The 54,414-nt window shown below is 73.3% G+C and carries 56 protein-coding genes (1 of these 56 cut by a window edge); 21 read left to right on the forward strand and 35 right to left on the reverse strand.

The genetic code is table 11. The annotated features are described in order from the left end of the window. Positions 1-82 precede the first annotated feature (82 nt). From ACIBFB_RS10530 to ACIBFB_RS10540, 3 genes are read left to right on the forward strand one after another with little or no spacing between them, the layout of a single operon-like run. Positions 83-1,063 (forward strand): alpha/beta hydrolase family protein, encoded by a 981-nt coding sequence (locus ACIBFB_RS10530; protein ID WP_397228559.1) that lies wholly within the window; start codon positions 83-85, stop codon positions 1,061-1,063. A gap of 30 nt (positions 1,064-1,093) precedes the next feature. After that, entirely contained in the window at positions 1,094-1,645 is a 552-nt protein-coding gene (locus ACIBFB_RS10535; RefSeq protein ID WP_397228561.1) for a hypothetical protein, read from the forward strand. 48 nt (positions 1,646-1,693) lie between these two features. Further along, on the forward strand, positions 1,694-2,095 hold the full coding sequence (locus tag ACIBFB_RS10540) for a thiol-disulfide oxidoreductase DCC family protein (protein WP_397228563.1): 402 nt from the start codon (positions 1,694-1,696) through the stop codon (positions 2,093-2,095). Positions 2,096-2,286: 191 nt separating this feature from the next. On the opposite strand, the gene ACIBFB_RS10545 is transcribed toward ACIBFB_RS10540, so the two are convergent. Beyond that, positions 2,287-2,703: an ABATE domain-containing protein gene (locus ACIBFB_RS10545; protein WP_397228565.1), complete on the reverse strand. Its 417-nt coding sequence runs from the start codon at positions 2,701-2,703 to the stop codon at positions 2,287-2,289. Between the two features lie 108 nt (positions 2,704-2,811). Beyond that, on the reverse strand, positions 2,812-3,753 hold the full coding sequence (locus tag ACIBFB_RS10550) for a hypothetical protein (protein WP_397228567.1): 942 nt from the start codon (positions 3,751-3,753) through the stop codon (positions 2,812-2,814). A gap of 119 nt (positions 3,754-3,872) precedes the next feature. Between ACIBFB_RS10550 and ACIBFB_RS10555 the strand changes: the two genes are divergently transcribed. Further along, positions 3,873-4,394, forward strand: coding sequence for a nitroreductase family deazaflavin-dependent oxidoreductase (locus ACIBFB_RS10555; protein ID WP_397228569.1), 522 nt, complete (start codon positions 3,873-3,875; stop codon positions 4,392-4,394). 163 nt (positions 4,395-4,557) lie between these two features. Continuing rightward, positions 4,558-4,938, forward strand: coding sequence for a hypothetical protein (locus tag ACIBFB_RS10560; protein ID WP_397228571.1), 381 nt, complete (start codon positions 4,558-4,560; stop codon positions 4,936-4,938). Positions 4,939-5,172: 234 nt separating this feature from the next. Here the strand turns inward: ACIBFB_RS10560 and ACIBFB_RS10565 are convergent, their stop codons facing one another. From ACIBFB_RS10565 to ACIBFB_RS10575, 3 genes are all read right to left on the reverse strand, one after another. Further along, positions 5,173-6,345, reverse strand: a complete 1,173-nt coding sequence (locus tag ACIBFB_RS10565; RefSeq protein ID WP_397228573.1) for a HEAT repeat domain-containing protein — start codon at positions 6,343-6,345, stop codon at positions 5,173-5,175. 57 nt (positions 6,346-6,402) lie between these two features. Then, the gene (gene mshC / locus ACIBFB_RS10570) at positions 6,403-7,626 is read right to left on the reverse strand and encodes a cysteine--1-D-myo-inosityl 2-amino-2-deoxy-alpha-D-glucopyranoside ligase (protein ID WP_397228575.1); all 1,224 of its coding nucleotides are present in this window, start codon (positions 7,624-7,626) and stop codon (positions 6,403-6,405) included. 196 nt (positions 7,627-7,822) lie between these two features. Continuing rightward, positions 7,823-8,395: a TetR/AcrR family transcriptional regulator gene (locus ACIBFB_RS10575; RefSeq protein WP_397228577.1), complete on the reverse strand. Its 573-nt coding sequence runs from the start codon at positions 8,393-8,395 to the stop codon at positions 7,823-7,825. A gap of 67 nt (positions 8,396-8,462) precedes the next feature. On the opposite strand from ACIBFB_RS10575, the gene ACIBFB_RS10580 reads away from it, so the two are divergent. Both ACIBFB_RS10580 and ACIBFB_RS10585 read left to right on the forward strand, forming a co-directional pair. Further along, complete coding sequence (locus tag ACIBFB_RS10580) at positions 8,463-9,317, forward strand: MBL fold metallo-hydrolase (RefSeq protein WP_397228579.1); 855 nt, start codon at positions 8,463-8,465, stop codon at positions 9,315-9,317. Next, complete coding sequence (locus ACIBFB_RS10585) at positions 9,314-9,730, forward strand: carboxymuconolactone decarboxylase family protein (RefSeq protein ID WP_397228581.1); 417 nt, start codon at positions 9,314-9,316, stop codon at positions 9,728-9,730. Before ACIBFB_RS10580 ends, ACIBFB_RS10585 begins: the two co-directional genes overlap by 4 nt. 160 nt (positions 9,731-9,890) lie before the next feature. Here ACIBFB_RS10585 and ACIBFB_RS10590 read toward each other — a convergent pair whose 3' ends face one another. The 3 genes from ACIBFB_RS10590 to ACIBFB_RS10600 all read right to left on the reverse strand — a co-directional run bounded on the left by ACIBFB_RS10590 (position 9,891) and on the right by ACIBFB_RS10600 (position 11,659). Beyond that, on the reverse strand, positions 9,891-10,601 hold the full coding sequence (locus tag ACIBFB_RS10590; protein ID WP_397228583.1) for a VOC family protein: 711 nt from the start codon (positions 10,599-10,601) through the stop codon (positions 9,891-9,893). Between the two features lie 121 nt (positions 10,602-10,722). Further along, positions 10,723-10,899 carry a DUF397 domain-containing protein gene (locus tag ACIBFB_RS10595; RefSeq protein ID WP_397228585.1) on the reverse strand — a complete coding sequence of 59 codons (177 nt, stop codon included), beginning with the start codon at positions 10,897-10,899 and terminating at the stop codon, positions 10,723-10,725. Next, positions 10,892-11,659, reverse strand: coding sequence for a Scr1 family TA system antitoxin-like transcriptional regulator (locus ACIBFB_RS10600; protein ID WP_397228587.1), 768 nt, complete (start codon positions 11,657-11,659; stop codon positions 10,892-10,894). Before ACIBFB_RS10600 ends, ACIBFB_RS10595 begins: the two co-directional genes overlap by 8 nt. A gap of 223 nt (positions 11,660-11,882) precedes the next feature. Here ACIBFB_RS10600 and ACIBFB_RS10605 point away from each other — a divergent pair, with 223 nt between their 5' ends. Beyond that, positions 11,883-12,146 (forward strand): hypothetical protein, encoded by a 264-nt coding sequence (locus tag ACIBFB_RS10605; RefSeq protein WP_397228589.1) that lies wholly within the window; start codon positions 11,883-11,885, stop codon positions 12,144-12,146. Positions 12,147-12,159: 13 nt separating this feature from the next. Here the strand turns inward: ACIBFB_RS10605 and ACIBFB_RS10610 are convergent, their stop codons facing one another. The 3 genes from ACIBFB_RS10610 to ACIBFB_RS10620 form a co-directional block, all read right to left on the reverse strand. Continuing rightward, the gene (locus ACIBFB_RS10610; protein ID WP_397228591.1) at positions 12,160-12,351 is read right to left on the reverse strand and encodes a hypothetical protein; all 192 of its coding nucleotides are present in this window, start codon (positions 12,349-12,351) and stop codon (positions 12,160-12,162) included. A 185-nt stretch (positions 12,352-12,536) separates the two neighbouring features. Then, positions 12,537-12,920, reverse strand: a complete 384-nt coding sequence (locus ACIBFB_RS10615; RefSeq protein ID WP_397228593.1) for a hypothetical protein — start codon at positions 12,918-12,920, stop codon at positions 12,537-12,539. A 227-nt stretch (positions 12,921-13,147) separates the two neighbouring features. Continuing rightward, entirely contained in the window at positions 13,148-13,933 is a 786-nt protein-coding gene (locus ACIBFB_RS10620; protein ID WP_397229237.1) for an NRDE family protein, read from the reverse strand. 239 nt (positions 13,934-14,172) lie between these two features. Between ACIBFB_RS10620 and ACIBFB_RS10625 the strand changes: the two genes are divergently transcribed. Both ACIBFB_RS10625 and ACIBFB_RS10630 read left to right on the forward strand, forming a co-directional pair. Next, positions 14,173-16,722 carry an HAD-IC family P-type ATPase gene (locus ACIBFB_RS10625; RefSeq protein WP_397228595.1) on the forward strand — a complete coding sequence of 850 codons (2,550 nt, stop codon included), beginning with the start codon at positions 14,173-14,175 and terminating at the stop codon, positions 16,720-16,722. A gap of 122 nt (positions 16,723-16,844) precedes the next feature. Then, entirely contained in the window at positions 16,845-17,324 is a 480-nt protein-coding gene (locus tag ACIBFB_RS10630; protein WP_397228597.1) for a nucleoside deaminase, read from the forward strand. A 43-nt stretch (positions 17,325-17,367) separates the two neighbouring features. On the opposite strand, the gene ACIBFB_RS10635 is transcribed toward ACIBFB_RS10630, so the two are convergent. The 3 genes from ACIBFB_RS10635 to lnt all read right to left on the reverse strand — a co-directional run bounded on the left by ACIBFB_RS10635 (position 17,368) and on the right by lnt (position 20,486). Further along, positions 17,368-18,012, reverse strand: a complete 645-nt coding sequence (locus ACIBFB_RS10635) for a class I SAM-dependent DNA methyltransferase (protein WP_397228599.1) — start codon at positions 18,010-18,012, stop codon at positions 17,368-17,370. A gap of 133 nt (positions 18,013-18,145) precedes the next feature. After that, positions 18,146-18,718 carry an FxsA family protein gene (locus ACIBFB_RS10640; protein ID WP_397228601.1) on the reverse strand — a complete coding sequence of 191 codons (573 nt, stop codon included), beginning with the start codon at positions 18,716-18,718 and terminating at the stop codon, positions 18,146-18,148. Between the two features lie 88 nt (positions 18,719-18,806). Next, entirely contained in the window at positions 18,807-20,486 is a 1,680-nt protein-coding gene (gene lnt / locus ACIBFB_RS10645) for an apolipoprotein N-acyltransferase (RefSeq protein WP_397228603.1), read from the reverse strand. Positions 20,487-21,081: 595 nt separating this feature from the next. On the opposite strand from lnt, the gene ACIBFB_RS10650 reads away from it, so the two are divergent. From ACIBFB_RS10650 to ACIBFB_RS10660, 3 genes are all read left to right on the forward strand, one after another. Continuing rightward, a complete protein-coding gene (locus tag ACIBFB_RS10650) occupies positions 21,082-22,299 on the forward strand; it encodes an ABC transporter ATP-binding protein (protein ID WP_397228605.1) in 1,218 nt (405 codons plus the stop codon). A 95-nt stretch (positions 22,300-22,394) separates the two neighbouring features. Next, positions 22,395-24,488, forward strand: coding sequence for a prolyl oligopeptidase family serine peptidase (locus tag ACIBFB_RS10655; RefSeq protein ID WP_397229239.1), 2,094 nt, complete (start codon positions 22,395-22,397; stop codon positions 24,486-24,488). 233 nt (positions 24,489-24,721) lie between these two features. Continuing rightward, complete coding sequence (locus ACIBFB_RS10660; RefSeq protein WP_397228608.1) at positions 24,722-25,921, forward strand: JmjC domain-containing protein; 1,200 nt, start codon at positions 24,722-24,724, stop codon at positions 25,919-25,921. On the opposite strand, the gene ACIBFB_RS10665 is transcribed toward ACIBFB_RS10660, so the two are convergent. Continuing rightward, positions 25,918-26,535, reverse strand: coding sequence for a TetR/AcrR family transcriptional regulator (locus ACIBFB_RS10665; RefSeq protein ID WP_397228610.1), 618 nt, complete (start codon positions 26,533-26,535; stop codon positions 25,918-25,920). The two genes, ACIBFB_RS10660 and ACIBFB_RS10665, sit on opposite strands and share 4 nt — an antisense overlap. Positions 26,536-26,642: 107 nt before the next feature. Between ACIBFB_RS10665 and ACIBFB_RS10670 the strand changes: the two genes are divergently transcribed. Further along, positions 26,643-27,527, forward strand: a complete 885-nt coding sequence (locus ACIBFB_RS10670; RefSeq protein WP_397228612.1) for an NAD(P)-dependent oxidoreductase — start codon at positions 26,643-26,645, stop codon at positions 27,525-27,527. On the opposite strand, the gene ACIBFB_RS10675 is transcribed toward ACIBFB_RS10670, so the two are convergent. After that, the gene (locus ACIBFB_RS10675; RefSeq protein ID WP_397228614.1) at positions 27,505-28,299 is read right to left on the reverse strand and encodes a TetR/AcrR family transcriptional regulator; all 795 of its coding nucleotides are present in this window, start codon (positions 28,297-28,299) and stop codon (positions 27,505-27,507) included. The genes ACIBFB_RS10670 and ACIBFB_RS10675 overlap by 23 nt on opposite strands. Before the next feature lie 117 nt (positions 28,300-28,416). Here ACIBFB_RS10675 and ACIBFB_RS10680 point away from each other — a divergent pair, with 117 nt between their 5' ends. Next, complete coding sequence (locus tag ACIBFB_RS10680) at positions 28,417-29,148, forward strand: DUF2306 domain-containing protein (RefSeq protein WP_397228616.1); 732 nt, start codon at positions 28,417-28,419, stop codon at positions 29,146-29,148. Positions 29,149-29,345: 197 nt separating this feature from the next. Further along, positions 29,346-30,206: a (2Fe-2S)-binding protein gene (locus ACIBFB_RS10685; protein ID WP_397228618.1), complete on the forward strand. Its 861-nt coding sequence runs from the start codon at positions 29,346-29,348 to the stop codon at positions 30,204-30,206. A gap of 29 nt (positions 30,207-30,235) precedes the next feature. Here ACIBFB_RS10685 and ACIBFB_RS10690 read toward each other — a convergent pair whose 3' ends face one another. The 8 genes from ACIBFB_RS10690 to ACIBFB_RS10725 all read right to left on the reverse strand — a co-directional run bounded on the left by ACIBFB_RS10690 (position 30,236) and on the right by ACIBFB_RS10725 (position 37,571). Further along, positions 30,236-31,102: a DUF4352 domain-containing protein gene (locus tag ACIBFB_RS10690; protein WP_397228620.1), complete on the reverse strand. Its 867-nt coding sequence runs from the start codon at positions 31,100-31,102 to the stop codon at positions 30,236-30,238. 145 nt (positions 31,103-31,247) lie between these two features. Beyond that, on the reverse strand, positions 31,248-32,543 hold the full coding sequence (locus tag ACIBFB_RS10695) for an MFS transporter (protein ID WP_397229241.1): 1,296 nt from the start codon (positions 32,541-32,543) through the stop codon (positions 31,248-31,250). Between the two features lie 56 nt (positions 32,544-32,599). Further along, entirely contained in the window at positions 32,600-32,854 is a 255-nt protein-coding gene (locus ACIBFB_RS10700; protein WP_397228622.1) for a hypothetical protein, read from the reverse strand. A 242-nt stretch (positions 32,855-33,096) separates the two neighbouring features. Continuing rightward, entirely contained in the window at positions 33,097-33,501 is a 405-nt protein-coding gene (gene panD / locus ACIBFB_RS10705) for an aspartate 1-decarboxylase (RefSeq protein WP_397228624.1), read from the reverse strand. Between the two features lie 122 nt (positions 33,502-33,623). Beyond that, positions 33,624-34,583, reverse strand: a complete 960-nt coding sequence (locus ACIBFB_RS10710; protein ID WP_397228626.1) for a carbohydrate kinase — start codon at positions 34,581-34,583, stop codon at positions 33,624-33,626. After that, entirely contained in the window at positions 34,580-35,440 is an 861-nt protein-coding gene (locus tag ACIBFB_RS10715) for an ATP-binding cassette domain-containing protein (protein ID WP_397228628.1), read from the reverse strand. Before ACIBFB_RS10715 ends, ACIBFB_RS10710 begins: the two co-directional genes overlap by 4 nt. Then, entirely contained in the window at positions 35,437-36,486 is a 1,050-nt protein-coding gene (locus ACIBFB_RS10720) for an ABC transporter permease (RefSeq protein WP_397228630.1), read from the reverse strand. Before ACIBFB_RS10720 ends, ACIBFB_RS10715 begins: the two co-directional genes overlap by 4 nt. A 35-nt stretch (positions 36,487-36,521) precedes the next feature. Continuing rightward, entirely contained in the window at positions 36,522-37,571 is a 1,050-nt protein-coding gene (locus ACIBFB_RS10725) for a substrate-binding domain-containing protein (RefSeq protein WP_397228632.1), read from the reverse strand. Between the two features lie 320 nt (positions 37,572-37,891). On the opposite strand from ACIBFB_RS10725, the gene ACIBFB_RS10730 reads away from it, so the two are divergent. Both ACIBFB_RS10730 and ACIBFB_RS10735 read left to right on the forward strand, forming a co-directional pair. Further along, positions 37,892-40,018: a glycoside hydrolase family 32 protein gene (locus tag ACIBFB_RS10730; RefSeq protein ID WP_397228634.1), complete on the forward strand. Its 2,127-nt coding sequence runs from the start codon at positions 37,892-37,894 to the stop codon at positions 40,016-40,018. A 139-nt stretch (positions 40,019-40,157) separates the two neighbouring features. Continuing rightward, positions 40,158-41,201, forward strand: a complete 1,044-nt coding sequence (locus ACIBFB_RS10735) for a LacI family DNA-binding transcriptional regulator (protein ID WP_397228636.1) — start codon at positions 40,158-40,160, stop codon at positions 41,199-41,201. Positions 41,202-41,208: 7 nt separating this feature from the next. Here the strand turns inward: ACIBFB_RS10735 and ACIBFB_RS10740 are convergent, their stop codons facing one another. The 7 genes from ACIBFB_RS10740 to ACIBFB_RS10770 form a co-directional block, all read right to left on the reverse strand. Beyond that, positions 41,209-44,049 (reverse strand): DEAD/DEAH box helicase, encoded by a 2,841-nt coding sequence (locus tag ACIBFB_RS10740; protein ID WP_397228638.1) that lies wholly within the window; start codon positions 44,047-44,049, stop codon positions 41,209-41,211. A 12-nt stretch (positions 44,050-44,061) separates the two neighbouring features. Then, positions 44,062-44,958, reverse strand: coding sequence for a diacylglycerol/lipid kinase family protein (locus ACIBFB_RS10745; protein WP_397228640.1), 897 nt, complete (start codon positions 44,956-44,958; stop codon positions 44,062-44,064). Positions 44,959-45,043: 85 nt separating this feature from the next. Next, on the reverse strand, positions 45,044-45,466 hold the full coding sequence (locus tag ACIBFB_RS10750) for a DUF397 domain-containing protein (RefSeq protein ID WP_397228642.1): 423 nt from the start codon (positions 45,464-45,466) through the stop codon (positions 45,044-45,046). 101 nt (positions 45,467-45,567) lie between these two features. Then, positions 45,568-46,398 carry a twin-arginine translocase subunit TatC gene (gene tatC, locus ACIBFB_RS10755; RefSeq protein WP_397229243.1) on the reverse strand — a complete coding sequence of 277 codons (831 nt, stop codon included), beginning with the start codon at positions 46,396-46,398 and terminating at the stop codon, positions 45,568-45,570. Between the two features lie 169 nt (positions 46,399-46,567). After that, complete coding sequence (tatA, locus tag ACIBFB_RS10760; RefSeq protein WP_397228644.1) at positions 46,568-46,879, reverse strand: Sec-independent protein translocase subunit TatA; 312 nt, start codon at positions 46,877-46,879, stop codon at positions 46,568-46,570. A gap of 66 nt (positions 46,880-46,945) precedes the next feature. After that, a complete protein-coding gene (locus ACIBFB_RS10765; RefSeq protein ID WP_397228646.1) occupies positions 46,946-47,128 on the reverse strand; it encodes a hypothetical protein in 183 nt (60 codons plus the stop codon). An 84-nt stretch (positions 47,129-47,212) separates the two neighbouring features. Beyond that, positions 47,213-49,231 (reverse strand): helix-turn-helix transcriptional regulator, encoded by a 2,019-nt coding sequence (locus tag ACIBFB_RS10770; protein ID WP_397228648.1) that lies wholly within the window; start codon positions 49,229-49,231, stop codon positions 47,213-47,215. Between the two features lie 104 nt (positions 49,232-49,335). On the opposite strand from ACIBFB_RS10770, the gene ACIBFB_RS10775 reads away from it, so the two are divergent. After that, positions 49,336-50,424: a DUF3866 family protein gene (locus tag ACIBFB_RS10775; RefSeq protein ID WP_397229245.1), complete on the forward strand. Its 1,089-nt coding sequence runs from the start codon at positions 49,336-49,338 to the stop codon at positions 50,422-50,424. A 5-nt stretch (positions 50,425-50,429) separates the two neighbouring features. Here ACIBFB_RS10775 and ACIBFB_RS10780 read toward each other — a convergent pair whose 3' ends face one another. Continuing rightward, positions 50,430-51,440 carry a methionyl-tRNA formyltransferase gene (locus ACIBFB_RS10780; RefSeq protein ID WP_397228650.1) on the reverse strand — a complete coding sequence of 337 codons (1,011 nt, stop codon included), beginning with the start codon at positions 51,438-51,440 and terminating at the stop codon, positions 50,430-50,432. A 141-nt stretch (positions 51,441-51,581) separates the two neighbouring features. Here ACIBFB_RS10780 and ACIBFB_RS10785 point away from each other — a divergent pair, with 141 nt between their 5' ends. Next, positions 51,582-51,716 (forward strand): hypothetical protein, encoded by a 135-nt coding sequence (locus ACIBFB_RS10785; protein WP_397228652.1) that lies wholly within the window; start codon positions 51,582-51,584, stop codon positions 51,714-51,716. Positions 51,717-51,912: 196 nt separating this feature from the next. Here ACIBFB_RS10785 and ACIBFB_RS10790 read toward each other — a convergent pair whose 3' ends face one another. Both ACIBFB_RS10790 and ACIBFB_RS10795 read right to left on the reverse strand, forming a co-directional pair. Next, complete coding sequence (locus ACIBFB_RS10790) at positions 51,913-52,557, reverse strand: RNA-guided endonuclease InsQ/TnpB family protein (protein ID WP_397229247.1); 645 nt, start codon at positions 52,555-52,557, stop codon at positions 51,913-51,915. Next, positions 52,526-52,693, reverse strand: a complete 168-nt coding sequence (locus ACIBFB_RS10795; RefSeq protein WP_397229275.1) for a hypothetical protein — start codon at positions 52,691-52,693, stop codon at positions 52,526-52,528. Before ACIBFB_RS10795 ends, ACIBFB_RS10790 begins: the two co-directional genes overlap by 32 nt. Positions 52,694-52,835: 142 nt before the next feature. On the opposite strand from ACIBFB_RS10795, the gene ACIBFB_RS10800 reads away from it, so the two are divergent. Then, positions 52,836-53,372, forward strand: a complete 537-nt coding sequence (locus ACIBFB_RS10800) for a S1 RNA-binding domain-containing protein (RefSeq protein ID WP_397228654.1) — start codon at positions 52,836-52,838, stop codon at positions 53,370-53,372. A 59-nt stretch (positions 53,373-53,431) separates the two neighbouring features. Here ACIBFB_RS10800 and ACIBFB_RS10805 read toward each other — a convergent pair whose 3' ends face one another. After that, a protein-coding gene (locus tag ACIBFB_RS10805) for an FKBP-type peptidyl-prolyl cis-trans isomerase (RefSeq protein WP_397228656.1) crosses the window boundary here: on the reverse strand, positions 53,432-54,414 show its 3' portion. 121 nt of this gene lie beyond the right edge of the window; 983 of the gene's 1,104 nt are visible here — the last part of the coding sequence; its start codon lies beyond the right edge, outside the window; its stop codon occupies positions 53,432-53,434.

Genomic DNA, 54,414 nt, shown 5'->3' on the forward strand with positions numbered 1-54,414 from the left:
GCGGAGCCGGTGCCTCTGCCCGCCCCGCCCGGCGCCGGTCCCCCGTGACCTGTGTCGGAGGCCCCCGAAGGGAAGACGCCTCATGCGTGAACCGGCCCCCGCCGCCGACCTCCTCGGCCCGCCCGCTCCCGTCCTCTCGGTCAGCCCGGTGACGTTGCCGTCACCCGGTCGACCCGTGGACCTGGAGCTGCGGGTCTCCGCGCCCGTGGCCGGGGACGGCCTGCCGGTCGTCCTCCTCTCGCACGGTCACGGCCACTCGAACCACCTCTCCTCCCTCAACGGCTACGGCCCCCTCGCCGACTACTGGGCGGCGCACGGATTCGCGGTCGTCCAGCCCACCCACCTGAGCTCCGCGACGCTGAACCGCGTCCTGGACCCCGACCACCCCGAGGCTCCGCTGTACTGGCGGTCGCGGGCGGAGGACATGACGCGCGTCCTCAACCGGCTCGACGCCGTCGAGGCCGCCGTGCCGCAGCTCCGCGGGCGCCTGGACCACGACAAGGTCGCCGTCGCCGGGCACTCGATGGGCGGGCACACCGCGAGCCTGCTTCTGGGCGCGCGGCTCACCGATCCCCACGACGGCACGGAGGTGAACCTGGCCGATCCGCGTATCAGCGCCGGGGTGCTGCTCGCCGCGCCCGGCAGGGGCGGCGACGCCGTCACCCCGTTCGTGGCCGAGAACTACTCCTTCTTCCTGACCATGGACTTCTCCCGGATGACGACGCCCGCGCTCGTCGTCCACGGGGACAAGGACGGTTCGCCGCACCTGACGGTGCGGGGCCCGGAGTGGCACACCGATCCGTACGTCCTCTCACCGGGCCGCAAGTCCCTGCTCACCCTGTTCGGCGGGGAACACGGGCTGGGCGGGGTCTCCGGATACGACGCCGCCGAGACCACGGACGAGAGCCCCGAGCGTGTGGCGGCCGTCCAGCGGCTCACCTCGGCCTACCTGCGTTCGGAGCTCTTCCCCGGTGACCCCGCCTGGCAGGCGGAGCGTGACGCGCTGGCGGCCGACCCCCACCCGCAGGGACGCGTCGAGTCCAAGGGGGCCGATACCGAGTAGGTCTGCTGACGCGGGACTAGCATCGGCGGCATGGAGTTCAGCGACGTACCTCTCCGGCCGAGAACGCCCGGACCGGTCTCCGTGGAACGCGTGATGGCGGACCTTCCGCTGTTCGCGCCCGTCGGCAGGGCGGACTCGGGCCGCCTGGGAGACGTGGGGTTCAGCCCGCTCCAGGACCACGTGCTGGAGTGCACCGCGCACTACTCCGCCGCCGAGGTCGGGGAGTCCGGTCTGGAGGTGACGACGCGGCGGTGGCCGGACGTGGACTGGCCGCCGCTCCGCGACCACGTGCGGCGCTTCGGGTCAGGACACGACTTCCTCCAGCGGCGGGCCGAGGGGGACACGGACGCCGAGCCCCGCGTCCACGCCCTGGGGGCGTCGTGGTCGCGGGCACGGATCGGGATCGACGGTGCGCCCTACGACTGCGACGTCCTCCATTCGCCCTACGCGTGGGCGGTCGTCGCCATGGTCGAGCCCCACTTCGTCGTCCGGGTGGCCGCGCTGCGGGCCCTGGACGCGCCCCCGGCTCTGGAGCGGCTGCGCCACGCGAGCGAGATCGCGCCCCCGCCGCGCGGCGGGTAGTGCGGGGCCGGACGGGGACGCCGTGCTCACCAGGGGCATGATGGTGACATGACGTACCGTTCGGACGGACCCGGCATCAGCGGCGCCGGAACGTTCCTCTACGACCGGGACTGCGGCTTCTGCCAGCGCGCGGTGGCCTTCGGACGCGACCGCGTGCGCACCCGCGCCGCGTTCGTCGCCTGGCAGGAGTTCGACCTGGCCGCCGTCGGCCTCACACCGGAGCAGGCCGACCGGGAGGCGTGGTTCGTCTACCCCGACGGTCGCCGCTTCGCGGGCGGGGACGCGGTGGCCGAGGTTCTGATCCACGGCCGGTTCCCCGCGCGCCCCCTGGGCCGGGCGCTCCGGCTGCCGCTGGTGCGGGCACTCAACCGCGCCCTCTACCGGTGGGTGGCCGCCAACCGCTACCGGCTGCCCGGCGGGACCGCCGCCTGCGCGATCGACGGGGGCTGAGGGCGGGCGGGAGCCGCGGACGGAGACTCCGCGCAGGTGGTGTCGGTCCGGGCGGGTCTGGCCCCGGCTGGTGTCGGGGGCGTAGGACCCGGACGTCCGCTGGGCGTTCGGGCGGCCTGAGCCGGGAATCCCCGCGGCTTCCATGGCGGGAAGGGTGATGAGCATCCCCTTCCCTTCAGGGAGGGAAGCAGTCACACGCGGAGGTCGCGCCACTCCCCCGTGGCCAGGACGGCCGCCCACGCGCCCGCGATCCGTGCCAGCCCACGGCGCACCTCGTCGACCACGGCGGGGGCCAGGGGTGCGGCGGTGTCCGCCTCGGGCAGCAGCCGCACGGTGACCCGCAGGCCGTCGAGCACACGCTGACCGCGCGCCATCACGTCGGGGTCGGCTCCACCGTCCCCGTCGCCCCGGGTGATGACGGCGCGGATGGCGGCGCGCAGCGTCAGGGCCTCGTCCAGGTCGCTGAGGGTGATCGGGATGGCCCCGTCGGTGGCCAGTCGGTGCTCCCGGAGGAAGCGCGCGAGATCGGCACGGTCGGACAGCGCCTCGCCGGAGGTGACGAAGTCGGTGACGAGTCGTGCGGCGGTGCTGAGCGTGGGGGTGGTCATGGTGACCATTGCATCACGCTCCGCCCGCGGATTCCGGCGAACGCCGAGGATCACCGGTCACGATTCCATGCACCATCACGACATCCGGCCCGCTCGGGGACAGACCGCTCATCCCTCGGCCAGAGCCCGACGTTCCTCGCGGTCCTCCGCCCCGGCGCGCTCGTCCAGTTCCCGCTCCAGGGTCGACCGGACGGGGCCGCCGAAGGCCCCGGGGCGCACGGAGAACCACGACTCGATCTCCTCCCCCCGCAGGAGCGCCGACACCAGCTCCCGGGTCGCGGCGGCGTCGCCCCGCACGGCCGGGGCCAGCGCGGCACAGGCCCGGATGGCCGGGTCGGCGTGGGTGAGGTAGGCCGCGGTGTCGTGGCCGTTCCTCCCCAGAGCGAGGACGATGGCGGCCCCCTCGTCCCGGGTCCCCGCCAGATCCATCGCCCCGGACAGGTCCGGCTCCAGACCGGCCAGGAACGCGAACTCACCCGCGGCCTCCACCGCACGCTGGCGGACGTGCCGGTCGGCATCGGTCAGGTAGGGGCGCACGGCGTCGTACAGCTCGGGCGCGGCCACGCGCATGTCGAGCACCGCGCGCCACCCCACCGCCGTGTACGCCGCCTCCATCGCGTCGGCGTCCACGGCCGCGTCCTCGTCGGCGACCGCACGCACCAGGTCCTCGACGGCGTCCTCGCCGACCTCGGCCGCCGCCCCGAGCTCGCCCGCGCACTCGTTCGCGGACGCGGCACGCGCGGCGGCGCCCAGGAACTCCAGGAGCACCCCGCGCAGCGTCCTCGGCCAGGGCCCCTCCCAAGGCGGCACCGTGTCCGCGACCGGGTGGTCGAGCAGACCGGTGACGAACTGGACGGCGGGCACCGTCGCGGGGTGCACTCCGCCCCCGCCGAGGACGGAGTCGTACAGGTAGTCCAGCGCACGGCGCCACCCCGTCTCGTCCCAGTCGAGCAGCGGAGCGAGCGCCTCTGGCGCGTCCGTGGCGATTCCGCGGGCGTGGAGGAGCCGGGACCAGTCGGTGCTGTGGAGTACGTCAGTTCCTGTACGCATGCCCGGATTGTGGCACCCGGTGCCGACGGTCCACGGGCGTGGCGACCCCGGACAGGGCGTGCTGCCTGCGTACACTCGTCCCGCCGGACCCGCGCAGTACGTAGGAAGGCCCGACGTTCATGACGATCTCCGAGCCGCCGAGGTCACCGCTCCAGCGCGTCGCCTTCCGAGCGCCGATCTGGCTGTACCGACTCGGTCTCGGGCCGCTGATGGGCCGCCGCCTCGTCCTGCTCACGCACAGGGGGCGCACCAGCGGTGAGCCCCGGCAGGCGGTGCTGGAGGTCGTGGGACGCAACGACAGCACCGGGGCGGTCCTGGTCGCCGCCGCCTACGGCCGGCGCGCCCAGTGGTTCCGCAACATCCAGGCCGAACCCCGGGTGCTGTTCCAGGTGGGCGGCCACAGGTTCCGGGGCACGGCCGCGCCCCTGCCGCCCGAGGACTCCGGCCGGGCGCTGGCCCACTACGCGGAGCTCCACCCGGGCACGGCCAGAGCGCTCATGAAGGCGCTGGGGCGCGAGGTCGGCGAGGAGCCGGAGGACTACGCGCGGGTGGGGTCGGACCCGGTGAACGGCATCCCGGTCGTCCGGCTCCTCCCCGAGCGCGCCCCCGGCACCCAGTACCCCGACTTCAGCGCCCCCTGATGAGGCGGCGGGGCCGGGGTCCGTTCGGATGCGCTGCTCTCCTACGATTGGACGGACGTTGCCGGGCCGGCGAGGGCGGTGAGCGGGATTGGGGCGGGTTCCCGACTGGTTCTGGGAGGTCGTGGACGCGACGAGACCTCGACTGTCCGCTCTGGAGGCATGGTTGGAGTCACAGTCCAGGCAGATGCTCGAAGGGTTCGCGCTGGCCTACCTGGATGCGGCCGACGCACTGATCGACGTCTCGGAAGGCGTGATCGTCGACGACGTGGTCTGGTCCGAGGACGACACCGAGGATCTGTGCGTGTGGGTGGTCGGCCAGGGCCGCGGGTTCTGGTCCTCGGTGGTCACGGGCGAGCGGGAACTGGCGGAGGCCGCGCTGGCGTTCTCGGGGCGGGGGTCGCCGCTCAGCGGGGAGGTGACCCGGTGGGACCACGAGGTCTCGGCCCCGGAGCACCGGGGTTACCAGTCCCCGGACGCCATCGTCTACGGCGTCTACCGAACGCGTTTCGCGGAGGACCTGTACGAGCGGCTCTCGGAGAGATGACCCGTCGTCCGCGTTGGTTCCCAGACGACCCGGCGGGGCTCCTGGAGGATCGGCGGTCGTCGGGGCCGGCCGCCCGCCAGGAGCCCGCACATGCTTCCACGCCGCCCGACCGGCTGCCCCAGTGAGCATCACGGGAAGGCGTGCGGCTGTGTGCCCCGCCGCCTCGACCGAGGGACAGCCGCTCCACACACCTCCCTGTGACAGGTTCTCAGTCAGGCTCTGGGAGCCCAGGGCTCAGCCTTCGGCCAGGGCGCGCAAGGCCTCCCGGTCCGTGGGCAGATCCAGGCCGCCGAGAAGGAGTGAGACGCTGCTGAACGTCCCCGGCCAGAGGCCGTCGTTGGCGACCAGGGCGGCCAGGTAGGCGCGCTGGACGTCGGAGAGGCCACCGGTCCGCGCGCCGCCGTCCTCGCGTCGGGGGAAGGCGAGTCGCAGCAGCGGACCGCAGTCGATCTCGGCGGAGTGGAGGAAGGCGTGTGCGGCCAGCGCGCGGAACACGGGGAGCAGGCGTCCGGCGTCCGCGGGCTCCGAGCGGTCCGCGAGGGTGGAGACGAGGGTGTACCGCCCGCGGAAGCAGGCGAGGTCCGTGGTGAACCACCGCTCCGGCTCCTCGGGGTCGGCCAGCGCCGCGACCAGTTCGCGCGTCGCGGCGGGGTCCCCGCTCCGGGCGGGCGCGAGCGCGGCGCACGCCCGGATCGCCGGATCGTGGTGGGTGAGGTACTCCGAGGTGTCGTGTCCGAGCTCCCCGAGCGCCAGCACGACCGCGGCCGTCTCGTCCCTGCCGCGCGCCGAGGCGACGGACCCGGACAGATCCACGTCCAGACGCCCCAGGCGCGCGATCGCCGAGGCGGCCTCCACCGCGCGCAGGCGCGTGGCCGAGTCGCCGTGGGCGAGGAGCGGACGCGCCGCCTCCAGCAGGGCGGGCGCGGCGGCGCGCAGGTCGGCGAGCGCCTGCCACGTCATGGCCTCCAGCGCGGGGTCCTCCCAGACCTCGTCGTCGTCGGCGCGCATCGCGGCCAGGATCTCCCGGCGCTCGGCCTCCGGCAGTTCGGCGAGCTCGGCCAGTTCGGCGTCGCTCTCGTCGGTGGCCGCTGATTCCGCCACCTCCCGGAGGGTGTCCAGCAGCGCGACCCGCCACCGCTCGGCGTCGTCGCCCCCGGCGGGGACCCACCGCCCGCGGACGAGATCGTCCAGCAGCGCCGCCACGAACAGCGTGCCGGGCGGGGTCGCGGGGTAGACGCTGCCCTGGTGGAGGATCGCGCTGTGGAAGTAGTACATGCCCGTCGACAACGCGTCCGGATCCTCCCGCAGGAGGGCCGAGAGCCCCTCGGGGGCGTCGGCGGCGGATCCGTAGGCATGGAAGGTCTGGTCCCAGTCCGTGGTGCGGAGGATGTCCGGTGCTGTCAGCATGACCGAAGGATGCCAGGAGCGACCGACGGCCGGCCGACCGGGAACGGGGACGATCGGCTACAGCGCCACGCCCAACAGCGTGTCGACCGTGGTGCGTGCCAGACCCGGGGCGGAGGTGTCGGCGCCGCCCTCACGCAGGGCGCGCTCGGCCCAGGCGTCCACCGCGGCCAGGGCCTTCGGTGAGTCCAGGTCCTCGGCCAGGGCGGCGCGCACGGCGGCCAGCAGCGGGGCGGCGTCGGGCGCCGACCCCAGGGCGGTGGCCGCGCGCCAGCGCCTCACCCGCTCGCAGGCGACCGGGAGTTCGGCGTCGGTCCACTCCCAGGGGGAACGGTAGTGGTGGGCGAGCATGGCCACGCGGATGACGGCCGGTTCGACGGCCTGCTCGCGCAGCTTGGACACGAACACCAGGTTGCCCAGGGACTTGGACATCTTCTCGCCGTCCAGTCCGACCATGCCCACGTGCAGGTGGTTGTGGGCGTTGGGGCCGCCCGTGGCGCATCGCGTCTCGGCCGCGCCCATCTCGTGGTGCGGGAAGATCAGGTCGCTGCCGCCGCCGTTGAGGTCGAAGGCCGGGCCGAGCCGGTCCAGGGCGATGGCGCTGCACTCGATGTGCCAGCCGGGGCGGCCGCGGCCGAGCGGGCTGTCCCAGGCGGGCTCTCCGGGGCGTTCGGCGCGCCACAGGAGCCAGTCCAGCGGGTTCTTCTTGCCCTCGCGCCGGGGGTCGCCGCCGCGCTGCCCGAACAGGTCGAGCATCTCCTCGTGGCTCAGGTGGCTGATGCCGCCGAAGCCCTGGGCCTCGTCGGCGGAGAAGTACAGGTCGCCGTCGAGCTCGTAGGCGGCGCCGGTGTCGCGGATGCGCGCGGCCAGGTCGCTGATCAGGTCGACCGACTCCACGACGCCCACGTAGGAGGTCGGGGGGATGATCCGCAGGGCGGCCATGTCGTCGCGGAACACGTCGATCTCGCGGTGGGCGAGGTCGCGCCAGTCGACGCCGATCGCCTCGGCCCGCTCCAGGAGGGGGTCGTCGATGTCCGTGGTGTTCTGCACGTAGTCGACATCGTGTCCGGCGTCCCGCCAGACCCGGTTGACCAGGTCGAAGGTCAGGTAGGTGAAGGCGTGGCCGAGGTGCGCGGCGTCGTAGGGGGTGATGCCGCAGGCGTACATCCCGGCGCGCGGCCCCGGGGCCGTCGTCCGCAGCTGGCCGGTGGCGGTGTCGTGGACACGGAGCGGACCGCCGGTACCCGGCAGGGGGACGATGTCAGGCGCAGACCATGAACGCATACCCGGAAGACTATCCGGACACCCGTGTGCCAAACGCCCCCGCGAGGGTGGGATCTCCGGGTGATGATCCCCCCAGGAAGGGTGGGAATAGGAGACCGCCGAACGCGGTTCGGGGACCCGCCCGGGCGGGGATGACCACAGGATTCAGCGGTGGGTCTTCCCCGGCTCACCGGTCGCTCGCCCACGGACCGTCCCGTCAGTCCGTCCGCGGTGTCGTGGAGGCCAGCACCCGATCGATGAGGTCGTCGACCACCGCGGCGCTCGCCGCCTTGCCCTCGAACGTGACCAGCGTGAACACCGCCCCGGTGAGCAGCGCCAGCGCGGGCTCGACGTCGCGCTGCGAGAGGTGGGACGCGAGTACGGCGCGCATCGCGCTGGTCCCGGTCTCGTACAGGCGGGTGCGCAGCCCGGCGACGACCTCGCTGTCGGGGGCGTGCTCGACGACCCCCGCCAGGAGGCGATCCAGACGGCGGTGGGTGAGGTCGTGCGCGAAGTCCTCCAGCGCGACGCGCAGGTCCGTGCGCAGGTCGCCCGTGGGCGCCGGGTGGTCGGCCGCATCGCAGATCTGCTCGATCGACGCGCTGATCAGGTCGAGCCGGGCGGGCCAGTGGGCGTAGACCGTGGCCTTGGAGTAGCCGGCGCGGCGCGCGACCGCGGCGTGCGTCACCGCGTCCCAGCCCTCTTCGAGTAGCAGCGCGCTCGTTGCGTCCACGACGTCGCGCCGCGTCCGGGCGATGCGCGGATCCAGCGATCCCGTTCGGCTCGTCATGGCCACGATCCTATGAGTTATTGAACCCTGTTGACAATGTTGAACTCGTAGTTCAATACTGTCTTCCATGACCAAGAATGACGGGCGCACCGACGCGCCGACGGCGGCCGCACCGCCCCGCGACATGAAGATCTTCCAGCTCCCCACCGGCACCTACGAGACCCCGGCCGCCCTGGCCTTCCAGGGAGGACGGTTCCGCGACCGCAGGCACTTCGCCGCCACGGCGGTCCTGGTCCAGCACCCCCGCGGCGACGTGCTCATCGACGCGGGCTTCGGCGCACACGCCCAGGAGCACATCCGCATGCTGCCGCGGTTCCGACGCTCACCGCACACGCTCGGCGCGACCGCGAGCGAGCAGATGGACACGGCCGGCTATGACCGCGGCCGACTGCTCGGCGTGCTCCTGACCCACTCCCACTGGGACCACGTCAGCGGCTTGGACTCGCTCGACGTGCCGATCCTGGTGCCCCGGGAGGAGCTGGCATACGCCGAGCGCAGCCGCGGGGACCGCGTGTTCCAGCGGGTCGCCGCAGAGCACGAACGGCGCGTCTACGGCTTCGACGGCCCCGCCCACCGGGGCTTCGACGCCAGCCACGACCTCCACGGGGACGGCTCGGTCGTGATCGTGCCGGCGCCCGGCCACACCACCGGATCGGTCGTGGTCTTCGTGACCCTGGGCCCGGACCGCCGCTTCGCCTTCATCGGAGACCTGGCCTGGCAGCTCGACGGCATCACGTGCGGCGCGCAGCGCCCCCTCCTCATGCGGATGCTCGCCGACAGCGACCCCGCCCAGATCCGCAGGGACCTGGACCGGGTGAGCGCCCTGGCGCAGCACATGCGGATCGTGCCCGCCCATGACACGCGCGGCTACGGCGACATCCCCCTCCTCGTTCCGGGGCCCGGCGCCGACGAGGCGCCGTGAGCGGGCACACGGAGGGGACCGCGGCCTCCACGGCACGCGCGCGCGCCGGACGCGCCCGCTACGCGCTCAACTTCGGCGTCGACGAGGAGACCGCCGAACGGCTCATGACCCAGCGGGCCGGGGCCCAGTACACCGCCGAGGCCTACGAGGCCGCCGGCGGCCCCGGCTGGCAGGGCCAGGCCCTCACCGACCGCGATCGCAGCATCGCCGTCATCGCGGCCCTGGTCGCCTCGCACGTCATCGACGAACGCCTGGACGTCTACCTGGGCCTGGCACGCCGCAACGGCGTCGACGAGGCGGGCCTCACCCAGCTCATGATCCTGCTCACCGCCTACCTCGGCCAGCCCTACCCCTCCGCCGCGATGCGCCTGGTACGGGGCGATCACACGCGGGGACACGACCCGCACGCATGACACCGCCGCCGCGGCGGCGGTCGGCGAATCCCAGGTCGGAGGGGCGGGGGTGGAGCGGGCCTCGGAGATGACCCGGGCGGGCGACGCGGGCCTCCGGCCGGGGGGTGGAGTGACCGCCGGCGATCGGCTGATCAGGCCGGACACGGGGGTCCGAACCGGGTCAGGCCGGGGTGAGGACGCAGAACTCGTTGCCCTCGGGGTCGGCCAGCACCACCCACGGCACGTCGCCCTGGCCGATGTCGATGTCGGTGGCGCCGAACGCCCTCAGCCGTGCCGCCTCCTCCGCCTGATCGTCACCGGGGTACGGCCGGAGGTCGAGATGGACGCGGTTCTTCACGGTCTTCGCGTCGGGGGTGCGGAGGAAGCTGAGATACGGGCCGACGCCCTCGGCTGAGCGCATGACCGCGTGGTCGTCGGTCACCTCGTGCAGGGTCCAGTCCATCGCCTCGTCCCAGAACCGGGCCATCGCCCGAGGATCGACGCAGTCGACCGTCACCGCGGCGATCGGCCCGGTGTCCCGGTAGGCCTCCCGGGGCTCCAGCACGCGGAACTCGTTGCCCTCGGGGTCGGCCAGGGCCACCCACGGCGCGTCGCCCCGACCCACGTCGGCGGGCGTCGCTCCGAGCTCCGTCAGACGTGCGACCAGCTCCGTCTGATGAGCCGCGGAAGCGGTGGCGAGGTCGATGCGGACACGGTTCCGCACCGTCTTGGGTTCCGGCACGGCGACGATGTCGAGGCAGACGGCGACGGGGTCCGGATAGACGAAGCCCTCGGGTTCCAGGTTGGTCACGCCGGGTCCCTCGCTGGAGAGACCCCAGTCGAGCGCCTTCGCCCAGAACCCGCCGAGCGCGGCGTGGTCCAGGGCACTCATGTGAATCTGTACAAGCCGAGTCGCCATGGTGCCGATACTATGCCCGCGCGGATCGAGGATCCTGGCAGTCCGAGGTCTCAGCAGGTCCGGACCGGTGGGCCGGTTCGTTCGCTCAGCGACGTCAGCGGCTGGCGCGTACCGAGGTCAGGAGCACGGCCCACTCACGGGCGGGCACACTGAGGTGCCCCCGTTCCCGGTTCTGGGTGTCGCGGACGTCCGCGCCGTTGGCGTGCTCCCGCACCTCGACACACTGACCGCCGTTCTGCGAGTAGCTCGCCGTGTGCCACTCGTTACTCATCACTGATCTCCTTCAGTCTCCGAAGGGTGTCGTCTGCGGGAAGAGCACTACCGAGCGCGGCGCGCGCGAGATCCTGCAACCGCTGAACACCGGGGGCTTCGTTCACGAGGATAGTCCCGTTCGTGTGCTCGGAAGTCGCTACACGGGAGCCGTCCCGAAGGCGGTAGATCTGGAACGGAGACGTCACCCCGGCGAGAATGCTCCCGCTGGGAACCATATGGACACGTACCCTGTCCGATTCGACCAGGTCGAGAAGATGCGCCGCTTGCTCCTTCCTTGCCCGGATAGGGACTCCGGTCAGACCGGTCTCCGGGAAGGTCGCGAAGACCCGAACGCCGGTTCCCAGACGCGAGAGCTGAGAGCACCGCACCTTCACGAGCTCATCGATGACGTGCATCGAATCAGACGGACGCCCCTCGGATAGGGCGTAACGCGCGTACGCCGGTGTTTCCAGGAGCGCAGGCACCAACACGGGCGTGACGACCTCGATAATCACCGCCTGTTGCGACAGCTGTTCATCGTCACGCAACCACGGGGGAACACCGTCCGTCCGTGTCACCTCCTTCAGGATGCGCAGCAGACCACCCCTCGCCTCGAAGAAATCATCCAGTTTCTTCGCTGTTTCCTCATCTGGAGTGGTTCGCCCATTTTCCCAGTTAGAAGCTGCCGAAGGGACGTAGCCAACGACAGAAGCGACCTGAGCCTGAGTGAGATTGCGCTGTTTTCGCAGCCTACGCAACTCCCTCTGAAAGTCATTCATGTGACACAGCATGACACGATCTCAACACAGCCCAGGAGTATCGCAACAGAGACAAACTCCTGCCCTGGTGTCATCCGGCCGTTAGGCGAACGCTGGAACCATGAACGGCACCGAACGCGGCGAGAACCGCGATGCAGAGAACTGGCGAAACCACGCCACACCGGACACCCGAATCACGACGCCGGGGAAATCCGATCCCTTCCCCGAAGCGCGGGACGCCTTCATGACCCGACGCGGGCTCGCCTTCACCCTGGAATGGCGGCGCTTCCCCTGGACGCGGGGGTGGGACGTGGAACGCGCGCTGGTCGGCCCGTCCTACCTGGGCAACGTCGCCCTCGGCCTCAAGGAGGGCCGGTCCTGGGGATGGCAGGACCGCGACGGCACCTGGAGGTACGTGCGGCGCGACCGCCTGGACCTCCTCGTGGAACAGGTGGTCGAGACGCGCGCGGGCTTCGTCCCTCCGCTCCCCCGCAGGAACACCGCGTAGCGAGAGAGCCGGCTCAGCGGTCGGGGGCCAGGTCCTCCTGGCGCGTGCGGGCGATCAGCACGGCGCTCAGCACGGCCGACCCCGCGCAGGCACCGGCCAGCAGCACCCCGCCCAGCCGCCAGTGCAGCAGCGCCCCGCTCACCGAGACCACATAGAGCAGCCAGTACGCGATGCTCTCGAACCGCCCGCCCCGTCCGTCCCGCATCGCCGCTCCCTGAACCCGACCGCGCGCTCGCGCGCGTGGGACGACACCCGAGCCGTCTCCCAGAGAGACGCCTCGGTCACGCAGAGGGTTTACCGGGGGCGATGCGCGGAAGCGCGGTATGGGTCACAGCGACGGGCGCGCCCCGCCGGGGTGGCGGGGCGAGGGCGCGGCTACGGCCCGAAGGCTCAGGCGTGGGCCGCCAGCTCCAGCTCCAGCAGCTCCAGGTCGGCGGTCACCTCGTCCAGGGCGGGGTCGCCCGCCTCGGCGAACTCGGCGAGGTCGGCACGGGCCGCGCGGAGTCTGCGACGGACCGAGCGCGCCTCGCGGCCGTCGTGTCCGCCGAGCGCGGTGGCGCGCAGGTCGCCGGTGCCGGTGACGACGCCGGTCGGCGTGCGCAGAGCCCATTCCCAGCCCGGGGCGGCGATGGACCGGGTGGCGTGCAGGAGGACCCCCACCTGGTCGCCGCGGTCGCCGAGTACGCGCGTCCACCGGCCCACGAGCTGGGCGGGGTCGTGGTGCGGGGTCAGGGCGTGGGGGCGGGGGAGGTCGTGGGCGGGGCTGGCGTTCATCAGTGTTCCTTCCGGGTCTGGATCGCGAACAGGGCCGGAAGGGCACGCCTGACGCGTCCCTCGTCCCCGGTCACCGAGAACACGGTCCTGGACACCGCTTATGACGCGGTTTCGGAGTGTTTTTCCTACCCCGATCGCGATGACTGCCCACAGACTCTGCCAATCCGTGACGACACGGAGGCCCGCGGCGCCCCGCGCCGCCCGTCCCGGCCGAACGGCGCGGGGGATCAGAGGTCGATCGGCCGCCAGGCGTCCGCGTCGGCCGGGGTGTCGGTGAAGGCGTACCGGAGGGTCTCCCCGTCGGCGGCCAGCAGGGTCACCGACCCGGTGGCCCACACCTGCCCGCCGCCGAGCTCGGCGTGCGCGATCAGGCCCGAGGGGTCGCCGGAGTCGTCGGCGCCCGCCGAGCGCGGCGTGTCGTGGGCGGCCGCGGTGATCAGGTCCGGCCAGCGTCCCCAGACGTCGGGCACGCGGGCCAGGTCGGCCAGCCGCTCGGAGTCGGGCCGGGTGCGCGCGAACTCGGGGGTGTGGCGCAGCGCGCGGGGGTCGACCGGGTCGAGACCGGTGTTGACGATCACGCTCACACCGACGGGGAGCGGCCGGGCGTCCAACCGCGCGCCGTCCCAGCTGTGCAGCATGGCCCGGCGGGCGTCGGCGTCCAGGAGGTGGAAGGGGGCGTACCGGCTCAGGTCCAGTCCGTCGAGCGGGTCCGGTCCGGGTGCGGCGAGGGCGTGCAGGGGAAGGTCGCCCCGACTGGCCGGGTAGGCGCCCTCCCACGGCATCCGGCCGTCCCAGGGCCACCCGTTGAGCAGCGCCGCCACGCGCGGTCGCGCCGGATCCACGGCCAGCCACGTGCCGCCCGCCAACCGGTCGCGGCCCCCGACCAGCGCGGGGTGGTCCGGCCAGTGGCGGCCGGGCCAGTCCCAGGGCCGGTCCCTCATCTCGTCGCGGATCGCGGCGACGACCAGGGGTGTGTCCGCTCCGGGGTCGAATCCGACGATCACAGTACACATGGCGGCCTTCCCGACGTGTCCCTCGACGGTGTCCCCGTTCATACAACAGCACACCCCCGACCGCTATTGCGGCCGGGGGTGGTGACCCCACCGGAAGTCGGGTGCTCGCCTGAGTGAGGACGCGCCCCGGTTCTTCTAGTCTTGGTCTGGCTCCGGCCGTGACGCATCCCACCCCGGACCAGTGCCGGACCCCCGACACGGCCACGCCCCCGTCCACCCGTTCCCGACAGGAGCAGCGCGTGCCCGACCAGCCCGACCGTCCCGACGACGGAACGGACGCCAGCGGCGCCCCACCCGGTACGGCCTCGGCCGTGGCCTCCGCCGGACCGACCGGACCGGCCCTCCCCCCGGCCGAACCGGGACTGAGCCGGGAACAGGTCGCCGAACGCGTGGCCGCGGGGCGCACCAACGACGTCCCCGTGCGCGCCAGCCGCAGTGTCGGCCAGATCGTCCGCGGCAACGTCTTCACGCGGATCAACGCGATGATCGCGGTGCTCTTCACCGTCATCGCCGTCATCGGCCCCCTCCAGGACGGGCTGTTCGCGATGGTCATCGTGATCAACACGCTCATCGGCATCGTGCAGGAGCTGCGCGCCAAGCGGACGCTGGACCGGCTCGCGATCGTCAACGCCGCCCGGCCGCGCGTGGTCCGCGAGGGGGCGACGGTGCGCGTCGCCACCCAGGAGATCGTCCTGGACGAGGTCCTGGAGGTGGGCACGGGCGACCAGGCCGTGGTCGACGGCGTGGTGACCTGGTCCGCGGGGATGGAGGTCGACGAGTCGCTGCTGACCGGCGAGGCCGACCCCGTGGCCAAGCGGCCCGGCGACACCGTCATGTCCGGGAGCTTCGTGGTGTCCGGGAGCGGGCGCTTCCGGGCCACGAAGGTCGGACGGCACGCCTACGCCGCACGCCTCGCGGAGGAGGCGAGCCGGTTCTCACTGGTCCGGTCGGAGCTGCGGTCGGGGATCAACCGCATCCTGACCTGGATCACCTACGCCCTGTTCCCGATCGGCGCCCTGCTGGTCTACAGCCAGCTGGTCCTGGGCGGCCACGTCACCCTGGACGAACCGGTCGCGGGCGGCCAGATCTCCGGCCCGCTCGCGGACGCGCTGCGCGGGATGGTGGCGGCGCTGGTGTCGATGATCCCCGAGGGGCTCATCCTGCTCACCAGCATCGCGTTCGCCGTGGGGGTGGTCCGGTTGGGCCGCCACCAGTGCCTGGTCCAGGAGCTGCCCGCCATCGAGGGGCTGGCCCGGGTCGACGTGGTGTGCACCGACAAGACGGGCACGCTCACCGAGGCGGGGATGCGCCTGGCGCGGATCCGCGACCTGGGCGGAGGGGACGCGACCGGCTCCACCACCCGGGTCCTGGCGGCGCTGGCGGCCGGCGACCCGGATCCGAACCCGAGCATGGCCGCCATCGCCCAGGGGTGCGCCGCCGCCGGGCACGGGGTTCCCGACTGGCCGGTGACCGCGGTCGCCCCCTTCTCCTCGGCCCGCAAGTGGAGCGGCGCGAGCCTGCTCACCCCGGACGGCGAGGAGCACTGGGTGCTGGGGGCCGCCGACGTGCTGGTCGCCCCGGACGACCCGGCGGCGGCCGAGGCGGCGCGGCTGGGCGCGCTGGGGCACCGGGTGCTGCTGGTGGCGCGCGCCGGACGCCGGGTCGACGCCGAGGGAGCGCCGGGGCCCGTGCGGCCCACGGCGCTGGTGGTCCTGGACCAGAGGGTGCGCCAGGACGCGGCGCCGACGCTGGACTACTTCGCCGAGCAGGGCGTGGACGTCAAGATCGTCTCCGGCGACCACGCGGCGTCGGTGGGCGCGGTCGGCCGTGAGCTGGACCTGGCCGGGGCGGAGCACCCGGTCGACGCCCGGGACCTGCCCGAGGCCGCGGGAACCATGGCCGAGGAGGTCGAGCGGCGGTCGGTGTTCGGCCGGGTGACGCCCGAGCGCAAGCGCGACATGGTGCGCGGGCTGCGCCAGCGCGGGCGCACGGTGGCGATGACCGGCGACGGGGTCAACGACGTGCTCGCGCTCAAGGAGGCCGACATCGGCGTGGCGATGGGGTCGGGCAGCCCGGCGTCGCGCTCGGTGGCCCAGCTGGTGCTCCTGGACGACCGGTTCGCGGCACTGCCGCGCGTGGTGGCCGAGGGTCGGCGGGTGATCGGCAACATCGAACGCGTCGCGGGCCTGTTCCTCACCAAGACCGTGTACACGATGACTCTGGCGACCGTCGTGGGGCTGCTCGCGGTCGCCTACCCGTTCTTCCCCCGGCACGCCACCCTGATCAACGCGGTGACGTTCGGCATCCCGTCGTTCTTCCTGGCGCTGGCCCCCAACACCGACATCGCCCGCCCTGGGTTCGTCCTGCGCACGCTGCGTCTGGCGGTGCCGGCGGGTCTGGTGGCCGGTCTGGCGGCTGTGACCACCTACCTGCTGGTGTTGGGCGGCCGGACGGTACCCGAACCGGCCGACCGCACGGCGGTGGTGATCACCCTGTGCGCGACCACGCTGTGGGTGCTGCTGCTGGTGGCCAGGCCGTACGTGTGGTGGAAGGTCGTGCTGGTGGGGTCCATGGTGGGGTTGCTGACCCTGGCCATGGTGACGCCGTTGGGGCAGTGGTTCTTCGACCTGGACGTGAGTGAGCCGGGCAAGCTGCTCACCGGACTGGCGGTGGCGGGCGTCGCGATCGCGGTGATCACCGTCATCCGGGTGGTCGACGACCGGATGGCCGCCCGTTCGCGGGCGGCCGAGGACGAGCCGGAGGAGGAACCGGTCCCCGCCTCCCCCTGACCCCGGCCGCGGCGTCCCTCGGGCGACCTTCGACCGTTCACCGGACCCCGGTGGCGGTGCCCCGGAGGGACCCCCGTCATAGGGTGGCCCGGACGGCTCGGGAAAGGTCGAGGGGAGCGACGATGGTGGACGAGGTCGACCTGGGGCACCTGGGGCGTGCCGTGGAGCTGGCGGAGGCGGCCCTGGCGGCCGGGGACGAGCCGTTCGGCTCGCTGCTGGTCGCGGGGGACGGGACCGTCCTGGTGGAGGACCACAACCGCGTGGCCTCCGGCGACCGGACCCGGCACCCGGAGTTCGCGATCGCCCGGTGGTCGACCACGCTCCTGACCGACTCCGAACGCGCCGCCGCCACCGTGTACACCTCCGGCGAACACTGCCCGATGTGCGCCGCCGCGCACGGGTGGGCCGGGCTCGGCCGGATCGTGTACGCGAGTTCCTCCGCGCAGTTGGCCGCCTGGCTGGCCGAGTGGGGCGTGCCCCCGGCGCCCGTGCGCGCCCTGCCGGTCCGCGAGGTCGTCCCGGGCGCGGACGTGGTCGGCCCCGTGCCCGGGCTGGCCGGGCGGGTCCGCGCGCTCCAGGCGCGTTTCCACGGGGTGGGCTGACCCGCGCTCGGACCCGCGCGGACGCGGACGAGGACGGTCGTGGTCAGGCGGGGCGGCGGGCGAACAGGAAGGCCTGCGGGGTGCGCTCGTCCTCGTCCCGGGCCCGCCACGTCCGGATGTGGACCTCCAGTCCGGCGCCCTCCAGCAGGTCGGCGATCGCCTCCGGGGTGCGCCGGTGGAAGTCGAGCGAGACCTCGTGCCCGAACGCCTCGTCGAAGTGCAGGATCCCGTCACCGGCCTGGAAGGCGACCAGGCACTCACCGCCGGGGGCCAGCGCCCGGTGGAACCCGGCGAACACGCCCGGGAGGTCGGCCAGGGGGACGTGGATGGTCGAGTACATCGCCACGATCCCGCCGAGGGAGCCGGCGGGCACGTCGAGGTCGGTCATCGAGCCCTCGCGGAACTCCACCCCGGGGTGCTCCCGCCGGGCGACCGCCAGCATGCCCGGTGACAGGTCCAGTCCCGACGCGTCCAGCCCGAGGTCGCGCAGGCGGGCCGTGACCTGGCCGCCGCCGCAGCCCACGTCCAGGACGGGCCCTCCGCGGGCGCGCACGAGTTCGGCGAACAGGGCGACCAGCGACCGTTCCAGCGGTTTTCCCGCGATCTCCGCGTGGAAGCGGGCGGCGTAGTCGTCGGCGATGGCGTCGTAGGAGGAACGGGTGGCGGTGAGGAAGGAGGGTTCGGCCATGCCCGCGACCCTAACCCCTGCCGTGCTGGTCCCGCGCCGCGCCTGGGCCCACCCGCCCAGGACGTCCGCGGCACGGAACCCGGCCTCTTCGGGCGGGCACGCGGAGCCCCGGAGCCGTTCGGACGAGCGCGGTTCAGTTCCGGGGATCGTCGGAGTCGACCGGCTCGAAGTGCCCCTGGATGACGCGACCGCGCCCGGAGCCGGACCGGTCGGCGCCGCCGGACCCGCCGGGGCCTCCCGAGCCGTCGGCGCCGGGACGGCGGCCGAACGGGTCGCCGGGACCGCCCTGGCCGGGGACTCCGCCCTGGACGACGAAGCCCTCCTCCATCCGCTCCCGCATCCTGCGCACGCGCCGCCGCGCCCATCCGGCGAAGGCCCACCGCAGCGCGGGCCGGGTGAAGGGCAGCACCAGCAGCAGGCCCACGGCGGCGGTGACGAACCCGGGGACGATGAGCAGGACGCCGCCCGCCATGACCATGAGCGGGTCGAGCAGGCCGCCGCGCGGCGGCTCACCCGAGCGCATGGCCTGGTCGGCGTCCCGGAAGGCCCGGGTCCCGGCGCGACGCAGCACCGCCGCACCGAGCACGAGCAGGGAGACCAGGACGGCCAGGGTCCACGGCACGCCGATCCACCCGCCGACGGCGATCATCAGCCACACTTCCAGGAACGGCAGCGCCATGAGCGCCAGCACGGTCAGCAGCGGCATCGAACACCATCCCATCGTCGGCCCGCACGGGGCGTCCTACTGAGGGAGAACGCGCCCGTGCCGCTCAGGGTTCCCCGGAAGGGGACGTTCACGCCCCGCGCCGAGCGCGACGGCCCGCGATCACCGCCGCGACCACCGCGCCCAGCCCGAGCGCGCTCAGGACCGCCTCGGGGACCGCGCCGAGCTTCGTGGCGACGGTGGTGCCCTCGACCGCGGTCAGCTCGGCGACGTGGATGTCCGGCTCGGCCTCCGGAGAGGTGTAGGAAGTGGTGCCGTCGGGGTTGACCACGGCGCTGATGCCGCTGGTGGAGACGACCACGGCGGGCCGGCCGTGCTCGACCGCGCGCAGCTGGGTGATGGCCAGCTGCTGGTTGGACTGCCCGGTGAAGTTGTAGTTGGCGTTGTTGGTGGGGATCACGATGATCCGGCCGCCCTCGGCGACGGCCTCGCGCACCGGCTGGTCGAAGGCCACGTCGAAGCAGATGCCCACGGCCAGGGTGGTGCCCGCCACGTCCAGCGCGCCCGGTTCGGTGCCGGGGACGGCGTCGGAGGAGACCTGTTCGAGCCGTGCGACGAAGCGGACGAAGAAGTCGCGGTAGGGGATGTACTCGCCGAAGGGCACGAGGAAGCGCTTGACGTAGCGCTCCCCGGGACCGGTCTCGGGGTCCCACACCACGCTCTGGACGTAGCGGGTGCCGTCGTCGTTGAACCGGCTCATCCCCCACAGCAGCGGGACGCCGATGTCGTCGGCGGCCTCGGAGATGAGCCGCTCGGCCTCGGGGTCGCGGTAGGGGTCGATGTCGGTCGCGTTCTCCGGCAGCAGCACCATGTCGGGCCGGGGGTACTCCCCCGCCTCGACCGCGTCGGCCAGGTCGTGGACGCCGTCGGCGTGGTTGCGCAGCACCTGCATGCGCTCCCCGGTCACCGTCATCTCTCCGACGTTGGGCACGTTGCCCTGCACCAGTCCCACGGTGACGGTCTCCCCCTCGGAGGGACGGCCGACCGCGGGGGCCAGCGTGCCGCCGGCGACGATCGCCGCGCTCGCGGCCAGCCCGACGGCCGCCGCCCCGAGCGCGCGGGTCCGGCCGGGCCCGCCGCCGCGCAGGGCCGCCGCCGCGCGCAGGACGCTCCACAGCAGCAGCGCACCGGTGAGGGCGACCGCGAAGGTCACCAACGGGGAGGAGCCCAGGGCCGCGTAGCCGACGAACGGTGTGTCCGGCTGGGCGAAGGCCAGCTTGCCCCAGGGGAAGCCGCCCAGCGGCCAGCGGGCCCGCACCGCCTCCTGGGCCACCCACAGGGCGGCCGTCCACACCGGCCACAGCGGCAGGCGGGCGGCCAGGGTCAGGCCGATGGCCATGGGCAGGAAGTACACGGACTCGGCGGCGGCGATGACCAGCCACACGTCGACGCCGAAGATGTCCTGCCAACTCACCAGCGGCACCATGAGCGTCGCGGCGGCGAGCAGGCCCAGCCAGGCGGCGCGGCGCGGCCGGGTTCCCATGACGGCGAAGGCGAAGAGCGCGGCGCTGACCGGCCCCAGCCACCACCACCCGTACGGGGGCAGGGCGAGGAGTTGCGCCAGACCGGAACCCACGGCGGCGGCGAAGCGCCAGAGGAGGTCGTAGCGGCCCCAGCGGTGACCGGCCGGGATCGTCGCGGGCGGTCTCCGGCGATCCGGGCGAAGCGGCGCCCCGCCCGCTTCGGCCGCGTCCGGCGCGGGGCCGCCGGGCGCCGGGGCGCTGTCCTTCTCGGTGTTCTCGGCGACCACGTGGGCTGCTCGCTTTCCGCTGGGGACGGGAGTGCTCGTGGCCAGCATATGGGGGGACGCGGAAAAGGCCCGAGCCACCCTTCGGACCGGCTCCGTCCCGTCGGCGGCGAGCTCGGAAGACCGTTGTCTACTGGATGTTCGGGCCTTTTCCGGGTCCAACCCCCCGCCCGGCTGCGGCGATCCGCCCCTCACCCGATCCCAGCTACACCTGGCGCGTGATGCAGCGTCCGATCGGACGAGTGGGGGACACACAACCGGTCCGTCCAGTGCTGGACTGGTCGTTAGGTTACCCAGACTCCCAACCCGATGCCTCAACCCGGATGCCGTGTCGTGGGGACCGCACCGAGGCCGCGTGGGGAGAGCGCTATGAACCGTCGGACAGGCTAACGCACCTGACGCCGCCACGCCAGCTGGATCGGACCGGTTTGTGACTGACCGCAATTCGATCGTTCTATGGCGCGCTCTGGACATTTCGATCAGATTCGTGTCTCATGTGATCAGCGAACCTTCCTGTTTCGATCAACTTCGAAAGCACACAGGGGGTCGCGGATCTCCCAGAAGATCCCCCACCACGACCCAGCGCGGGAGCTGACCCATGGCCGAGATCGTCCTCGAGGGCGTCGACAAGATCTACGGCGGCGGCGTGAAGGCCGTCGACGACCTGAACCTGCGGATCGAGGACGGCGAGTTCATGGTGCTCGTCGGCCCCTCCGGCTGCGGCAAGTCCACCGCGCTGCGGATGATCGCCGGCCTGGAGGAGATCTCCAACGGGACGCTGGTGATCGGCGACGAGGTCGTCAACGACCGTCCGCCCAAGGACCGCGACATCGCGATGGTCTTCCAGAACTACGCGCTCTACCCGCACATGACGGTCGAGCAGAACCTCGCCTTCGGCCTCAAGCTGCGCAAGGTCGCCAAGCCCGAGATCGCCCGCCGCGTCAAGGAGGCGGCCGAGATGCTCGGTCTGGAGCCCTACCTCAAGCGCAAGCCGGGCATGCTCTCCGGAGGCCAGCGCCAGCGCGTGGCCATGGGCCGCGCGATCGTGCGCGAGCCGCGCGCCTTCCTCATGGACGAGCCGCTGTCCAACCTCGACGCCAAGCTCCGCGTCCAGATGCGCGCCTCCCTCAACCAGCTGCACGAGCGGCTGGGCGTCACCACCGTCTACGTCACCCACGACCAGGTCGAGGCGATGACCCTCGGCAGCCGCGTCGCGGTCCTGCGCGAGGGCCGTCTCCAGCAGGTCGACACCCCCAAGCGGCTCTTCGACGCCCCCGTCAACCTGTTCGTGGCAGGGTTCATCGGATCGCCCGCGATGAACTTCGTCGACGCCGAGATCAGCGCCGACGGCGACGGCGCCGTGCTCGCCTTCGCCGACCACAAGCTCCCGGTCTCCGCCGCCCAGCTGGAGTCGCGCCCGGCCCTGCGCGCCTACCTCGGCAAGAGCATCATCCTGGGCATCCGCCCCTCCGACTTCAACGACGCCGAGTTCGACGGCAACGGCGACCCGACCATCCAGGTCACCGCGAGCGTCACCGAGGAGCTCGGCACCGAGATCAACGTGATCTTCGCCGTCGACGCCCCGCCGGTCCGCCACGAGGACGCCGCCGCACTGGCCAAGGACGCGGCCGGCGACGGCGACGAGGTCGGCGACTCGCTGCCGCTGAGCCAGAACCGTACCCAGTTCACCGCGCGCGTGAGCCCCCGCAGCCAGGTGCGCCCCGGAAGCGGGATCAGCCTGTCGGTGGACGTCAGCCAGCTGCACTTCTTCGACCAGGAGAGCGGCCTGGCGATCGGCCACCCCGACAACGTCTAGGGACGCCGCCAAACCTGACCGGCGGGCCATACTCACGTGCCCGTCGGTCAGGGAGGTGTTCCTTGACCGTCGCCTCGGAGCGCACCAACGATGTGATGGTGCGTCACCGAGCCCCCGGATCCGCCCACGCGCACGACCCCCCGGAGGTCGTGGACACCCTGCACGGCCGCCCCGTGCCCGACCCCTACCGCTGGCTGGAGGACCCCGACTCCCCCGCCACCCGGCACTGGCTGGCCGAGCGGTCCCGCGAGTTCGAGCGCGAGGCCGCCGCGTGGCCGCTGCGCGGACCTCTGGCCGAGCGGATCCGCGGGCTCGTGCGCACCGAGCTGTGGACCCCGCCCCGGCACCGGCCCGGGGCGCTGTTCACCACCGTGCGCGACCCCGGCGCCGAACACCCGCGCCTGGTGGCCGTGCCCGAGCACGGCGGACCCGCGCGGACGGTGTTCGACCCGGCCGCCGAGGACCCCACCGGCCGGACCACCCTCGACGCCTGGGAGCCCAGCCCCGACGGTGCCCTGATCGCCGTGCAGACCTCCTCCGGGGGTGTGGAGCGCGGCGGGCTGCGGGTGGTGGCCGCCGCCTCCGGCGCGGCGGTCGGACCACCGGTGACCGGGGTGCGCTACTCGCACGTGGCGTGGTTCCCCGGCGGGGAGCCCTCCTTCTACTACGTCCGCCGCGACGGGGCCCGGGGCGTGCGCGGCGTGTGGCTGCGCCGCGTCGGCGACGGCGCGGAGACCCTCGTCCACCCCTGCACCGCGCCCGCCACCGTCCCGGGCGTCCGCGTCCTGGGCGGCCGCTGGCTCCTGATCACCGAGAGCCACGGCACCGGCCACCGCACCGACCTGTGGCTCGCCGACCTCGCCGCGTTCCCCGCCCGCCACGGCCCGGACCCCCGCGGCGTCGGACTCCGCCCGGTCCAGGTCGGCCCGGAGGCCGAGACCGAGGCGCGCCTGGGACCGGACGGCGTCCTCTACCTGCGCACCACGCTGGGCGCGCCGAGACGCCGCCTGTGCGCGGTCGCCCCCGAGGACCCCGGAGTCGAGCACTGGCGCGAGGTCGTGCCGGAGGACGACGGCGCCACCCTGGACGCCTTCACCCCCTACGCGGGCCCGGACGGCCCGGCGCTGCTCGTCGTGCGCACCCGGCTGGGGATCAGCGAGGCGACCCTGCACGACGCCCGCACCGGAGCGCGCACGGGCTCCGTCGACCTGCCCGGCGAGGGGATGGTCCACGCCCCCGAGCCCACCCCCGACGGCACCGTCCACCTGGCCTATGCCGACGTCGCCGCCCAGCAGCGCGTGCTGCGGCTCACCCCGGGCGACCCGCGGCCCCGCCCCTGGCCGGACCATGCCGCCGAGCCCCCGGATCCGCCCGCGATCGCGCGCGCCGTCCTGTGGTGCCGCTCGCCGGACGGCACGCGCGTCCCGATCACCGTCTTCTCCCGTGCCGGGGACGCCCGCCTCCCCGCACCCGGCCCCACGCTGCTGCACGCCTACGGCGGCTTCGGCCGCCCGCGCCAGTTCGGGTTCAGCGCCACCGTCCTGGCCTGGCTGCTGTCGGGCGGGCGCTACGCCGTGGCGCACGTGCGCGGCGGCGGCGACGCCGGGCGCGACTGGCACCTGCGCGGTTCGGGCCGCGACAAGCCGCGCGCGGTGGAGGACCTGGTCGCGGCCGCCGACGCCCTCGTGGACGCGGGGGTGTGCGCCCGCCGCCACCTGTGCCTGTCGGGCGGTTCGGCGGGCGGGCTGCTCGTCCTGGCCGCCGCCGTGGCCCGCCCGGACCTGTGCGCCGCGGTGATCGCCTCCGCGCCGCTGGCGGACATGGCCCGCTTCGAGCGACTGGGCCTGGGCCGGATGTGGACACGGGAGTTCGGCACCGCCGCCGACCCCGACGACTTCGCGGCGCTGATGTCCTACTCCCCCTACCACCGGGCGCTGGACAGCGCCGGCCAGACGTTCCCCAGCGTCCTGCTCACCGGCTTCCACGGTGACACCCGCACCGACGCCGCCCACCCGCGCAAGATGTGCGCGGCGCTGCGCGCGGCCGGGCGGGGCCGGGGACGCGCACCGGTCCTGCTGCGGTACGAGCGCGACGTGGGGCACGGCCCGCGCGCGGTCAGCCGGGCGGTGGGACTGGCCGCCGACGCGCACGCGTTCGCGGCCCACCGAACGGGGCTGGCCGGGCCCTGAGGCCCAAGTCGGCCCCCGCACGGAAGAAAGTGGACAACGGCACACGGAAAGCGAGGTGCGAGATGGATCCGATCGAGGTCGAGGTCGAGGACCTGGCGGAGGTGACCTCCCGCGACATCACCGCGGGCGGCGACAGTGACGGTACCGACTCCAGCTCCGACTTCATCTGACCCCCGTCCCGCCCGGTCCCGCGCCCGCACGCGGGGCCGGGCGGCCCCAGGGAAGGGACACCCGTGACCGATCCGGGCCACCTGTTCACGCGAACCCTGTCCGACGCCCTACCCTCCCCCCTCCTCCCCCTGCTGTCGGAGGAGTTCGTCCACGCCCGCCTGGGCGCCGACGCCGTGCGCTCCCTGCTGACCTTCGACGACCTCAACCGCATGCTCGCGACGTGCGCGCCCGAACCGCCGCGCCTGCGCCTGCACCGGGACGGCTCCCCCGTTCCGGTCGACCGTTACACCGACCAGGCGACCTCGTCCCGGTCCGCGCGCCGGGTGGTGCGGCCCGAGGCGCTCTACACCGAACTCCGGGACGGGGCGAGCCTGGTCCTGGACGGCATCGACCGGATGCACCCGCCGGTCGCCGCGGCCGCCGACGACCTCATGCGGCTGGTGCGGGAGAGGGTGCAGGCCAACCTGTACCTGATCTGGGGCGAGTCGCGCGGTTTCGACACCCACTGGGACGACCACGACACGGTGATCGTGCAGATCGAGGGCGCCAAGCACTGGCGGGTGCACGGGCCCGGGTCGCGGCCGCACCCGATGAAGAACGACACCGACCACGCCCACACGCCGCCGCGCGACGCCGACGGCGAGCTCCACGCGGTGTGGGAGGGCGTGCTCTCCCCCGGCGAGGTCATCCACGTGCCGCGCGGCTGGTGGCACACGGTGACCGGCGCCGGCGGGGTGAGCATGCACCTGACCTTCGGCTTCACCCGCGCCACGGGGGTGGACTGGGCCGAGGCGCTGATGCGGCGGCTGGTCGACGAGGACCTGTTCCGGCGGGACCTGCCGCGGTTCGCCGACGCCGACACCCGGCGCAAGCACCGGCACGAGCTGGCCTCCCGGCTGGTGGAGCTGGCCGAGGAGGGCGATGTGGACGCCTTCCTGGCCGAACGCGACGCCCGGTTCCCCCGGCGCACGTCGTTCACGCTCCCGTGGCCGGTCGAGGACGGGCCGCCCGGGCCCGACGCGCGCGTGGAGTTCGTGCCGATCCTGCCGCCGCCCCTGACCCGTGAGGGCGACCGGGTGTCGGTCGCCGTGTCCGGCCGCCGCTACCGTCTCCCGGTCTCCGTCGAGCCGTTGCTGGCCGTGCTGGCCGAGCACCGGGCGCTGACGGTGTCCGAGCTGGCCGAGCGGGCGGGCGTGGACGCCGCCGAGGCGGCCCGGGTGGTCGCCGCGCTGACCCGGCACCAGCTGGTGCTCGTGCGCTAGCGGGCGCCCCCTCCGGCGGCGGTCGTCCGTCCGTGGGAGGGGACGTCCCCGTACGAGCGCACCAGGCGGGCCAGCTGACGGCCGACCGCCAGCAGCGGTTCCTCGCTCCGGGTGACCTGTGCGGTGACCTCGGCGCCCTCGACGGCGCCGATGACCGTGGTCGCCAGCTCCTCGGCGTCGCGGGTGGCGAAGCCGCACCGGAGCAGCTTGTCGGCGACCAGGCGTTCCCAGCCGCGCAGCGCGTCGGCGCACGTCCGCTGGATCTCGGAGTCGGTGCCGAGCGTCTCCAGGGCGGCCGCCGTGACGGGACAGCCGTCGACCCATCCCGACTCGCGCAGTCCGGAGGCGAGGCGCGCGGTGACCGCCGCCACCGCCTCCGCCGGGTCGTCGACGGCGTCCAGGACCTCGCGCAGGAGCGCCGCGAACTCCTGGTCCCCGTGTTTGAGCGCGGCCACGGCGACCTCCTGCTTGCCGCCGGGGAAGAAGTGGTAGACGGAGCCGAGGGTGGCGTTCGCCTCCCGGGCGATCTGCTTGATGCCGGTGCCGACGTAACCCTGTCGCTGCAGGAGGCGCGCGGCGGTGGTGACGATCCGGTCCCGGGTGCTGGTCTGCATGTGACCCACCGTAGCGAAGAAGTGAGTAGAGCGTTCGTTCTACAGGTGTGGTACGTTTCCGCCACCGCTCTAGATAGAGCGTTCGTTCTAGTGATGGGGGAACCCGTATGAGCAGCGGCACGACACCGGCGGTCACCGTCGTCGGACTCGGACCCATGGGGCGGGCGATGGCCGGGGCGTTCCTCGACCGCGGGTACGCGGTCACCCTGTGGAACCGCACCGCCTCCCGCGCGGACGCCCTGGTGGCGCGCGGCGCGGTGCTCGCTCCCAGCGTCGAGGAGGCCCTGTCGGCGAACGAGGTGGTGGTGCTGAGCCTCACCGACCACGCGGCGATGTACGACGTGCTCCGCCCCGCCGAGCACGCGCTGGAGGGCCGGGTCCTGGTCAACCTCGGCTCGGACACCCCCGACCGGACCAGGACGGCGGCGCGTTGGGCCGCCGAGCGGGGGGCCGCCCAGCTCAGCGGCGGCGTCGCCGCCTCGCCCGCGGAGATCGGGCTGGCCGGGTCGATGACCTTCTACAGCGGACCCCGCGCGGTCTTCGACGAGCACCGCGCGGCCTTGGAGGTGATCACGGGCCGCGTCGAGTTCCACGGCGAGGACCCCGGGTTCGCCGCGCTCCTCTACCAGATCGGCATGACCATGTTCTGGACGTCGATGCTCGGCTACTGGCAGGCGGTCGCCCTGGCCCGCGCCAACGGCCTGACCGCGACCGACATCCTGGCGCACGCCACCGACACCGCGGACTCGCTCTCGGGGTTCTTCGCGTTCTACGCCAGCCGCGTCGACGCGGGCGAGCACGTCGGCGACGTGGACCGCCTCGCCATGGGGACGGCCAGCGCGGAGCACGTCCTGCGCACCCACTCCGACGCCGGCGTGGACACCGCGCTCCCGTCCGCCGTGGCCGGGATCTTCCGGCGCGGCATGGCCGCCGACCACGCCGCCGACAGCTTCTCCAGCCTGGTGGAGGTCATGGCGAGGCCGGAAGCCTAGCCGCGCGCCGCCGGCGCTCGACGTACGACTCGACGCCGTCCAGGATCCGCTCCAGGGAGAAGGACATGTCCTCGGTCGGGGTCGTGGCCTCGCCCGGACCGGGGGCCGCCATGACCCCGTCGTCCAACATCGCCGCGATGGTGGGGAAGCGCTCCGGCGTGACCACCCGGCGCAGGCTGAGCGCGTAGGCGTGCTCCCGCTCGGCGAGGGTGCTGCCCGCGGCCTCGGCCGCCCGCCGCATGTCGAGTTCGAGTCGGTAGGTGTCGCGGACGACGCTGGAGACCGTCGTGAGGACCTGGACGGCGTCCGCCGTGTTCAGGCCCGACCGGACCAGCTCACGCAGCCCGGCCTCCATCCACCGGAGCCCGTTCGGGCCGAGCGGCGGACCGAACACGACCGCGTAGACCATCCAGGGGTGGCGGCGGTAGACCTCGCGGCATCCGGCGACCCACTCCCCGATCCCCGCGCGCCAGTCCCCGTCGGCGCGGGGTTGGGGCGGGTCCTGCTCCATGGCGGCGTCGAGCATGAGGACGAGCAGATCCTCCTTGCTGTCCACATGGCGGTACAGCGACATGGTGGTGTAGCCGAGCTCCCGGGCCACCCGCTGCATGGACACGCCGTCCAGGCCCTCGGCGTCGGCCGCGGTCACGGCCGCCCTGACGATCGCCTCCCGGTTGAGCTTGGGTTTGGGACCGCGTCTGCCGGGTTCGCGCAGATCCCACAAGAGCTCGATCTCCCGTGTCAAGCCCGGTTCCGGCCGTCGCTCGCTCATACCCCACCACTCGTCGTGTGTGCGCTCGGCTCCATCCTAGATATGTGTATGCTCTACACTAATTCGTGTATGCGATACACGATTCAAGCCCGCACTCCCCGACCTCGGAGACCAGGCATGACGCAGCCCACCGCCGTCCCGACCCCCGCTCCCCCCGGCAGACGCACCACCCCGCCCCGGCGCCCCTGGTGGCGGCGCCCCTGGATCGCCCCGCTCGCCCTCTTCGGCCTGGCCTTCGTGGCCTATGTCCTGCCCCCGTACCTGGCCCTGGACCCGGGCCAGGCCCGACTGCCCGTCCGCGACGACCTCGCCTGGCACTACCCGCTCCTGGTCACGCACATCTTCGGCGGCGCCCTGCTCACCCTGATCGTGCCCCTCCAGGTGTGGCCGTGGCTACGACGGCGCCACCCGTCCGTCCACCGCTGGAGCGGACGCGCCTACGTCCTCCTCGGCGTCCCACTCGTCGGGGTGCCGAGCCTGGTCATCGCCCCGCTCAGCTCCCTCGGACCCGACGCCCGGATCAGCAACATCCTCTGGGCGGTCCTGTGGCTGACCTGCACCGTCCTGGGCTTCCTGGCGGCCCGCCGACGGGACCTCGCCCGCCACCGGGAGTGGATGCTGCGCAGCTTCGTCCTGCTCTACGGGATCGCCCTCAACCGCGTCGTCCTCGTGCTCCTGGCACTGATCATGCTGCCCTGGCTGGACAGCGGCTTCGGGGGCGACACCGAGGCGATGATCCTGTCCGTGGCCGTCTCCAGCAGCTACCTCAGCTGGGTCCTGCCGCTGATCGCCGTCGAGTGGTGGCTCAAGCGCCGTGCCCCGCGTCGGCGCCGAACGGCTCCGCACTGAATCCCCACAGAACCGGACGCACTCGGTCGGACCTGCGCTTTCTCTCGATCCGGGTGCGCCGCGACACTCGCCCCGACCATTGCCGCCGCACCGGGCATGAGGGTAGCCTCACTTAATGAGGCGCATCCCGTCCCCGGTGGGAAGTGCGACCACCCCCGGACGTGACGGCTCCATGCGACGAAGGGCAGGTTCCAGCGGTGACTCCAGATCCGCTTGAGGCACTGCGTGACGCGTGTGCACCACTGAAGTTCGCGCCGTTGCCCGACCTCGTCGCCACCGGCGCCCCAGAGCGGCACTCCCACGGGGACGTCCAGTGGCACCGCTCGGACCTCCTGGTCGCCGACGGCTGGCTGCCGGTCCTGCACGACAAGCTGCGCACCGAGCACGGCCCCGGCCACCGGCTCCCCGCCGCCACCAACTTCCTCCGCGTGACCCTGCGCGAACCGATCTTCCTCGTCTCCGCCTCGCTGTACCTGACCGGTCGGGCCCCCCTGCTGACCCCGCGGGCCCTGTACCTTCCCTGGGACACCGCCCGGTCGCGCTTCGCCACCCCCGCGGTCGTGGGCGCGCGCTGGGCGGTCCTGCCCGACGACCCCGCCGCCGACCGCCCGGACACGGTGGTCGCCCGCGACCGCGACGAACAGCTGCGCCTGGCGGCCGAGGGCGTCGTCAGCGCCTTCGGGCCGCTGCTGTTCGCCCTGCACACCCATTCGCGCGCGGGTCTGCGCACCCTGTGGGGCTGGGTCGTCGACACCCTGCACTTCTACATGCTCAACCCGGCCCGCTACCTGGGCCGCGACGCCCGCGAGGCCTGGGCGCTGGCCACACGGCTCTGCGACGCCGTGATCGAGGCGGGCGCGGTCACCCGCCGACGCCCGCGCCTGTTCCCCTTCGCCCCGCAGGACCCGCGCGGGACCTGGGCGGTCCGGGGCACCTGCTGCTTCGACTACAAGGGCGATCCCGCGCACGGCTTCTGCACCACGTGCCCGCTCAAGTGCGACGCCGAACGCCGGGAGGACCTGTCCGAGTGGCTGCGCGACCCCGCGCTGGCCCCCTGAACGGCCCCGCCCGTCCCACCCCGTTCACTTCACCCCTGGCTCACGGGCACCTCCAACGGCCCGTGGTAGAAGGGGTCGAACACGATGTGGTCCACCTGGACGTCCCCGCGCACGGTGATCGTCCCGCTCGCCGTCTCCCCCGGGCTGACCTCCTGGACCTCCAGCTCGTTGTCGTCCATGGCGATGGCGGGCTCGTGCTCGACACCGTCGGCGTCCACCACGGTGAAGTAGAGCGGGTTGATGTCGATGCCGTCCTCACCGTTGTTGGTGACGGACACCTCCACACTCGTGAAGTCGCCCTCGACGTAGAGCGGACTCGGCGCGAACTCGGCCATCCTCGCGGTGACCTCCTCGGTCACGGCCTCGTCCGCGGGGGTCTCCTCCGGTTCGCCCACCTCCGGCCGGTCGGGGGCGAAGCCGTCGCTGCCCGCCGCGACCAGCAGGAGCGCCGTGCACCCGCCCAGGAGGAGCAGGAGCAGGAGCAGGATCCCGCAACCGATGCCGATGATCTTGCCCCAGGGCGTGGGCTTGGGCGGCGGCGGACCGTAGCCCGCGGGCGGCGGCGCCCCCCACCCCGGGCCCGGAGGCGGCGGCGGACCTCCCGGGTAGCTGCCCGCCCCGGCTCCGGCCATGTCCGTCTCGCCGTACCCGGGCGCGTATCCGGCGTGCTCGAACCCGGCCTGCGCCCGACCGCTGGGCCCCTCCGAGGGCTCGCCGGTGACCGGTTCGGGGGGAGCTCCGGTGGGATGCCCGCCGGGCGCGAACCCTCCGGGGCCGGACTCCCCGGGCCGGCTCCAGGACTCCTCCGGCTTCCCTCCGGAGGGCCCCGCACCGCCCCCGGCCGGGTGGGGCCCCGGCCGCTCCTGCGGCCCCTCCTCGGGCTCTCGGTCGGTCATGAGCACACCCCTCGTCCCAGCCGCGTCCGCCCACCGGGGCCGGCAGGCGCCTTCCGAACTGCACCGTAACCGCGAGGACCCCCGCGCACAGGGCGCTACCAGGGCGTTTCCGGTAAAGGTCCGGCCGAGATTTCGGGGCGACCGCTCAGGCGGCGGTGACGCCCCCGCCCTCACGGGCCGCGAGCACGCGCACCGCGAGCACCACGACCGGGAGGGTGAACAGCGCGGCGAACAGGTTGAGGCCGCCGAAACCGGCCTGGGTGAGCACGACGCCCGACACCGCGCCCGCCGAGGCGCCGCCCAGGTTCATCAGCAGGTCGCTCAGTCCCTGCACCCGCGGCCGCGCCTCGTCGGACACCGACTCGGCCAGCAGCGTCGACCCGGACACCAAGCCGAACGACCACCCCAGGCCGAGCAGCACCAGGCCGAGCGTCACCCGCACCTCGTCGTGCCCCGCGGTCCCCGCGATCGCCGCGGCCGCCAGCAGCACCCCCTGGCCGGCCAGCAGGACGGGCACCCGGCCGACGCGGTCGGTGAGCCAGCCCACGAGCGGGGAGAGCGCGTACATCCCGGCGATGTGCAGCGAGATGGTCAGTCCGACGACCGTCAACGCGGCCCCGTGGTGGGCCATGTGCACGGGCGTCATGGTCATGACCGCGACCATGACGGTGTGGCTGGCCACGATCCCGACGATCGCCAGCAGGGCCCGGGGGCTGCGTCCGACCTCCGCCAGGCCCGCGAGCGGGGACCGCCGGACCGGGGCCGCGTCGGGGGATCCGGCGCCGACGCCGCCCTCCCCCGCGACGCTGACCAGCAGCGGGTCGGGGCGCAGCAGCAGAAAGGTCAGGGCCGCCCCGAGGACGAATCCGGCGGTGGTGAACAGCACGGGACCGGCCAGTTCGGGCAGACCGACCGCGGCGGCCACGCGCCCGCCGACGCCGATGAGGTTGGGGCCCAGCACGGCGCCGACGGTCGTCGCCCACACCACGGTCGACAGGTCGCGGCCCCGGGTGTCCGCCCCGGCCAGATCGGCGGCGGCGTGCCTGGCCTGGAGGTTGGTGGCGGTCCCCGCGCCGATGAGCACCATGCCGACCAGGAACGGGACGAACCACTCCAGGACGGCGGCCGCGATGACCACGGAGCTGCCCGCAGCGCCCAGGGCCCAGCCGAGCGCCAACCCGGGGCGGCGGCCGTGCCGCGCGGCGACCGAGGCCAGGGGCAGTGCGAACACGGCCGCGCCCAGCGTGATCATCGTGGTGGCCATGCCCGACCAGGCGTCCGAACCCGTCAGGTCGCGGGCGATGAGCGCGCCCACGGCCAGCATGGCGCCCATGCCGAGGCCGCCCACGATCTGCGTGAGCATGAGGGTCAGGACGGTGCGGCGCTGGAGGCGGGCGCGCCGGTCCTCCGGGAGCGCCCGACCACTGCGGGTGGATTGCATGGTCACGGGGCCCGTCCTTCGATTCGTCCTGACAACGGATGAATCGTAGACCTTGGTCACCTTCGGCCGTACCGCCACCTGAGGTAACCGTGCTCACGTTCCACCGAGCGCATCTCCGCGTACAGCGTGTGAGGATCGCGCGCGCTGATCACCACGCCCTCCTCGGGTAGGACCGGCCAGCAGGCGTACGCCCAGAAGCAGCGTGTGTAGCGGCCCCACACGACCACCCACGCGCCCTGCTTCTGCCACTCGACGTGCTCGGCGACCCGGCGCCGTTCCTCGTCCGCACTGTCCATGCTGATCACGGACATACCCGCGCTCGGACGTGGGAGAGCAGGCCGGATCCGGCCACGCCCCCGTCCGGGACCGCCACGTTCGGCGCGGCGCTCGACGGGTAGGGACAGCCTCCGGAGCGGTGGCCCCCCGCACGGGCCGCCGGGCCGCCGCCTCCCCGGTGCGGACGGCCCGCGGCGCGGCGGCCCTTCCCCGGACACACGCCGCCGCCGGGCGCGTGCGTCCGGCGGCGGGTGTTCGGCCCTGGGGCCGGGAGGTGTCAGCGTCCGGAGACGAGCTCGCTCCCGGGGACCGGCTCGGCCGGGTCGCCGCCCAGCGCCACGATCCGGTTGGAGCGGTCCACGTGCACGATGTGCTGGACGTGCTCGGCCCGCTCCGCCTCGCTGAGCTGTGCGTAGGAGATGATGATGACCAGGTCGCCGGGGCTGACCAGGCGCGCGGCCGCCCCGTTGATCCCGATCACGCCGGTGCCGCGCCCACCGGTGATCGCGTAGGTGACCAGCCGGTTGCCGTTGTCGATGTCGACGATGTGGACCTGCTCGCCGTCGACGATGTCGGCGGCCTCCATCAGGTCGGCGTCGATCGTGACCGATCCGACGTAGTGCAGGTCGGCCTGGGTGACGGTGGCGCGGTGGATCTTGCCGTTGATGAGGGTGCGCAGCACTGCTCAATCCTCGCTTCGGGTGTCTCGCGGACTACAGGCCCTGGTCGGGTCCCGTGCTCCCCCCATCATGGCCGCTCGCGACCGGCGCATCGACCACCGGGGTCCCCTTGTCCCCGCGACGCTCACCCCTCCCCGCGTGTTCCGCGCAGGAACCGCTCCACGCGCTCGCGGTCAGGGGGATCGGCGCCCTCGGCCGTGCACGCCAGCGCCCCCGCCGCCACCGCGAACTCCAGCGCCTCCCGCGCCGCCCCCGGGTCCAGGGTCGCGAGCTTGCCCGGCCCGGCCAGGTACCCCAGGTCCGACAGGCGGGCCAGGACGGCGGCGCCGAAGGCGTCGCCCGCGCCCACGGTGTCCCGGACCGGCACCCGCACGCCCGGGACCGACACGCGGTCCCCCCAGTGGGCCGACAGGGCCACCGCCCCGTCGCCGCCCCGGGTGAGCAGCAGCAGGTCGAGTCCGTGCCGGGCCGCCCACCGTCCGGCGACCTCGACCGGGTCGCCGCCCGGCTCCAGCCAGGCCAGGTCCTCCTCGCTGGCCTTCACGACGTGGGCCGCGTCCATCCACCGCGCCGCCCAGGCCGCCACGGCGCCCCGGTCCAGCCCCACGGCCGGTCGGGCGTTGACGTCGTAGGCGACCACCGCGCGCTCGCGGTGCGCCCGCACCCACGCCCACAGGTGCCCGGCCCCCGGCTCCAGCACCGTCGCCAGGGAGCCGACGTGGATGGCCCGGGTCTCCCCGGGCGGTTCCGGCAGCTCCTCCGGGCGCCACCCCCAGTCGGCGGTCCCGTCGAGGTAGAAGGAGTACTCCGCCGCGCCCTGCTCGTCCAACCCGACCACCGCGACCGTGGAGGGTTCGTCGGCGGCCACGGCCATCCCCAGGTCCACGCCGCGTTCGGCCAGGTGGGCGCGGATCCGGCGGCCGAACGCGTCCCCGGACAGGCGGCAGAGCAGGGCCGCCCGCCCACCGAGCCGGGCCAGGGCGACGGCCGTGTTGGCCGGGCCGCCGCCCGGCACCGCCCGCCACAGGTCCCCGCCGGGCTGGGGCACGAGGTCGACCAGCGCCTCGCCGCACACCAGGATCATCGGCGGGCCCCCGGTGCCAGCGCGCCCTCGGGCAGCTCGTCCGGGTCCAGCGCACCGGTCATCACGGCGACCGCGTCGGACATCGAGCACCCGGACGGGTCGAGGGTGGCGATCCGGCGGCCGAGCCGTTGGACGTGCACCCGGTCGGCGATCTCGAACACGTGCGGCATGTTGTGGCTGATGAGGATCACCGGCAGCCCGTTGTCGCGCACGCGCAGGATCAGGTCGAGCACCGCGCGGGACTCGCGCACGCCCAGCGCGGCGGTCGGTTCGTCCATGATGACGACCTTGTTCCCGAACGCCGCCGCCCTGGCCACCGCGACCGCCTGGCGTTGCCCGCCGGAGAGCGTCTCCACCGCCTGGTTGGGGTTCTGGATGGTCATGATGCCCAGGTCGGCCAGGTGGCGGGCGGCCTCGGCCCGCATGCGCGGCCGGTCGAGCATCCGGAACACCGATCCGAGCACTCCCGGCCTGCGCAGCTCCCGGCCCAGGAACAGGTTGGTGGCGATGTCCAGGGACGGCGACACGGCCAGGCTCTGGTGCACGGTCTCGATGCCCGCCTCACGGGCGGCGATCGGGGTCGGCAGCCGCACGGGCGCGCCGTCGACCAGGATCTCTCCCTCGTCGGGGACGATCGCTCCGGACAGGGCCTTGATCAGGCTGGACTTGCCCGCCCCGTTGTCTCCGATGACGGCGAGGATCTCGCCGGGATACAGCTCCAGGTCCGCCCCGGCCAGAGCGGTCACCCTGCCGTACCGCTTGACCAGGCCGCGCGCCTGGAGCACCGGCTGTGCCCGGGTGTGCGCCTTCTCCTCCGGGGGTGCGGCGACGTCGGTCCGCGAGGTCGGCCGGCTCATCGGCGGGCCCTCCTGATCCACTGGTCGAGGGAGACGGCGAGGATCACCAGGACGCCCACCGCGAAGTTCTGCCACAGCACGTCCACACCGGCCAGGGACAGGCCGTTGCGGCACACGCCCACGATGAGCGCGCCCATGACGGTGCCGACGATCATGCCCCGGCCGCCGAAGAGACTGGTTCCGCCGAGGACGACCGCGGTGATGCTGTCGAGGTTGTCCATGACGCCCGCCTGCGGGCTGGCCGAGGCGATCCGGCCGATGAGGATCCACGCGCCCACCGCGTAGACCAGGCCCGCGACGGCGTAGACGCTCAGCAGCACCCGGTTGACGCGGATCCCCGCCAGGCGGGCGGCCTCCCGGTCGTCGCCGGTGGCGTACACGTGCCGCCCCCACCGCGTGCGGTGCAGGGCGTAGGCCAGCACCGCGACGATGGCGAGCATGAGGATGGAGCCGTAGGTGATCCGGGTGCCTCCGATGGTCACCACGCGGCCCGTCCACAGCAGCAGCGCGGACATGTCGGTGCCGCGGATCGTCTCGCTGCTGGAGATCCACAGGTTCAGCGCGAAGAAGATGTTGAGCGAGCCCAGGGTGACGATGAACGGGGGCAGCTTGACCCTGGTGACGAGGAACCCGTTGAACAGGCCGCAGGCCATGCCGCTGGCCAGTCCCACCAGCAGGGCGAGCGGCCCGGGCACGCCCAGGTCGGCCGAGAGGCGGCCCATGATGATGGAGCACAGCACCATGATCGAGCCCACTGACAGGTCGATGCCCGCGGTGAGGATGATCAGGGTCTGCCCGAGCGCGAGGGTGCCGACGACCGCGGTCTGCTGGAGCACCAGCGACAGGTTGGCGGGTTGGAGGAAGTTCGGGCTGATCACGGCGAACGCGCAGACCGTGACGAGCAGGACGGCGGCGGGGCCCAGGGTGGCCTGGGCGTGCAGGAGGCGTTGGATCCGGTCGACCGGGCCCTGGGGGCGCACGTCGATCTCGGCCGGAGGCGGTTCGGGGGTCGTGGAGGACACCGGTCGGGTGTTCGAGGTGGTCACGGTGGTGTGCGTCTTCCTTCGCGTCGTGGACGGGGTCAGCCCCAGCAGTTCTCCTGGCCCCAGGCGCCGTCCCGGGATTCCAGGCCCTCGACCGCCTGGTCGGTGATGAGCTCCACTCCGGTGTCGACGAAGTCCGCGCCCTCGGCGGGCTCGGGCAGTTCGCCGGTCGCGCTGTACTCGACCACCGCCTCCACCCCCATCGCCGCCATGTCCAGCGGGAACTGCATGGCGGTGGCGCCGATGACGCCGCCGGCGACGTTGTCCACGCCCGGGCAGCCGCCGTCGACCGACACGATGGTCACGTCCTCGGCGCGGCCGGCGGCCACCAGCGCCTCGTGCGCCCCGGCGGCGGCCGGTTCGTTGATCGTGTAGACGAGGTTGAGGTCGGGGTCGCGCTGGAGGAGGTTCTCCATCGCGGTGCGACCGCCCTCCTCGGCGCCCTCGGTGACGTCGTGGCCGACGATCCGGGGGTCGTCCTCGTCGCCGATCTCGCCCGGGTCGGCGATGTCGACCCCCAGGCCCTGGAGGAAGCCCTGGTCGCGGGCGACGTCCACGGCGATCTGGTTGGGGTTGAGGTCGAGCATGGCCACGCGGGGCTCCTCGCCCTCCTCCTCGAAGCGCTGGGCCGCCCACTGGCCGATGAGCTCCCCGGCGCGGAAGTTGTCGGTGGCGAAGGTGGCGTCGACCGCGTCGGCGGGTTCGGTCGGCGTGTCCAGCGCGATCACCATGATCCCCGCGGCCCGGGCGCGGTCCAGGACCGGAACGATCGCCGCGGAGTCGTTGGGGGTGATGAGGATGCCGTCGGCTCCGGCGGCGATGAGGTTCTCCACCGCCTGGACCTGGGTCTCGTTGTCTCCGTCGTACTCGCCGGAGAAGGTCTGGAGGGTCACGCCGTTCTCCTCGGCTGCCGCCTCCGCGCCCTCCTGCATCTTGACGAAGAACGGATTGGTCTCGGTCTTGGTGATCAGCCCCACCAGGACCGTGTCGTCGCCTCCGCCGCCGTCGGAACAGGCGGCCAGCGAGGCCGCCAGGCCCAGTCCCGCGGTGGCGGCCAGGGCCCGGCGCGTCCACGGTGCGTACGTCATGGGAGTTCTCCTTCGGATCGCCCCGCTGGGCGCGAGGCACGGTCGGGGGACGCCGTCCCGTGACTCACGCCACCGAGACAACGATGTCCCGAAAGTTTCAGCGAGACATCCGTTCCGTGTCAACCCCCGTAGTCACAGCAGTTCAGCGAATCGAAGAAGTTCGTATGGCCCTGTTGACAACGTTGACTCGGACGATGCAGGGTGAGCCACGTCACCGACTCCCGCAACCTCCCAGCGACCCACGGCCCGCCCGGCCGCCGCCGACCGGGCGCCCCCCGCCGTGGCCCCTCCCCCTCCGGGGGTCGAGATCGGAGAGCCGCATGCACCGACGACCGCACCCCGCCACCCCCCGCCCGCACCGGCCCGCCCCGGTCGGCCCCTCCGGGCACGCCACCCCCTGGAGCGCCGCCGTGCTGGCCACGGCCGCCGCCCTGACCCTCACCGCGGCGGTCCCCGCCGCCGCGGCCGCCGACCACCCCCACCGGCCCCAGCTGCACTTCAGCCCGGCCGAGCACTGGATGAACGACCCCAACGGCCTCATCCACCACGACGGCGTGTACCACCTGTACTTCCAGTACAACCCCGAGGGCGACCAGTGGGGCAACATGTCCTGGGGGCACGCCACCAGCCCCGACCTGATCCACTGGGAAGAGCAGCCGCTGGCCCTCCCGTACACCGACCGGGAGCACGTCTTCTCCGGCGGGATCGTCTTCGACGAGCACAACACCAGCGGCCTGGGCACCGCGCAGAACCCGCCCCTGGTCGCCGTCTACACCAGCGCCTACACCGACGCCTCCGACCGCCCCGGCATCCAGGCGCAGTCCCTCGCCTACAGCCTCGACGGCGGCTACACCTGGGAGCGGTACGCGGGCAACCCGGTCCTGGACATCGGCGACGCCGACTTCCGCGACCCCAAGGTGTTCTGGTACGAGGAGGGCGGCTACTGGGTGATGGCCGCCGTCGTCGCCACCGACCACGTCGTCCACTTCTACCGCTCCGACGACCTCCGGGAATGGGAGTTCCTCAGCGACTTCGGCCCCGCCCACGCCGACGGCGGCATCTGGGAGGTCCCCGACCTGTTCGAACTCCCCGTCGACGGCGACCCCGACGACACCCGTTGGGTACTCATCGTCAACCTCAACCCCGGGGCGGTCGCCGGAGGGTCCGGCGCCCAGTACTTCGTCGGCGACTTCGACGGCACCGCCTTCACCCCCGACCACCTGGTCGACTCCGGACCGCCCGAGGGCGAACTCCTGGCCGACTTCGAGGACGGCTACGGCGACTGGGAGGTGGTCAACGACCTCGACGGCGCCGGCGGCGACGGCCCCTTCGGCGCCGCACCCGCCCAGGGCACCCTGCCCGACCAACAGCACGTGCACGGCCACGAGGGCGGACACCTGCTCAACAGCTACGTCGGCGGCGACGCGCCGCGCGGCCACGCCACCTCACCCGAGTTCACCATCGACCGCGACCACGTCAACCTCCTCGTCGGCGGCGGGAACCACCCCAACACCGGCCAGGGCGGCGACGCCTCGGTCAACCTGGTCGTGGACGGCGAGGTCGTACGCACCGCCACCGGCCGCGACAGCGAACACCTCGACTGGGTGTCCTGGGACGTCGGCGACCTGGTCGGCCGCACCGCCCGCCTGCGCGTCAACGACGACGCCACCGGAGGCTGGGGCCACATCCTCCTCGACCACGTCGTCCTGTCCGACCACCCCCAGTCCGGACTGGCCGACTACGACTGGCTCGACTGGGGCCGCGACTACTACGCCGCCGTCTCCTACAACGACACCCCCGACGACGCCCGGATCACCATGGCCTGGATGAGCAACTGGCAGTACGCCGGAGCCGTTCCCACCTCACCCTGGCGCGGCCAGATGGCGCTCCCCCGCCAGCTGGAGCTGGAGACGGTCGAGGGACGCCCGCGGCTGGTCCAGCGCCCGGTCGACGGGCTCCAGGAGATCTACGGCCCGCCGCTGTACCAGCGCACGCGCGTCTCCGTCATCGACCAGGGCCTCCGCCTGGCCGACCCCGCACCCGGACAGGCCCACCAGGTCGAGGTCACCCTGCGCCCGGGCGGAACCGACGAGATCGGCCTGCGCGTGCACGACGACGGCGACCAGGCGACGGTGATCGGCTACGACAGCGGCGCGGGAGAGCTCTTCGTGGACCGCACCCGCTCCGGGAACACCGGCTTCCACCACGCCTTCCCCAGCCGGAGCCGCGTCCCGCTGCCCTTGGAGGACGGCGCTCTGCGACTGCGCGTGGTCGTGGACACCTCGTCGGTGGAGGTCTTCGCCGCCGACGGGCGGGCGGTGCTCACCCACCTCGCCTTCCCCGACCCCTCGGCCACCGGCGTCACCCTGTACGCCGAGGGCGGGAACGGCCTGGCCGAGGACGTCACCGTCCGACCGCTCACCCCCGGGACGGGTGCGGCAGAATGAGACCGTCCCCACCTGCCGGATCGCGGCGATGAGCCTTCGGGGGCGGCGCCTGACGGCGCCGCCCCGTCCGCGCACGGGGACGACGATCGGGACGACGCGGAGAGAAGCCGGGGTTCGAGTGTCGGTGCACCACAATGGCATGGAGGGACGGTCCACGTCCGCGGAACCGGTCCGCCGGGCCACGATGAGGGACGTCGCCGCACTGTCGGGGGTGAGCATCAAGACGGTCTCCCGCGTCATCAACGGCGTCTCCACGGTCTCCGACGAACTGCGCGACCGCGTCACCCGCGCCATCGTCCAGCTCGACTTCCAGCCCAACCTCGCCGCCTCCAGCCTGCGCCGCACCGACGGCGCCACGCGGCAGATCGCCCTGCTGCTGGAGGACGTGGCCAACCCCTTCTCCGCCACCCTGAGCCGCGCGGTGGAGAACGTCGCCCGCGGCCACGACACCCTCGTCTTCACGGGCAGCCTGGACGAGGACCCGCAGCGCGAACTGGAGCTGGTCCGCGCCGCCACGCTGCACCGGGTGGACGGCATCATCATCGTCCCCGCGGCGCCCGACCACGGCTACCTGCACCGGGAGATCCGCACGGGCACCCCCGTGGTGTTCGTCGACCGTCCGCCGCGCGGTCTGGCCGCCGACGCGGTCCTGGCCACCAACACCGGGGGCGCGCGCGAGGCCGTCCTGCACCTGGCCGACCACGGGCACACCGACATCGCCTTCCTCGGCGACGCGCGCACCATCAGCACGGTCGGGGAACGCGTGGCGGGCTACCGGGAGGCCCTGGCCGAACGGGGACTGCCCGAACGGCCCGGCCGCGTCGTCCAGGACCTGCCCGACACCGCCAGCGCCGCGCGCGCGGTCGCCGCGCTGCTCGACGCCGAACACCCGCCCACGGCCCTGTTCACCGCGCAGAACCTGGTCACCATCGGCGCGATCCAGACGCTCCAGGAGCGCGGTCTGCACGAGCGCGTGGCCGTCGTCGGCTTCGACGACTTCCCGATGGCCGACCTGCTCGTGCCCCGGGTGACCGTGGTCGCCCAGGACGTGATGCGGATCGGGACCCTGGCGGTGCGGCGGCTGTTCGAACGCATCGGGGGCGACGACGCCCCGCCCCGCGAGGACCGCGTGCCCACCACACTGGTGGTACGCGGCTCCGGGGAGATCGCGCCGCCGCGCTGAGTCCCGCTCACCCGAACGACGAGTAGGCCACCACTCCGCGCAGGACCAGGTCGGTGGCCTTGCGCGCGGTGGAGCGCACCTCCGGGTCGCCGGTGGCCCCGGCGATCTGGCCGAGCATGTCCGCGAGCATCTTGGCCGTGCGCACGAAGTCGCCGGCGGGCATGTCGGCCTGCCGCAGGATCGCGTCGAGCCGGTCGCCGCGCGCCCACCGGTGCGCGGTCCACACGAACCCGAAGTCCGGCTGGCGCAGGAACGACACGCGGTGGCGCGACTCGACGTCGTTGAGGTCGCCCCACAGCCGCAGCATCTCCTGGAGGGTCTCCTCGATCCGCCCCGGCGGGACCCTCGGGAAGGGGTCGTCGTTGCGGCGCGGCTCGTAGACCAGGGCGGCCGCGCAGGCGGCCAGGTCGACCGGGGTCAGGTCCTTCCACAGCCCCCGGCGCAGGCACTCGGCGACCAGCAGGTCCAGCTCCGAGTAGACCTTCGCCAGCTGGGCCCCGTCCGTCGAGACGGTGTCGTCCGTCAGGTAGCCCAGGTCCTCCAGGACACCGCACACCCGGTCGAAGGTGCGCGCGATGACGTGCGAGCGGCCCTCCACCCGGCGGCGCAGGCCCTCGGTCTCCTTGCGCAGGCGGAAGTGGCGCTCGGCCCAGCGGGCGTGGTCCTCGCGCTCGTCGCATCCGTGGCACGGGTGCGCGCGCAGCCCGGCCCGCAGCCGCAGCACCTCGGCGTCCTCACCGGCGTCGCGGGCGGCACGCCCGGCCTTGGGGGTGTCGCCCTGCTCCTTGAGCTTGTTGCGCAGGGTCGAGGCCAGGTCCTGGCGCGAGCGCGGCGACCGCGCCGAGAACGACTTGGGGATGCGCATCCGCCCGGACGGGTGCACCGGGATCGTGAAGTCGCTGGCGTTGATCCGTTTGACCTGCTTGTCGGCGGTGAGCACCAGCGGCGCCGGAAGGTCGAGCTTGAGCCCGGGGTCCAGGACGACGGCGTGGCCGGAGAAGCGGCCCGAGGGGATCCGGATGATGTCGCCCGGACGCAGCTTCTCCAGGCTCTCCAGGGCTTCGTCGCGGCGCCGCGCCGAACGGGATTTGGCCAGCACGGACTCCCGGTCGCTCAGCGCCCGGCGCAGCGAGGCGTACTCCATGAAGTCGCCCAGGTGGCACTCGGCGGAGGCCGCGTACCCCTCCAGGGCCTCCTCGTGCTTGCGCAGCTGCTTGACCAGGCCGACCACGGCGCGATCGGCCTGGAACTGGGCGAAGGACTCCTCCAGCATGGAGCGGCTGCGACGGCGGCCGACCTGGCCGACGAGGTTGACCGCCATGTTGTAGGAGGGCTGGAAGCTGGAGTTGAGCGGGTAGGTGCGGGTGCCCGCCAGGCTGGCGACCGACTCGGGGTCGGTCCCGGCCTGCCAGACCACCACCGCGTGGCCCTCGACGTCGATCCCGCGCCGCCCCGCGCGCCCGGTCAGCTGGGTGTACTCGCCCGGGGTGAGCTGGGCGTGGGTCTCACCGTTCCACTTGTCCAGCTTCTCCATGACCACCGTGCGGGCGGGCATGTTGATGCCGAGCGCCAGCGTCTCGGTGGCGAAGACGGCGCGGATCAGCCCACGGGAGAACAGGTCCTCGACGATCTCCTTGAACGTGGGCAGCATCCCCGCGTGGTGGGCCGAGATGCCCGACTCCAGGGCGCGCAGCCACCCCTCGAAGCCCAGGACCGCGAGGTCGGCCGGGGGGATGTCGGCGCACCGGGTCTCCGCGTACTCGCGGATCTCGGCGGCCTCCTCCGGGGTGGTGAGCACCAGCCCGGCGGCCACGCACTGGCGCACGGCGTCGTCGCAGCCGACGCGGCTGAAGATGAACGTGATGGCGGGCAGCAGGCCCTCGTCGTCGAGCTTGCCGATGATCGTGGGCCGCGTCGGCGGCGCGTACCGGGTGCGGGGGCGCATGTTGCCGCGGGCGCGCGCCTGCGGGGCGCGCTTCCGGTGCGCCAGCTGGGTGGTCCGGGCGTCCTCCTCGGCGATCCGGCTCAGCCGCGGGTTGATCGCCAGGCGCTGTCCGCCGACGACGATCTCGCGCGGACGCCACGACTGGTCGCGGCGGCGGTCGCGTTTGCGCTTGCGGCCGCCCTCGCGCCTCCCCTCCTCCTCGTCGGAGGCGTTCTCCTCCACCGGTTCGGCGAACAGGTCGTGGATCCGTCCGCCCACCATGACGTGCTGCCACAGCGGGACCGGCCGCTTCTCGTCGACGATGACGGTGGTGTCGCCGCGCACCTGCTGCAGCCACTCGCCGAACTCCTCGGCGTTGCTGACCGTCGCGGACAGGGCGACCATCCGCACCGACTCGGGCAGGTGGATGATCACCTCCTCCCAGACAGCGCCGCGGAACCGGTCGGCGAGGTAGTGGACCTCGTCCATGACCACGTACGCCAGCCCCCCGAGGGTGGCCGACCCCTCGTAGAGCATGTTGCGCAGCACCTCGGTGGTCATCACGACCACGGGCGCCTCGCCGTTGACGCTGTTGTCCCCGGTCAGCAGACCGACCCTCTCGGCGCCGTAGCGGCTGACCAGGTCGTTGTACTTCTGGTTCGACAGCGCCTTGATGGGGGTGGTGTAGAAGCACTTGGTCCCCTGGCTCAGCGCCAGGTGCACGGCGAACTCGCCGACCACCGTCTTGCCGGAGCCCGTGGGCGCGGCGACCAGCACCCCGTGGCCGTACTCCAACGCCTTGCAGGCACGGATCTGGAAGGGGTCGAACTCGAACCCGTACAGACCCTGGAAGGCCTCGATCGCGGCGCTGGAGGCGCTCTTGCGCCGACGGAAGGCGGCGTACCGCTCAGCGTGAGTACTCATATGCCTCTCAGACTATGAGGTCAGCTCCAGCATCTCGACCGCGCCGGGGACGACGTCGCAGACCAGCGGAGGGTGGCCGATCCGTTCGCCGTCGGCGTAGGCGGCCCCGGCCTCGGCGCGGATCGCGACCCTGCGACCGCGCTCCACTGCGACCAGGTCCAGACCGGTGTGGCCGCCGGTGAAGACCAGCGGGAACAGCCGCACGAACCGGGCGGTCGGCGCGGCGCGCAGGAAGACCACGTCGAGCAGGCCGTCGTCGGGCACCGCGTCGGGGCAGATGCGCATGCCGCCGCCGTAGGCGCTGGTGTTGCCGACCGCGACGAGCATGCCGGGCTCCTCGATCCGGCGCCCGTCCACCTCGACGGTGAAGTCGGCGGGGGCGAAGGAGCGCAGTTCGGCCAGCAGGCCCAGCACGTATCCGGCCCGGCCCACGCTGAACCGGAAGCCGTTCACCCGCTCGTTGACGCGGGCGTCGAAGCCGCAGGCCAGGACGCTCAGGAAGTGGCGCTCGGTACCGTCCTCCAGCCGCGTGCGCACGGCGTCGAACGAGCGTGTGCGCCCGGCCAGGATCGCGGCGGCGGTGTCCCCGACCGAGCGGCCGGGACGGCCGACGGCGCGGGCGATGTCGTTGCCGGTCCCGGCGGGCACGACCCCCAGGGGCACCCCGGTTCCCACGACCGCCTGCACGGCCTGGTGCACCAGCCCGTCCCCGCCCACGGTCACCAGGGCGTCGGGACGGTCGGCGGCGGACAGGCGGGCCAGCCGGCGGCTGTCGGCGGCGGAGCGGCCGACCAGGACGCGCACGTCGGCTCCCGCCTCGCGCAGGCGCTCCTTGAGCCGGACGGCGGTGACGGCGGCGCGGCCCCGGCCGGAGCGGGGGTTGACCAGGAGGTCGATCTCGGGGGTCATGGTGTGGTCCTTCAACTGCCCGGGGGTGCGGAGGGTGCGCGAGGGCCGGACCGCGCACACCCTCGCGCCCGGGTGCGCCCGACCGTCAGGACCCGTCGGTGCGGGCCCGCTCGGCCTCCTCGCGCTGGCGGCGATGGTACTCCTCCATCGCCTCGGGGGTGTTGAGCGGGGAGGGCACCCACGCGACCTCGACGTCGACCTCGCGGTTCTGTATGCGCCGCTCCTCCTCCGTCAGGTACTCCTCGGGGATGTCGAACTCGCCGTCGCGGGCCCCCAGGACGAAGGCCTCCCACTCGGCCGGGGTGAAGAACAGCGTGCCCTTCTCGGGCGACTTGCCGTCGCGCACGGCGCGGAAGCCGTCGTCGAACGTGGCGACCTCGACGACCGCCTCGGACTCCTCCTTGGACAGGGAGGAGCGCATCCACACCGCGTGCGTGGTGTCGTGCCACTTCTCGTTGCCCATGGCCTCGGGAGGAAGCTCACGCTTGGCTTCGGACTGCTCACTCATCGGACTGGCCCTTCACAACATCGGTCGTCCCCGGGAGCGGCCCGGGGCGCCGGGACCGTACCGTCCGGCCCCCGCCAGACCCTAGCGTGTCGCGGACGCGCTCATCGGCGCTTGGAGGACTTCTCCTCCACGTCCGGCCCGTCCAGGTCCGAGGGCGCGTCGTCGAGCTCGGAGATCTCGTCGTCCGCGAGGTCGGCGAGGGGATCGTCGCGGCGCTTGCGGCGGTCGTTGAGGAAGGCGAACAGCTCGGCCGCCTCGAACAGGATCACCAGCGGGACGGCCAGCGCGATCATGGAGATCGGCTCGGCCGGGGTGATGACCGCCGACACCGCGAACGCCCCGAAGATGATCGCCCGGCGCCACTTGGCCAGGGCGGCGTGCGGCAGGATCCCGGCCAGGTTGAGCAGCGCGACCAGCAGGGGCATCACGAAGCCCAGCCCGAACATGACCATCATGATGATCATGTAGTCGAGGTACTGGTCGACGGTCAGCATCGGGTCGGCGTCCTCGGGCAGGAAACCGAACAGCACGGTCAGGGCCAGGGATGTGATCCGGTAGGCCAGCGCGGCGCCGCCGACGAACAGCACCACGGCCAGCGGCACGAAGACGTAGACGTACCGCTTCTCCCGGTTGTGCAGGGCCGGGGCGACGAACGCCCACAGCTGGTACAGCCAGACCGGCGCGGAGACCAGGGCGCCGACGAAGATCCACACCTTCATCGCGACGAAGAACGCGTCGAAGGGGCCGGTGACGATGAGCGAGCAGCCCTCGGAGTCGAACGCGGACGACTCCGGCAGCGAACAGTACGGGGCGGTGAGGAAGTCCCACACCTGCTGGTAGAAGACGTAGCCCACGACGGCGCCCAGCACGAGCCCGATCAGCGCCTTGGTCAGGCGTCCGCGCAGTTCGCGCAGGTGGTCCATGAGCGGCATCCGGGCCTCCGGATTGGCCGCCCGGCCTCGTGCCCTCATCGTGTGGTCACTCTCTCTCGTCCGGTTCCGCTCCGTCGGAACCCGCTGACACCGTCACGCGCGGCACCCGGCCGCTCCGCGCACACGCCCGGACCGGCGCCCCGCGGGGCCGGTCCAGGAAGAGCGCGACTCAGTTGCCGTAGCTGCGGGGCTGGGTCTCACCGGACTCGTTGACGATGCGCTGACCGGGCGGCAGCTGCGGGTACCCCTGCTGCTGCTGTGACTGCGTCGGCTGCTGCTGCGCCTCGGCGCTCTGCTGCTGGGGGCGCTTGTCGTCGTCGCCGGACTCGTTGTCCTCGTCCATCAGGCCCTTGCTCTCGGCCTTGAGGATGCGCGCACTGCGGCCCACCGACCGGGCGAGGTCGGGCAGCTTCTTGGCTCCGAACAGCAACACGGCCAGGACCACCAGAATGGCGATGGTGGGTCCGTTGATGGCTCCCATGGTTCTACCTCTCTGTGGGGCGCAACCGAGCGCCTTCGATGGTACGCGCACTCGACTTCCGCGACGTCACGTTCCCGTTCCGTCCCGGTTGACGCGTTCTGGGTCGGCTCCGCTCGCCTGGTACCCGCCCGCGGCCCCGCTCACCGCCGCCGAGAGCACGCGCGCCCGCCGAAGCGCCCTCGCGGCGAGGACTCCGACGGCCACGGCCCCGGCGAGAACCGTGCTGAACAGGACAGCGAGGGCGATCATGCCCACCACCATATCCGCTCCGCCGTGACCTGCACCCCACCCCCCGGTGAACAGGCGGGCCGTGCTCCGGGGCTCGGCCGTCCGCTACCGGACCGCGCCCGCGCCGTAGTGGGCCAGCGCCCGCGCGGCCTCGGCGCGCACCTCCCCGGCGACCCCGGCCGGGGCGGCCACCCGGCACGAGGACCCCAGCGCCAGCGCGAGCCGCACCACCCACGCGGGAGCGGGCGTGCGCAGCGTCGCGCGGACCCCGCCCCCGGGGAGTTCGGCCACCGACTCGCACACGTAGTCCTCGGTGACCCACCGGGCGGACGGGTCCAGGTCGAGGGTGACCAGCGTGTCGCGCTCCGAGCGCTGGAGCACCCCCGCCGACAGGTCGCGGCGGCCCACGCCCTCGGGGACCCGCGCCGCCTCGGGCAGGACGGTCAGCTCCAGCACCCTGTCCAGCCGGAACAGGCGCACGTCGCCGCGCAGGTGGCAGTACCCCTCCAGGAACGGGTACCCGTCCTGCACCACCAGGCCCATCGGGTCGACGTCGCGCTCGGTCACCTGGTCGAGGTACCCGGACAGGTACCTCAGGTGCAGGCGCTGCCCCGAGTGCAGGGCGTCGGCGCAGCGGCGCTGGGTGGCGGCGACCTGCTCGTCCACCTCCACCCGCACCTGGACCGCGTCGGCCAGGGAGGCGACGGCGGCCCCGGCGGCCGCGCGCAGCTTCTCGCCCACCCGTTTGAGGGCGCCGCCCTCCAGTCCCTCCGCCTCGGGCAGGGCCTCCAGCAGCGACAGGCCCACGACCAGGCTCGCCGCCTCGTCGGCGGTCAACCGCAGGGGCTGGGCCAGGGTGTCGGCGTTGCCGATGATGATCTCGCCGGTCTCCCTGGCGGCGTCCAGGTCGACATCGATCAGGTCACCCGGCGTGTACCCGGGCAGACCGCACATCCACAGCAGGCTCAGGTCGGCGACGACCTGCTTCTCGCTGAGTCCGAAGTGCGCGGCCACCTCGGGCACGCGCACGTCGCGGCCCAGGGCGTAGGGCACGAGCATGAGCAGACGCCGCAGCTGGTCGGCGGAGCGGGGACCGCGCGCCGGAGCACCGGATCCCGCGTCCGCCGCCGGCCCGTCGGAGCCCTCGGACGGGTCCGCGGGCTCGGCGGTGGCCGCCAGGTGGGCGGCGATCGCCTCACGGGCGCCCGCGGGCTCGACGACGACCGCCCGCGCCCCGAAGGAGGCCACCCGGCGCACGAGGTCGGGGGTGTCGGAGTAGGGCAGGGTGAGGGTGTCCCAACCGCCGCCGGAGGTGTCCCGCTCGCCGGGCGCCACGCGCAGGGCGACGCGCCGCAGGTCGTGGGCGGCGTCGGTGCGCACGCGCACGACGGCGGAGCGTTCGGGTTCGGCGCGCTGCCCGGCCACCACCGACCGCAGGTCCACACCCTCGGGGACGACGACGTCGGGGCCGCCCCGCAGCACGCTCACCTCGCCGCGCACACGGCCGAGCCGGAAGACCCGGCGGGCGTCGCGCATCCGGTCGTGCCCCACCACGTACCAGTGGCCGCGCAGGTTGACGATCCCCCACGGCTCGACCTCGCGCCGCTCGGCCGTCCCCTGGCCCGGCTTGCGGTAGTCGAAGGCGATCGGCCGGCGGTCGCGCACGGCCTGCCAGACCGGGCCGAAGGACGGTTCGTCGGTGCGCATGGCGGGGGTCAGGCCGGGGGCGGCCTCGGTGTCCACCGGCACCCCGGCCGCCCGGAGCTTGAACAGGGCGTTGGCCGCGGCCTCGCCCAGGGACGCGTGCCGCCAGGCGCGCGCGGCCAGGCCCAGGACCAGGGCCTCGTCGGGCAGCAGCTCGATCTCGGGGAGCTCGTAGTCGGTGCGCGAGATGCGGTAGCCCTCCTCGCCGCTGACCGCGTCACCGGTCCCCACCTGGATGGGGATGCCGCTGTCGCGCAGCTCGCGCTTGTCGCGCTCGAACATGCGCTTGAACGCGGACTCGCTCTCGGCCTCCGCGTACCCCAGCACCGTCGTGCGGATCTCCTGGGCGGTGAGGTGGCGGCGCGTGGACAGCAGACAGATGACCAGGTTCAGCTGCCGTTCCGTCTTCCTGCGCGACATCGCCAGCACCCTTCTCGACGTGTGTGGTGGATCGACCGACGGGGGCCGCGCCTCGCGCGCGTCGCTCCGCCGCCGGTTTCAGCAACGAAGGTACCGTGCCGAACATGATCCGGTGGCGTCGTGGTGTGGTCCGTCAACTCCTGCCCTCCTGGCCCGGCGTGCGGCCGTGCGCGGTCGACCTGCCCGCCGAGGACGGCCGGGAGCCCGCCAGGTGCCGGGCGCTGGCCTACACGGACCTGGTCGGACACCCGCGCGTGGGGGACCGGGTCCTGCTCAACACCGGCGCCCTGGACCTGGGCCTGGGCACGGGCGGGTACGCGCTGATCGTCGCCGTGCCCGACCGGCTGCCGCCCGACGCGCGCGGCCCCGGACACCTGGTCAAGGCGCGCTACACCCCGTTCCAGGCGACCGTGCTGGGCGCCGACGAGCAGGGGTCCGCGCACCACGCGACGCTGTGCGCCGCACGGGGCGTGGACGGCATGCCCGTGGTGGTCGCCGACCTGCACTCGGCCCTGCCCGCCGTCGTCGCCGGTGTGCGCGCCGAACGCCCCGGGGCGCGGATCGCGTACGTGATGCTCGACGGCGGCGCACTGCCCGCCGCCTTCTCCCAGGTCGTGGCGGTACTGCGCGAGGAGGGGCTGATCGCGGGGTGCGTGACCACCGGGCAGGCCTTCGGCGGCGACCTGGAGGCGGTCACCGTGCACTCGGGCCTGCTCACCGCCCGGCACGTGCTGGGCGCGGACGTCGCCGTCGTGTGCCAGGGACCGGGCAACCTGGGGACCGGCACGCCCTGGGGGTTCTCCGGGGTGGCCTGCGGCGAGGCGGTCAACGCGGTGGCGGCGCTCGACGGACGCGCGGTGGCGGCGCTGCGGATCAGCGAGGCGGACCCCAGGCGGCGGCACCGGGGGGTGTCGCACCACAGTCTGACCGCCTACGGCCGGGTGGCCCTGGCGGGGGCGGACGTGGTCGTGCCCCGGCTCCCCGGGGCGTTCGGGGAGCGGGTGCGGTCCCAGGCCGCGGAACTGGCCGCACGGCACACCCTCGTCGACGTGGACGTCACGGGGCTGGAGGAGGCGCTCAGGTCGCTGCCCGTGAAGGTGTCCACCATGGGCCGGGGCTTGGAGCAGGACCGGGCCGCGTTCCTGAGCGCGGCCGCCGCCGGGCGGCACGCGGCCCTGCTGCCGGAGGCCTGAACCCGTCAGGCGCGCAGCAGGGAGTCGCCGTGCGGGGACGGATCCGGAATGTGGCCGGGGCGCGCGGACGTGAGCATGTGCGGTGACGGGACGTCGAAGAACGCGCCCGGCCGGAACATGGCCAACGACGTGGGCTCGGCACGCACGCCCTCGTCCACCCGGAGCGCGTCCGGGACGAACACCGTGCCGTCGCCGCAGGTGACGCCCCACTCGCGGCGGGACCCGGCGGCGACGATCTGACCGGGCGCGCCACCGGCGATCTCCCGGTGCAGCGTGCCCCCGCACAGGGTGATGTGGGCGCCGCCGAACCGCGCGAAGGCGCCCGGATAGGGATCGGCGAGCGCGCGCACCATACGGTCGACGTCCGCCCCGGACGCGGCGAAGTCCAGGTGGCCGTCGCAGGGGCGGCGCCGGGGCCACACCGACACGTGGCCGGTCTGCGGGCGGCGCGGCGCGGTGCCGTCGAGGAGGCCGTCCAGGTGGCGGATGAGGAGTTCGGCCTGGAGCCAGGAGACGCGCTCGTAGAGGGCGGTGGCGGTGACGTCGGGGGCGACGTCGAACCACAGCTGGTCGACGATGTCGCCGGACTCGGACCCGGGGTCGAGGTGGAAGAGGGTGACCGCGCTGGAGCGCATGTCGCGCAGGATGGTCCAGGGGATGGGGGCCCGGCCGCGCCCGACGGGCAGCGGGGAGGGGTGCAGACCGACGCCGCCCAGGGCCAGGGCGGACAGCAGCTGTTCGTGGACGACCTGCGACCAGCCCGCGACGACCATGAGGTCGATGCTGTGCGTGGCGAGGGCGTCGCGCACCTCGTCGGAGTTGATGTCGGCGGCGCGCAGGTGGGCCAGCCCGTGGCGCCGGGTCAGCGGTTCGTAGTCGAAGTAGCCGCAGCGGTGCGCCAGCTCGGCGGGGTAGGACACGACGAGGCTGGGCGGCCGTCCCTGGGCGCAGAGTTCCTCCACGGCCGGAACGCCCAGGCGCAGCCCGGAGACGTAGCAGTAGCGTCGGTCTGACATGGCTCCCCCTCGCCCGTGGACCGATGGGACCGACTCTACGCATCCCTCCGGGTCAGACCGTGGACGCCCGGATCTGAGGCGTGTCCGCGCCGCGGACGGCGACCGGGGGCAGCGGCGGGCGGGCGTGCGATGCTGGGCGACATGCAGGAACCATCAAACCGCCAGGCCCCGCACGATCCGTGGCGGGACCTCCGAGAACGCCTGAGCGCCGAGGCGTGCCCCCCGGACACCGGGGCCGAGATCTACGCTGGCGACCTGTGCTGGCGCGACCTCTAGTTCGATGCGGTGAGCGTCGGTCAGCGCGTCACCGCCGAGGTGACCGGGATCGGACGGGGGCGGATCCTGCTCTCCCTCGCCGCCACCGAGAACCCCGACCTGTGGGCGTTCGTCAACGTGACCCGGCTCTGGAGGACCGGGCTTGGAGGTAGCGCCCGACTGGCTGCTGGGTGGGCCCCTCCGTCCAGACACCCCTTTACGGGGTGGCAGGGGCGCGTGACTCACGCCCCGCGTTCCACACGGTCACACCACGAGCGGCGATGTTGTGGGAAGCGTTCCGGTCCGCGTGCGCAACGACGCCGCATGCCCGGCAGACGAAAAGCCCTTGGTCGACACGGTTTCGTGTGTCGACATGGTCGCACTCGCAGCACATCTGCGAGGTATGGGCGGGATCGACGAGGACCAGGGGCACACCGGCCCGCTTGGCCTTGTAGGCGATGAACTCTCCGAGCTGGGCGAAGGCCCAGCTGTGCAGCGCGGCCCGTTGGGGCTTCCTCTGCCGTACCCTCTGCCGGATGCCCTTCAGGTCTTCCAGGGCGATCCCGCGCGAGGTGCGTTCGGCCTCGGCCACGATGCGTTTGGAGATGCGGTGGTTGGCGTCCCGCACGCGGCGGGACTCCTTGCGGCGCTGGCGTTTGAGCAGGCGTTTGGCGCTCTTGGTGCCTTTCCGCTGGAGCTTGGCCCGCAGACGTAGTTGCCGCCTGCGGTACCGGTTGAGCTCGCGCCCGGCCATGACACGGCCGTCGGAGGTGGTGGCGATGTTGACGATGCCCAGATCCACCCCCAGGAACCCGTCGGGCTCATACACCTCAGTGTCGGGCACGCGCACGGTGACCAGCAGGAACCAGAGCGCCGGTCTCGTGGGCGATACGGGAGACGTGGTTGGCGTGGTCGTTGAGCGCGCGCAGGGTCGCTTCCAGCACCGCCGCCTGTTCGGGCGCCGGTGTGAGCTTGAGCTGCACCGTGATCGTCGACACACCCACATCCTGCACCCGCCCAGTGACACAAAGCAGCCGAACGCATAGCGAAGACGGTGCCTTCCGTCACCGGAACGCTCGACGTGGCCGGTGGGGCGATCCCTCCCGGGGCTGAAGCCCCGGGGTTCCTCGCCAAGACAGGATGACCTCACTCCGCCCGGGCGAGGTGCTCTCCGGCGTCGTGGCCGGCGTCCAGCGGTTCGGCGTCTTCGTCGCGCTGGACGACGGACCGCCGCACCCGGTCCTCCCCGGCGTGGGCTTCGTCCGGATCCCCGAGCTGAGCTGGGAGACCTTCACCGATCCGACCGAGATCGCCGAGGTCGGCCAGCCGGTCTCCGGAGCGTTCCTCCAGGCCTCCCTCCACAACGGCGAGGCGGTCCTGTCGTTGAAGGCGCTGGTCCCCGACCCCTTCCAGGACTTCGCCGACGCCGTACGCGAGGGGGCGACCGTGTCCGGGCCGGTCACCAAGCTCGTTCCCTTCGGGGCCTTCGTCCGCGTCGCGGACGGCGTCGAGGGGCTGATCCCCCTCGGCGAACTCGCCCGCGAACCCGTCGACGCGCCCGAACGGGCCATCCGTGAGGGAGAGCGAGTCACCGCCGTCGTCACCCGGGTCGAACGCGACCGCCGCCGGCTCCACCTGTCCCGCAGGCGGGCGGCGCCCGGCCCCGACCGCGGGTGATCCGGGAGAACGCGCGGACGCCCCCGCGCGGTGTGCGCGGGGGCGTCCGGTGCGAGGGGCTACTCCTCGGAGGAGGTGTCCTCCTCGGGCGAGGCTTCCTCCTCGGGGCCCTCCCCGCCCTCGGCCGGTTCCTCCTCCTCGGCCGGCGGCGGGTTGTCGTAGGCGCCCAGCAGGTCCACGACGAACACCAGGGGACCGGCGGGGCCGCCCCCGGCCTCCTCCGCGGTCTCCCCGTAGGCCATGTCGCCGGGGATCACCAGCAGCAGGCGGCTGCCGACCCGCTGGCCGACGATGCCCTCGACCCATCCCTCGATGACGCTGCCCTCGGCGATGGTCGTGTCGAAGGGCTCGCCGGCGCGGCTCCACGTGGAGTCGAAGACCGGGTGGCTGCCGTCCTCCTCGGCCTCCCAGCGCACGCCGGTGTACTGGACGATGATCTGCTGCCCCTCCTCGACCTCGGGGCCCGTCCCCTCGATCAGGGGCTCCACCGTCAGGTCCTCGGGGGCGTCGGTGTCCGGGATCTCGATCACCGGCTCGCTCACGTCGTCCTGCGTGACGGTCGGCAGGTCGCCGCCGCCGTCGCTGGTCTGCTCGCCGGGGACGACCGACCCGTTGCCGAAGCGCTCCATCACGTCGAGCACCAGCACGCTGGCGCCCTCGGGCACCTCCTGGCCCGCCGCCTCGGCCTGTGCCGCCTCCTCCTCGGACAGCGGCGGGAACACGTACACGACCCGGCTGCCGACGGCCTGGTTGACCAGAACGTCGGTGATGTACTCCGGCATCTGGTTCATGCGGATGAGGTCGGGGGCCCCGGTCTCGTAGCTGGACTGGCCCTCGACCGCCTCGCCCTCGCCCGGCGCGGTCCACTGGTAGGAGACCACGTTGGCGACGAGGAGGTCGTCGGCGCGCACCAGCTCGTCCTCGCCCGAGCCCGGGTTCACGACTCCGGAGATCTCCTCGTCCGGGAGCTCCTCGTCGGGGAAGGTGATCTCGGGCTCCTCGCCGACCGGCCCGGAGACCTCCGGGAGTCGGGGGTCGAGCT

It is taken from the genome of Nocardiopsis sp. NPDC050513, assembly GCF_044457925.1.
Lineage (GTDB): Bacteria > Actinomycetota > Actinomycetes > Streptosporangiales > Streptosporangiaceae > Nocardiopsis.

Excerpts from the sequence above, each read along its gene's own strand:
- ACIBFB_RS10530 (WP_397228559.1), top strand. The coding sequence starts at position 83 with ATGCGTGAACCGGCCCCCGCCGCCGACCTCCTCGGCCCGCCCGCTCCC.
- ACIBFB_RS10535 (WP_397228561.1), top strand. The coding sequence starts at position 1,094 with ATGGAGTTCAGCGACGTACCTCTCCGGCCGAGAACGCCCGGACCGGTC.
- ACIBFB_RS10540 (WP_397228563.1), top strand. The coding sequence starts at position 1,694 with ATGACGTACCGTTCGGACGGACCCGGCATCAGCGGCGCCGGAACGTTC.
- ACIBFB_RS10545 (WP_397228565.1), bottom strand. The coding sequence starts at position 2,703 with ATGACCACCCCCACGCTCAGCACCGCCGCACGACTCGTCACCGACTTC.
- ACIBFB_RS10550 (WP_397228567.1), bottom strand. The coding sequence starts at position 3,753 with ATGCGTACAGGAACTGACGTACTCCACAGCACCGACTGGTCCCGGCTC.
- ACIBFB_RS10555 (WP_397228569.1), top strand. The coding sequence starts at position 3,873 with ATGACGATCTCCGAGCCGCCGAGGTCACCGCTCCAGCGCGTCGCCTTC.
- ACIBFB_RS10565 (WP_397228573.1), bottom strand. The coding sequence starts at position 6,345 with ATGCTGACAGCACCGGACATCCTCCGCACCACGGACTGGGACCAGACC.
- mshC (WP_397228575.1), bottom strand. The coding sequence starts at position 7,626 with ATGCGTTCATGGTCTGCGCCTGACATCGTCCCCCTGCCGGGTACCGGC.
- ACIBFB_RS10575 (WP_397228577.1), bottom strand. The coding sequence starts at position 8,395 with ATGACGAGCCGAACGGGATCGCTGGATCCGCGCATCGCCCGGACGCGG.
- ACIBFB_RS10580 (WP_397228579.1), top strand. The coding sequence starts at position 8,463 with ATGACCAAGAATGACGGGCGCACCGACGCGCCGACGGCGGCCGCACCG.
- ACIBFB_RS10590 (WP_397228583.1), bottom strand. The coding sequence starts at position 10,601 with ATGAGTGCCCTGGACCACGCCGCGCTCGGCGGGTTCTGGGCGAAGGCG.
- ACIBFB_RS10595 (WP_397228585.1), bottom strand. The coding sequence starts at position 10,899 with ATGAGTAACGAGTGGCACACGGCGAGCTACTCGCAGAACGGCGGTCAG.
- ACIBFB_RS10600 (WP_397228587.1), bottom strand. The coding sequence starts at position 11,659 with ATGAATGACTTTCAGAGGGAGTTGCGTAGGCTGCGAAAACAGCGCAAT.
- ACIBFB_RS10605 (WP_397228589.1), top strand. The coding sequence starts at position 11,883 with ATGACCCGACGCGGGCTCGCCTTCACCCTGGAATGGCGGCGCTTCCCC.
- ACIBFB_RS10610 (WP_397228591.1), bottom strand. The coding sequence starts at position 12,351 with ATGCGGGACGGACGGGGCGGGCGGTTCGAGAGCATCGCGTACTGGCTG.
- ACIBFB_RS10615 (WP_397228593.1), bottom strand. The coding sequence starts at position 12,920 with ATGAACGCCAGCCCCGCCCACGACCTCCCCCGCCCCCACGCCCTGACC.
- ACIBFB_RS10620 (WP_397229237.1), bottom strand. The coding sequence starts at position 13,933 with ATGTGTACTGTGATCGTCGGATTCGACCCCGGAGCGGACACACCCCTG.
- ACIBFB_RS10630 (WP_397228597.1), top strand. The coding sequence starts at position 16,845 with ATGGTGGACGAGGTCGACCTGGGGCACCTGGGGCGTGCCGTGGAGCTG.
- ACIBFB_RS10635 (WP_397228599.1), bottom strand. The coding sequence starts at position 18,012 with ATGGCCGAACCCTCCTTCCTCACCGCCACCCGTTCCTCCTACGACGCC.
- ACIBFB_RS10640 (WP_397228601.1), bottom strand. The coding sequence starts at position 18,718 with ATGCCGCTGCTGACCGTGCTGGCGCTCATGGCGCTGCCGTTCCTGGAA.
- ACIBFB_RS10650 (WP_397228605.1), top strand. The coding sequence starts at position 21,082 with ATGGCCGAGATCGTCCTCGAGGGCGTCGACAAGATCTACGGCGGCGGC.
- ACIBFB_RS10655 (WP_397229239.1), top strand. The coding sequence starts at position 22,395 with ATGGTGCGTCACCGAGCCCCCGGATCCGCCCACGCGCACGACCCCCCG.
- ACIBFB_RS10665 (WP_397228610.1), bottom strand. The coding sequence starts at position 26,535 with ATGCAGACCAGCACCCGGGACCGGATCGTCACCACCGCCGCGCGCCTC.
- ACIBFB_RS10670 (WP_397228612.1), top strand. The coding sequence starts at position 26,643 with ATGAGCAGCGGCACGACACCGGCGGTCACCGTCGTCGGACTCGGACCC.
- ACIBFB_RS10675 (WP_397228614.1), bottom strand. The coding sequence starts at position 28,299 with ATGAGCGAGCGACGGCCGGAACCGGGCTTGACACGGGAGATCGAGCTC.
- ACIBFB_RS10680 (WP_397228616.1), top strand. The coding sequence starts at position 28,417 with ATGACGCAGCCCACCGCCGTCCCGACCCCCGCTCCCCCCGGCAGACGC.
- ACIBFB_RS10690 (WP_397228620.1), bottom strand. The coding sequence starts at position 31,102 with ATGACCGACCGAGAGCCCGAGGAGGGGCCGCAGGAGCGGCCGGGGCCC.
- ACIBFB_RS10695 (WP_397229241.1), bottom strand. The coding sequence starts at position 32,543 with ATGCAATCCACCCGCAGTGGTCGGGCGCTCCCGGAGGACCGGCGCGCC.
- ACIBFB_RS10700 (WP_397228622.1), bottom strand. The coding sequence starts at position 32,854 with ATGTCCGTGATCAGCATGGACAGTGCGGACGAGGAACGGCGCCGGGTC.
- ACIBFB_RS10710 (WP_397228626.1), bottom strand. The coding sequence starts at position 34,583 with ATGATCCTGGTGTGCGGCGAGGCGCTGGTCGACCTCGTGCCCCAGCCC.
- ACIBFB_RS10715 (WP_397228628.1), bottom strand. The coding sequence starts at position 35,440 with ATGAGCCGGCCGACCTCGCGGACCGACGTCGCCGCACCCCCGGAGGAG.
- ACIBFB_RS10725 (WP_397228632.1), bottom strand. The coding sequence starts at position 37,571 with ATGACGTACGCACCGTGGACGCGCCGGGCCCTGGCCGCCACCGCGGGA.
- ACIBFB_RS10730 (WP_397228634.1), top strand. The coding sequence starts at position 37,892 with ATGCACCGACGACCGCACCCCGCCACCCCCCGCCCGCACCGGCCCGCC.
- ACIBFB_RS10735 (WP_397228636.1), top strand. The coding sequence starts at position 40,158 with ATGGAGGGACGGTCCACGTCCGCGGAACCGGTCCGCCGGGCCACGATG.
- ACIBFB_RS10740 (WP_397228638.1), bottom strand. The coding sequence starts at position 44,049 with ATGAGTACTCACGCTGAGCGGTACGCCGCCTTCCGTCGGCGCAAGAGC.
- ACIBFB_RS10745 (WP_397228640.1), bottom strand. The coding sequence starts at position 44,958 with ATGACCCCCGAGATCGACCTCCTGGTCAACCCCCGCTCCGGCCGGGGC.
- ACIBFB_RS10750 (WP_397228642.1), bottom strand. The coding sequence starts at position 45,466 with ATGAGTGAGCAGTCCGAAGCCAAGCGTGAGCTTCCTCCCGAGGCCATG.
- tatC (WP_397229243.1), bottom strand. The coding sequence starts at position 46,398 with ATGCCGCTCATGGACCACCTGCGCGAACTGCGCGGACGCCTGACCAAG.
- tatA (WP_397228644.1), bottom strand. The coding sequence starts at position 46,879 with ATGGGAGCCATCAACGGACCCACCATCGCCATTCTGGTGGTCCTGGCC.
- ACIBFB_RS10765 (WP_397228646.1), bottom strand. The coding sequence starts at position 47,128 with ATGATCGCCCTCGCTGTCCTGTTCAGCACGGTTCTCGCCGGGGCCGTG.
- ACIBFB_RS10770 (WP_397228648.1), bottom strand. The coding sequence starts at position 49,231 with ATGTCGCGCAGGAAGACGGAACGGCAGCTGAACCTGGTCATCTGTCTG.
- ACIBFB_RS10775 (WP_397229245.1), top strand. The coding sequence starts at position 49,336 with ATGATCCGGTGGCGTCGTGGTGTGGTCCGTCAACTCCTGCCCTCCTGG.
- ACIBFB_RS10780 (WP_397228650.1), bottom strand. The coding sequence starts at position 51,440 with ATGTCAGACCGACGCTACTGCTACGTCTCCGGGCTGCGCCTGGGCGTT.
- ACIBFB_RS10785 (WP_397228652.1), top strand. The coding sequence starts at position 51,582 with ATGCAGGAACCATCAAACCGCCAGGCCCCGCACGATCCGTGGCGGGAC.
- ACIBFB_RS10800 (WP_397228654.1), top strand. The coding sequence starts at position 52,836 with ATGACCTCACTCCGCCCGGGCGAGGTGCTCTCCGGCGTCGTGGCCGGC.